The 56,739-nt window shown below is 73.6% G+C and carries 48 protein-coding genes (2 of these 48 only partly in view); 20 read left to right on the forward strand and 28 right to left on the reverse strand.

Annotated elements, in window-relative coordinates:
• On the forward strand, nt 1–2,489 hold the 3' portion of the coding sequence (locus tag ACLJPL_RS06520; RefSeq protein ID WP_411079722.1) for a glycosyl hydrolase. It extends 352 nt beyond the left edge of the window; only the last 2,489 of its 2,841 coding nucleotides appear in the window; the start codon falls outside the window, past its left edge; its stop codon occupies nt 2,487–2,489.
• 250 nt (nt 2,490–2,739) lie between these two features.
• Here the strand turns inward: ACLJPL_RS06520 and ACLJPL_RS06525 are convergent, their stop codons facing one another.
• Complete coding sequence (locus ACLJPL_RS06525) at nt 2,740–3,783, reverse strand: LacI family DNA-binding transcriptional regulator (protein WP_411079723.1); 1,044 nt, start codon at nt 3,781–3,783, stop codon at nt 2,740–2,742.
• 267 nt (nt 3,784–4,050) lie between these two features.
• Here ACLJPL_RS06525 and ACLJPL_RS06530 point away from each other — a divergent pair, with 267 nt between their 5' ends.
• Together ACLJPL_RS06530 and ACLJPL_RS06535 are read left to right on the forward strand one after the other, a co-directional pair.
• Nucleotides 4,051–4,293 carry a hypothetical protein gene (locus ACLJPL_RS06530; protein WP_411079724.1) on the forward strand — a complete coding sequence of 81 codons (243 nt, stop codon included), beginning with the start codon at nt 4,051–4,053 and terminating at the stop codon, nt 4,291–4,293.
• Nucleotides 4,283–4,534 (forward strand): hypothetical protein, encoded by a 252-nt coding sequence (locus ACLJPL_RS06535; RefSeq protein ID WP_411079725.1) that lies wholly within the window; start codon nt 4,283–4,285, stop codon nt 4,532–4,534. The genes ACLJPL_RS06530 and ACLJPL_RS06535 overlap by 11 nt, the downstream gene beginning before the upstream one ends.
• A gap of 240 nt (nt 4,535–4,774) precedes the next feature.
• Here the strand turns inward: ACLJPL_RS06535 and ACLJPL_RS06540 are convergent, their stop codons facing one another.
• Nucleotides 4,775–5,128: a PRC-barrel domain-containing protein gene (locus ACLJPL_RS06540; RefSeq protein ID WP_411079726.1), complete on the reverse strand. Its 354-nt coding sequence runs from the start codon at nt 5,126–5,128 to the stop codon at nt 4,775–4,777.
• Between the two features lie 224 nt (nt 5,129–5,352).
• The gene (locus ACLJPL_RS06545) at nt 5,353–5,523 is read right to left on the reverse strand and encodes a DUF5670 family protein (RefSeq protein ID WP_411079727.1); all 171 of its coding nucleotides are present in this window, start codon (nt 5,521–5,523) and stop codon (nt 5,353–5,355) included.
• A 223-nt stretch (nt 5,524–5,746) separates the two neighbouring features.
• Here ACLJPL_RS06545 and ACLJPL_RS06550 point away from each other — a divergent pair, with 223 nt between their 5' ends.
• Nucleotides 5,747–6,208: an SRPBCC family protein gene (locus ACLJPL_RS06550; RefSeq protein WP_411079728.1), complete on the forward strand. Its 462-nt coding sequence runs from the start codon at nt 5,747–5,749 to the stop codon at nt 6,206–6,208.
• A 77-nt stretch (nt 6,209–6,285) separates the two neighbouring features.
• Nucleotides 6,286–8,712, forward strand: coding sequence for an ATP-binding protein (locus ACLJPL_RS06555; RefSeq protein WP_411079729.1), 2,427 nt, complete (start codon nt 6,286–6,288; stop codon nt 8,710–8,712).
• 108 nt (nt 8,713–8,820) lie between these two features.
• Here the strand turns inward: ACLJPL_RS06555 and ACLJPL_RS06560 are convergent, their stop codons facing one another.
• Both ACLJPL_RS06560 and ACLJPL_RS06565 read right to left on the reverse strand, forming a co-directional pair.
• Nucleotides 8,821–9,258: a response regulator gene (locus ACLJPL_RS06560; RefSeq protein WP_411079730.1), complete on the reverse strand. Its 438-nt coding sequence runs from the start codon at nt 9,256–9,258 to the stop codon at nt 8,821–8,823.
• Nucleotides 9,259–9,289: 31 nt separating this feature from the next.
• Complete coding sequence (locus tag ACLJPL_RS06565) at nt 9,290–11,125, reverse strand: PP2C family protein-serine/threonine phosphatase (RefSeq protein ID WP_411079731.1); 1,836 nt, start codon at nt 11,123–11,125, stop codon at nt 9,290–9,292.
• Between the two features lie 245 nt (nt 11,126–11,370).
• Between ACLJPL_RS06565 and ACLJPL_RS06570 the strand changes: the two genes are divergently transcribed.
• Nucleotides 11,371–11,988, forward strand: a complete 618-nt coding sequence (locus ACLJPL_RS06570) for a Uma2 family endonuclease (protein ID WP_411079732.1) — start codon at nt 11,371–11,373, stop codon at nt 11,986–11,988.
• Between the two features lie 34 nt (nt 11,989–12,022).
• Here the strand turns inward: ACLJPL_RS06570 and ACLJPL_RS06575 are convergent, their stop codons facing one another.
• On the reverse strand, nt 12,023–12,655 hold the full coding sequence (locus tag ACLJPL_RS06575) for a MarR family winged helix-turn-helix transcriptional regulator (RefSeq protein ID WP_411079733.1): 633 nt from the start codon (nt 12,653–12,655) through the stop codon (nt 12,023–12,025).
• Nucleotides 12,656–12,769: 114 nt separating this feature from the next.
• Between ACLJPL_RS06575 and ACLJPL_RS06580 the strand changes: the two genes are divergently transcribed.
• A complete protein-coding gene (locus tag ACLJPL_RS06580) occupies nt 12,770–14,440 on the forward strand; it encodes a DHA2 family efflux MFS transporter permease subunit (protein WP_411079734.1) in 1,671 nt (556 codons plus the stop codon).
• 26 nt (nt 14,441–14,466) lie between these two features.
• On the opposite strand, the gene ACLJPL_RS06585 is transcribed toward ACLJPL_RS06580, so the two are convergent.
• The 5 genes from ACLJPL_RS06585 to ACLJPL_RS06605 all read right to left on the reverse strand — a co-directional run bounded on the left by ACLJPL_RS06585 (nt 14,467) and on the right by ACLJPL_RS06605 (nt 21,126).
• On the reverse strand, nt 14,467–15,096 hold the full coding sequence (locus ACLJPL_RS06585) for an NADPH-dependent F420 reductase (protein ID WP_411079735.1): 630 nt from the start codon (nt 15,094–15,096) through the stop codon (nt 14,467–14,469).
• Between the two features lie 245 nt (nt 15,097–15,341).
• Complete coding sequence (locus tag ACLJPL_RS06590; RefSeq protein WP_411079736.1) at nt 15,342–16,922, reverse strand: PTS transporter subunit EIIC; 1,581 nt, start codon at nt 16,920–16,922, stop codon at nt 15,342–15,344.
• A gap of 133 nt (nt 16,923–17,055) precedes the next feature.
• Nucleotides 17,056–18,051, reverse strand: coding sequence for an N-acetylmuramic acid 6-phosphate etherase (murQ, locus tag ACLJPL_RS06595; RefSeq protein WP_411079737.1), 996 nt, complete (start codon nt 18,049–18,051; stop codon nt 17,056–17,058).
• Between the two features lie 71 nt (nt 18,052–18,122).
• Nucleotides 18,123–19,040 carry a MurR/RpiR family transcriptional regulator gene (locus ACLJPL_RS06600; protein WP_411079738.1) on the reverse strand — a complete coding sequence of 306 codons (918 nt, stop codon included), beginning with the start codon at nt 19,038–19,040 and terminating at the stop codon, nt 18,123–18,125.
• Nucleotides 19,041–19,119: 79 nt separating this feature from the next.
• Nucleotides 19,120–21,126, reverse strand: coding sequence for a DUF4157 domain-containing protein (locus ACLJPL_RS06605; RefSeq protein ID WP_411079739.1), 2,007 nt, complete (start codon nt 21,124–21,126; stop codon nt 19,120–19,122).
• A gap of 327 nt (nt 21,127–21,453) precedes the next feature.
• Here ACLJPL_RS06605 and ACLJPL_RS06610 point away from each other — a divergent pair, with 327 nt between their 5' ends.
• Entirely contained in the window at nt 21,454–21,822 is a 369-nt protein-coding gene (locus ACLJPL_RS06610; protein WP_411079740.1) for a hypothetical protein, read from the forward strand.
• A complete protein-coding gene (locus ACLJPL_RS06615; protein WP_411079741.1) occupies nt 21,819–22,091 on the forward strand; it encodes a DUF4031 domain-containing protein in 273 nt (90 codons plus the stop codon). The genes ACLJPL_RS06610 and ACLJPL_RS06615 overlap by 4 nt, the downstream gene beginning before the upstream one ends.
• Nucleotides 22,092–22,272: 181 nt before the next feature.
• Here the strand turns inward: ACLJPL_RS06615 and ACLJPL_RS06620 are convergent, their stop codons facing one another.
• From ACLJPL_RS06620 to ACLJPL_RS06630, 3 genes are all read right to left on the reverse strand, one after another.
• A complete protein-coding gene (locus ACLJPL_RS06620; RefSeq protein WP_411080030.1) occupies nt 22,273–23,532 on the reverse strand; it encodes a Cmx/CmrA family chloramphenicol efflux MFS transporter in 1,260 nt (419 codons plus the stop codon).
• Nucleotides 23,533–23,632: 100 nt separating this feature from the next.
• A complete protein-coding gene (locus ACLJPL_RS06625) occupies nt 23,633–24,874 on the reverse strand; it encodes a PQQ-binding-like beta-propeller repeat protein (RefSeq protein ID WP_411079742.1) in 1,242 nt (413 codons plus the stop codon).
• Between the two features lie 370 nt (nt 24,875–25,244).
• Complete coding sequence (locus tag ACLJPL_RS06630) at nt 25,245–25,922, reverse strand: hypothetical protein (protein ID WP_411079743.1); 678 nt, start codon at nt 25,920–25,922, stop codon at nt 25,245–25,247.
• A gap of 235 nt (nt 25,923–26,157) precedes the next feature.
• On the opposite strand from ACLJPL_RS06630, the gene ACLJPL_RS06635 reads away from it, so the two are divergent.
• From ACLJPL_RS06635 to ACLJPL_RS06645, 3 genes are read left to right on the forward strand one after another with little or no spacing between them, the layout of a single operon-like run.
• Entirely contained in the window at nt 26,158–26,907 is a 750-nt protein-coding gene (locus ACLJPL_RS06635; RefSeq protein ID WP_411080031.1) for a LamB/YcsF family protein, read from the forward strand.
• Nucleotides 26,904–27,848, forward strand: coding sequence for a 5-oxoprolinase subunit B family protein (locus ACLJPL_RS06640; RefSeq protein WP_411079744.1), 945 nt, complete (start codon nt 26,904–26,906; stop codon nt 27,846–27,848). The genes ACLJPL_RS06635 and ACLJPL_RS06640 overlap by 4 nt, the downstream gene beginning before the upstream one ends.
• Nucleotides 27,845–28,723, forward strand: a complete 879-nt coding sequence (locus ACLJPL_RS06645) for a biotin-dependent carboxyltransferase family protein (protein WP_411079745.1) — start codon at nt 27,845–27,847, stop codon at nt 28,721–28,723. The genes ACLJPL_RS06640 and ACLJPL_RS06645 overlap by 4 nt, the downstream gene beginning before the upstream one ends.
• A 70-nt stretch (nt 28,724–28,793) precedes the next feature.
• On the opposite strand, the gene ACLJPL_RS06650 is transcribed toward ACLJPL_RS06645, so the two are convergent.
• Nucleotides 28,794–31,106: a heavy metal translocating P-type ATPase gene (locus tag ACLJPL_RS06650; protein WP_411079746.1), complete on the reverse strand. Its 2,313-nt coding sequence runs from the start codon at nt 31,104–31,106 to the stop codon at nt 28,794–28,796.
• 228 nt (nt 31,107–31,334) lie between these two features.
• On the opposite strand from ACLJPL_RS06650, the gene ACLJPL_RS06655 reads away from it, so the two are divergent.
• Nucleotides 31,335–32,024 (forward strand): copper homeostasis protein CutC, encoded by a 690-nt coding sequence (locus ACLJPL_RS06655; protein ID WP_411079747.1) that lies wholly within the window; start codon nt 31,335–31,337, stop codon nt 32,022–32,024.
• 105 nt (nt 32,025–32,129) lie between these two features.
• Here ACLJPL_RS06655 and ACLJPL_RS06660 read toward each other — a convergent pair whose 3' ends face one another.
• Nucleotides 32,130–34,226, reverse strand: a complete 2,097-nt coding sequence (locus ACLJPL_RS06660; protein ID WP_411079748.1) for a HelD family protein — start codon at nt 34,224–34,226, stop codon at nt 32,130–32,132.
• 396 nt (nt 34,227–34,622) lie between these two features.
• Between ACLJPL_RS06660 and ACLJPL_RS06665 the strand changes: the two genes are divergently transcribed.
• Nucleotides 34,623–34,811 (forward strand): hypothetical protein, encoded by a 189-nt coding sequence (locus ACLJPL_RS06665; protein WP_411079749.1) that lies wholly within the window; start codon nt 34,623–34,625, stop codon nt 34,809–34,811.
• A 93-nt stretch (nt 34,812–34,904) separates the two neighbouring features.
• On the opposite strand, the gene ACLJPL_RS06670 is transcribed toward ACLJPL_RS06665, so the two are convergent.
• From ACLJPL_RS06670 to ACLJPL_RS06680, 3 genes are all read right to left on the reverse strand, one after another.
• Nucleotides 34,905–36,548 (reverse strand): DNA repair helicase XPB, encoded by a 1,644-nt coding sequence (locus tag ACLJPL_RS06670; RefSeq protein WP_411079750.1) that lies wholly within the window; start codon nt 36,546–36,548, stop codon nt 34,905–34,907.
• A 109-nt stretch (nt 36,549–36,657) separates the two neighbouring features.
• Nucleotides 36,658–37,350 (reverse strand): YqjF family protein, encoded by a 693-nt coding sequence (locus tag ACLJPL_RS06675; protein WP_411080032.1) that lies wholly within the window; start codon nt 37,348–37,350, stop codon nt 36,658–36,660.
• Nucleotides 37,351–37,567: 217 nt separating this feature from the next.
• Nucleotides 37,568–40,084 carry a helicase C-terminal domain-containing protein gene (locus ACLJPL_RS06680; RefSeq protein WP_411079751.1) on the reverse strand — a complete coding sequence of 839 codons (2,517 nt, stop codon included), beginning with the start codon at nt 40,082–40,084 and terminating at the stop codon, nt 37,568–37,570.
• A 54-nt stretch (nt 40,085–40,138) separates the two neighbouring features.
• Here ACLJPL_RS06680 and ACLJPL_RS06685 point away from each other — a divergent pair, with 54 nt between their 5' ends.
• Nucleotides 40,139–41,527, forward strand: a complete 1,389-nt coding sequence (locus tag ACLJPL_RS06685) for a hypothetical protein (protein ID WP_411079752.1) — start codon at nt 40,139–40,141, stop codon at nt 41,525–41,527.
• Nucleotides 41,528–41,555: 28 nt separating this feature from the next.
• Here the strand turns inward: ACLJPL_RS06685 and ACLJPL_RS06690 are convergent, their stop codons facing one another.
• Genes ACLJPL_RS06690 through ACLJPL_RS06705 form a run of 4 tightly spaced genes read right to left on the reverse strand, consistent with a single transcriptional unit; the run spans nt 41,556 to nt 45,537 of the window.
• Nucleotides 41,556–42,539, reverse strand: coding sequence for an ABC transporter substrate-binding protein (locus tag ACLJPL_RS06690; protein WP_411079753.1), 984 nt, complete (start codon nt 42,537–42,539; stop codon nt 41,556–41,558).
• Nucleotides 42,540–42,542: 3 nt separating this feature from the next.
• Nucleotides 42,543–43,424, reverse strand: coding sequence for an ABC transporter ATP-binding protein (locus ACLJPL_RS06695; RefSeq protein WP_411079754.1), 882 nt, complete (start codon nt 43,422–43,424; stop codon nt 42,543–42,545).
• Nucleotides 43,421–44,491, reverse strand: coding sequence for a FecCD family ABC transporter permease (locus tag ACLJPL_RS06700; protein ID WP_411079755.1), 1,071 nt, complete (start codon nt 44,489–44,491; stop codon nt 43,421–43,423). Before ACLJPL_RS06700 ends, ACLJPL_RS06695 begins: the two co-directional genes overlap by 4 nt.
• The gene (locus ACLJPL_RS06705; RefSeq protein ID WP_411079756.1) at nt 44,488–45,537 is read right to left on the reverse strand and encodes a FecCD family ABC transporter permease; all 1,050 of its coding nucleotides are present in this window, start codon (nt 45,535–45,537) and stop codon (nt 44,488–44,490) included. The genes ACLJPL_RS06700 and ACLJPL_RS06705 overlap by 4 nt, the downstream gene beginning before the upstream one ends.
• Before the next feature lie 170 nt (nt 45,538–45,707).
• Between ACLJPL_RS06705 and ACLJPL_RS06710 the strand changes: the two genes are divergently transcribed.
• Nucleotides 45,708–46,370, forward strand: coding sequence for an HAD family hydrolase (locus ACLJPL_RS06710; RefSeq protein ID WP_411079757.1), 663 nt, complete (start codon nt 45,708–45,710; stop codon nt 46,368–46,370).
• A gap of 58 nt (nt 46,371–46,428) precedes the next feature.
• Here the strand turns inward: ACLJPL_RS06710 and ACLJPL_RS06715 are convergent, their stop codons facing one another.
• Nucleotides 46,429–46,668, reverse strand: a complete 240-nt coding sequence (locus ACLJPL_RS06715) for a hypothetical protein (protein WP_411079758.1) — start codon at nt 46,666–46,668, stop codon at nt 46,429–46,431.
• A 178-nt stretch (nt 46,669–46,846) separates the two neighbouring features.
• Here ACLJPL_RS06715 and ACLJPL_RS06720 point away from each other — a divergent pair, with 178 nt between their 5' ends.
• Nucleotides 46,847–47,230: a cold-shock protein gene (locus ACLJPL_RS06720; protein ID WP_411079759.1), complete on the forward strand. Its 384-nt coding sequence runs from the start codon at nt 46,847–46,849 to the stop codon at nt 47,228–47,230.
• A 94-nt stretch (nt 47,231–47,324) separates the two neighbouring features.
• Here ACLJPL_RS06720 and ACLJPL_RS06725 read toward each other — a convergent pair whose 3' ends face one another.
• From ACLJPL_RS06725 to ACLJPL_RS06740, 4 genes are read right to left on the reverse strand one after another with little or no spacing between them, the layout of a single operon-like run.
• The gene (locus ACLJPL_RS06725; RefSeq protein ID WP_411079760.1) at nt 47,325–48,215 is read right to left on the reverse strand and encodes a 1,4-dihydroxy-6-naphthoate synthase; all 891 of its coding nucleotides are present in this window, start codon (nt 48,213–48,215) and stop codon (nt 47,325–47,327) included.
• Entirely contained in the window at nt 48,205–48,939 is a 735-nt protein-coding gene (locus tag ACLJPL_RS06730; protein ID WP_411079761.1) for a futalosine hydrolase, read from the reverse strand. The genes ACLJPL_RS06725 and ACLJPL_RS06730 overlap by 11 nt, the downstream gene beginning before the upstream one ends.
• Before the next feature lie 42 nt (nt 48,940–48,981).
• On the reverse strand, nt 48,982–49,461 hold the full coding sequence (locus tag ACLJPL_RS06735; protein ID WP_411079762.1) for a DUF2771 domain-containing protein: 480 nt from the start codon (nt 49,459–49,461) through the stop codon (nt 48,982–48,984).
• Nucleotides 49,462–49,488: 27 nt separating this feature from the next.
• On the reverse strand, nt 49,489–50,979 hold the full coding sequence (locus tag ACLJPL_RS06740) for an MFS transporter (RefSeq protein ID WP_411079763.1): 1,491 nt from the start codon (nt 50,977–50,979) through the stop codon (nt 49,489–49,491).
• 540 nt (nt 50,980–51,519) lie between these two features.
• Here ACLJPL_RS06740 and ACLJPL_RS06745 point away from each other — a divergent pair.
• The 3 genes from ACLJPL_RS06745 to ACLJPL_RS06755 all read left to right on the forward strand — a co-directional run.
• A complete protein-coding gene (locus tag ACLJPL_RS06745) occupies nt 51,520–52,449 on the forward strand; it encodes a DUF3027 domain-containing protein (protein ID WP_411079764.1) in 930 nt (309 codons plus the stop codon).
• A gap of 406 nt (nt 52,450–52,855) precedes the next feature.
• Nucleotides 52,856–56,062, forward strand: a complete 3,207-nt coding sequence (locus tag ACLJPL_RS06750; protein ID WP_411080033.1) for a sacsin N-terminal ATP-binding-like domain-containing protein — start codon at nt 52,856–52,858, stop codon at nt 56,060–56,062.
• Nucleotides 56,063–56,207: 145 nt separating this feature from the next.
• Nucleotides 56,208–56,739: the 5' portion of a calcium-binding protein gene (locus ACLJPL_RS06755; RefSeq protein ID WP_411079765.1), read on the forward strand. 215 nt of this gene lie beyond the right edge of the window; the window shows 532 of its 747 coding nt (coding positions 1–532); it begins with the start codon at nt 56,208–56,210; its stop codon lies beyond the right edge, outside the window.

Here is a 56,739-nt window from a genome sequence, read left to right on the forward strand (position 1 = left end):
ACCCCCTCACCTACCAGGCCAAGGCGTCCGGCCTGGAGGTCGGCTATCCGACCACGCCCGCGATCGTCGGGGACGGCCGGCAGTACGAGTACGCCCACAAGGCCGACCTCACCGTGGGCCTGAGCGGCCTGAACTCCCCGGACACCAAGGCCGACGACTGGTCCGACTGGACGGTCACCCCCTACTGGGCGGACGGCTCCCGCACTTTCCGGGCCACCATCGGGCACGGCATGCCGTTCGTGTACGCCAAGGGCTCCGGCGGCGACGCCCGCATCACGACCGCCTCCACGCCCACCGTCTTCGCCGACAACGGCAACGTTGTCGGCATCACGGTCGCCGGCCACCACTACGCCCTGTTCGCCCCGACCGGCGCGGACTGGAACATCTCCGGCACCACGATCACCGCCGGGCTCGCGGGCAAGGACTACTTCTCGCTCGCCGTGCTGCCCTCCACGGACGCGCTCGCGACCTACCGCAAGTACGCGTACAGCTTCGTCACCGGCTCCCAGGTGGCCTGGCAGACCACCGGAGGCAACGTACGGGCGACCTACACCCTGGCCACCGAGGCCAAGGAGGGCACGGAGCGCGGCACGCTCCAGGCCCTCTACCGCCACCAGTGGCTGCACACCACCGACGCGCTGACCCCGTACACGTACGTATCGCCGCGCGGCACGATGAAGGTGCGCGAGTCCGCCTCCTTCACCACCAGCCAGAAGAACAACGGCGTGGTGCCCGCCCTCCCCGCGACCAGCGGCGTCGACCGGGCCCGGCTGACCGGCTATCTCAACGAGGTCGCGAACGCCTCCGACCCCTTCTCCGGGGCGCGTGACACCTACTGGACCGGCAAGGCGCTCGGCAAGCTGGCCCAACTGGTGCCCGTGGCCGACCAGATCGGCCAGACCGCCGTCCGCGACAAGCTCCTCGGCCTGATGAAGGGCCGGCTTCAGGAGTGGTTCACGGCGGGCGGGGCCAGCGAGTTCAGCTACGACAAGGACTGGAAGACCCTCACCGGCTACCCGGCCTCCTACGGCAGCGACACCGAGCTCAACGACCACCACTTCCACTACAGTTACTACGTCTACGCGGCGGCGATCATCGCCCAGTACGACGCCTCCTGGGCGGCCGACTCGGCCTGGGGCACGATGATCAAGCACCTGATCCGCGACACCGCCAACCCCAGCCGCACCGACTCCGCCTACCCCTTCCTGCGCGGCTTCGACGTGTACGCGGGCCACAGCTGGGCCTCCGGTCACCAGGGCTTCGCCGCAGGCAACAACCAGGAGTCGTCGTCGGAGTCCATCAACCTCAGCGCGGGGCTCGTCCTGTGGGGCGCGGCCACCGGTGACAACGCCCTGCGGGACCTGGGGAGTTACCTGCTGACGACGGAGTCCGAGGCGATCACCCAGTACTGGTTCGACGCGAGCGAGCAGGTCTTCCCCGCCTCGTACAAGTACGGCACGGTCGGCATGGTCTGGGGCAGCGGCGCCTCCTACTCCACCTGGTGGACGGCGAACCCGGAGGAGATCCACGGCATCAACGTCCTTCCGGTGACCGGCGGTTCACTGCACCTGGCACGCGAGAAGGCGGCCATCAAGCGGAACATCGCCGAGATGGAGCGCGAGAACGGCGGACCGGCCCAGGAGTGGCGCGATCTGCTGTGGGAGTTCGAGGCGCTGTCCGATCCGGCGTCCGCGAAGGTCAAGTGGGATGGCGTGAACGGGAATTACACCCCGGAGGAGGGTGAGTCCAAGGCCCATACGTACCACTGGATCTCCACCCTCGACACGCTCGGGGCACCCGATATGACGGTGACGGGCGACCTCCCCACCTCCGCCGTCTTCTCCAAGAACGGCACCCGCACCTACACCGCCCACAACCACGGCTCCACCGCCCGTACGGTGACCTTCTCGGACGGCAAGACCCTGTCCGTACCGGCCCGTTCGACGGCCACGAGCACCGGTCCCGGCGGCTCGGACCCGGACCCCGACCCGGACCCGGGCAACCCGTCCACCGGCAACACCTTCCGCCTCAAGTCCGGCGGCGTCCTCACCACCGCCACCACCGACCCGGCGGGCGCGGACACCATCGCCTCGGCCGACGGGGTGAACCGGGACGGCACTCCGTACCGCCCGACCGTCTACGAGGTGAAGAAGGTCAACGGCAAGGTCTCCGCCGGGGCCGCCACCGCGTTCCGCCTCCGGGTGGACGCGGGCGCCAAGGTCGGGCTCGCCCCGCAGGTCCGGGTCAGCTACGACCTGACCGGCGACGGCACGTTCGACCGCACCGAGACCTTCCGCTACTTCGCCACCGACCCGGTCAACGGGTGGGAGGAGTACACGCAGGCGGTCGGCACGCGGGCCGTCACCGGCAGCCTGGGCGAACTGAAGGCCGGCACGGTCCGGCTGGAGATCTGGAACGCGCTCGGCAACGGCACGTCCCAGGTGCAGACGGGCACGGACGCGGCGGTGCTGAGGATCCCGTACGTGTAGGCGCAAGCGACTGATGTACGGGCACGATCGGTGCGGCGGGTCTCCGGCTCCTCAGGGCGGAGGCCCGCCGTACGCATGGACCGGAAGCCTGGTGACGGGGGCCCGCCGTACCCATGGACCGGAATGTCTTGCGCCAGGGCCCGCCGTGCTCATGGGCCGGAATGTCTTGCGCCGGGGCCCGCCGTGCTCATGGACCGGAGTGTCTTGTGCCGGGGCGCGCCGTGTTCGTACGCTCGTGCGCGCTCGGGGCTTACGCCGACGCGCGCCGTACCAGCGTCGTCGGCGTGATCACCGAGTCCGGGGCCGGGCCGTTTCCCGTACGGTCCCGGTCCAGGCCGCGCAGCAGCAGCCGGGCCATCAGCCGCCCCTGGCCCTCGATGTCCTGCTTCACCGTGGTCAGCGGCGGGTCGGTCGCCTCGGCCACCGAGTCCATGTCGTCGAACCCGACGAGCGCCACCCGCTCCGGCACGGCCACCCCGCGCTCCCGCAGCACCCGCAGCGCACCCGACGCCATCAGGTCGTTCGCCACGAACACCGCGTCCAGGTCGGGCCGCCGCTCCAGAAGCCCCGCCATCGCCCGCGCCCCGCTCTCCACGGTGAACGCCCCCTCGGCGACGAGCGTCGGGTCCACGTCCAGCAGCACGTCCCGGTAGCCGTCGAGCCGGTCCATCGCGGAGGTCTGGTCGGGCGGCCCGCCGATGTGCGCGATCCGCTCCCGCCCGAGGTCCCGCAGATACTGCACGGCCACCCGTGCCCCGCCCCGATTGTCGGCGTCCACATACGGAACGGCCTGGTCACCGGGGTCGGCGGTCCAGCTGGGCCGGCCTCCGTACACCGTGGGGATGCCCGCCCGCCGGGTGATCGCGGGCAGCGGGTCGTCCGTGTGCAGCGAGAAGGCGAGGGCCCCGTCGACGTGCCCGCCGGAGAGATAGCGCGCGATCCGGTCGAAGTCGCCGGGCCCCTCCACCAGCAGCAGGACGAGCTGGGTGTCGTGGGCGGTCAGCTCCTTGCTGATGCCCCGGATCTGCTGGGAGAAGAAGGGGTCCGAGAAGAACCGCGTCTCCGGCTCCGCGATGACCACGGCCACCGCGCCGGTCCGCCGGGTCACCAGGGTCCTGGCCGCGTGGTTGGGGATGTAGCCGAGCTCGTCGACCGCCTGGCGCACCTTGTCGACCAGCGGCTTGCGGACCCCGTCGCCCCCGTTGACGACCCGCGAGGCGGTGGCCCGGGAGACCCCCGCGCGCGCCGCGACGGCTTCCAGGGTGGGCCGGGACCCGGGGGACTGCTCGGGCAAGGCGGTCGCTCCTCGTCGACGGGGGCGGCGACACGCGGGGTGGTGCGCGGGCATGCGGAGCCGCCGGATCGCCTACAGCCTAGCGCCGGGCCGGGGTTATGGCCTGAGAGCGCTCCCAGCGAGCTGTCGGACCGGGGCCGGGTCGCCTCGGGCGGCCCGCGGATCCGACCGTACGTGCGGGTTGGCGGAACTGCGCCTCTTCCGGGGCCGCTACGCGTTGGACACGCTGGGTACGCATGTCCCTACACAGAGTGGAAGGTGTGCAGCATGGAAGCGACAGAGCGGCGCAGGGCGGCGGCGGACAGGATGCGGGCGGCGGAGGGCGCGGTGGCACGGCTGAAGGAAGAGCTTGCCGGGCGCGGCGTGACGCTGCCTTCGCTGCGGGTCGATCCCGTGTCGAGCGCGGGCAACGAGCCGACGCCGCTGATCGACCTGGGCCGCTGCAACATCGACACCGCGCTGCGGCTGTGCGAGGTGCTGGCGGAGAAGGAGAGCGGTCATGACGGGTGAGGGACCTGAGCCCTGGACGTCCGAGCCGGGTGCGGCCGGGCCGGGGCCGTTCGCGGTGGACGGGCGGGACGGGAGGGTCGGCCGGGTGATGGGCCGGGCCGGCGAGGAGGTGCGCCTGCGGCCGCCGGGCGGGGGGCCGGAGTGGGCCTGCCCGGCGGCGCTGGTGCGGCCGGCCCCGCCGGGCCTGGTGCTGCGGGCCCGGGTGACCGAGATCAACCGGGAGGGGCAGTTGCCGCGTTGAGGGCGCCGCGGAGGGGGCTCGGCCGGGGTGGCGGGGCACGCGTGAGGCGGCGGGGCCGACCCCTCCTCGGGGTCGGGCCCGCCGCCGTTCAGGGGCGTACGCTCGCCGCGTGACGCGGGCGCATGTTCACCGCGTGACGCGGGCACACGCCGATCTGTGGTTCATCGGTGCGGTCATACGCATACGGTGGTGCGGTTGTACGGCGGTGGTGCGGTGACGGTGCGGCGGTGGTGCATCGGTTCAGATGACGCGGAACGCCATGTAGTACGCGGACAGTTGTGCGTGGTAGCCCGGGTCCTCGGTCTGGCTGTGGCGGTCGAACTCCGGCGAGTCCTTCACCTGCTCCTTGGTGAGGTCCACGTACACCTTCCGGTCCTTCGGGTCGATGCGCGTGACCGTGCCCGCCGGGAGCAGGATGTCCTTGCCGAAGACCCACACCCCGGTGTCGACGAGCAGGTAGGAGGAACCTGCCTCGTCGGAGTGCTTGTCGACCTTGCCGATGCTGCCGTCGGTCGCCTCCACCGTGTATCCGATGAGATCGGCGCCCGCCGTATGACCGCTCGACGGCTGGTAGCCCCACAGGGAGTCGCTCATTGTGGCCCCTTTCGCGAAGGTCAATTCAGCTCATTCGTACGGCTCAGCTCATTCGTGCGGCGGATCGTCGACGAATTCACCGACGACTCCGCTGAACTCCGTGTGCCCGGGCCCCTCCGCTCTACACATGGCCTGTGTCAAGGCTCGGCAAAGCGGGTCGGCACAACGGGGCGGGGGCCGGGCATCAGCCCGGCCCCCGCCCCGTTATCACTGGTCAGCGCTGTTTACCAGCGGTACCACCGGCTGCGTCGGCCGCCACTTGCGGCGGGCCGGGCGAAGAACCCCACGAGCCAGATCACCAGGACGATCACGGCAATCCACCAGAGAGCCTTGAGTGCGAAACCGGCGCCGAAGAGAATCAGGGCGAGCAGAAGAACGAGAAGCAGGGGAACCATGATTATCAACCTCCGGAAAACCAGGTTCCCGGCATCCCTTTCCCTACACACGGCGAACACCGGTGATTTTCATTCTTCCCTCACACGGCGAAAGCGCCCGGTGGGGGAGGGTGTGGGAAGTCCGGGGGCGGGCAGGCTGCGTTCGTCATGGTATGCGCCTTTTGGGGCCGGGTGCCGAGCGAGGTCCGTCCCGTCACGGGGCCGGATGGGATGAGGAGTCATCGTGGTTGACGTCAGGCGTTCGTTCACCGTCGCGTGTCCGCTCGACCGGGTGGTGGCGTATCTCGCGGACTTCTCGCAGGCCGAGGAGTGGGACCCGGGGACGCGGGAGTGCACCCGGACGGACGGGCCGGCCGACGCTCCCGTCGCCCAGGGGGCCAGGTGGCACAACGTGTCCGAGTTCCGGGGGCGGCGCACCGAGCTCGCGTACCGGCTGGATGTGAAGGAGCCGGACCGGCTGGTCTTCGTCGGGACGAACAAGACGGCCGCCTCCACCGACGACCTCACGTTCCGGGCCGAGGGCGACGGTGCGACGAGGATCACGTACCACGCGCACATCCGCTTCAAGGGCCTCGCCCGCCTCGCGGATCCCTTCCTGCGCAAGGAGTTCGAGCGCCTGGGCGACGAGATCACCCGCACCATGCCGCGCGCGGTGCTCGCCCACTGCGGGGACGGCGCGCCCTGAGCCGGGTGCGGGCGGGGGCCGGATGGTAGGAAGGCGCGAGCGGGGCGGCGGCGTACGGCTGGACGGAGAAGAAGACGGTGTCCGACGATGTACGGGGATGGCTCTCCCCGAAAGCGGTGGCGGCCGAAGCCGGGGTGAGCGAGGAGTTCGACCTCTCCCAGTGCGTGCGGGAGCCGATCCACCTGCTCGGCGGCGTCCAGTCGTACGGGGCGCTGGTCGCCGCCCGGCTGGAGGACTCCGTGGTGGACACGGTGAGCCGGAACGCGGGCGAGGTGCTCGGCCGGGCGGCCGAGGAGCTGGTGGGGCGGCCGGTCGCGGAGCTGATCGGCGACGAGCAGTGGGCGCTGGCGCGGGAGAGCACGGAAGCCGTGCCGGGCGTCCCCGGGGGCGGGCCCGCCTCCTCGGGGGTGCTGTCCCTCTCGCTGGAGCGGGACGGGCTGGCCCGGCTCTTCGACGTGAGCGTCCACCGGGTCGCGGAACTGCTGGTGCTGGAGTTCGAACCACGGGCCGCGGACGGCCCGTTCGTGTTCCAGAACTTCTATCCCCGGGTGCGGCGCGCCCTGCACCGGCTCCAGGGCGCGGCCGACGTCACCGAGTGCTGTGCGGCGGCGGTGCGGGAGGTCCAGGCGCTCACCGGCTACGACCGGGTGGTGGCGTACCGGTTCGACGGCCCGGACGGGCCCGGGCAGGTGATCGCGGAGGCGCGTACCGAGGGGCGGGAGCCGTGGCTGGACCTGTGGTTCCCGGCCAGTGACATCCCGCCGCAGGCCCGCCGCCTCTACGCCCGCAACTGGATCCGGGTCATCGGTGACGTGGACGACCGGACGGTGGGGCTGCTGCCCGAGCGCCGGGAGGGGACGGACGAGCCGCTGGACCTGTCGGGGTCGGTGCTGCGGACCGTCTCCGGCTACCACCTGGAGTACCTGCGCAACATCGGCGTCGCCTCGTCGATGTCCGTATCGCTCATGCACGACGGCGAGTTGTGGGGGCTGATCGCCTGCCACGGCGACGAGCCCAGGCGGCTGACCCCCGAAGTGCGGGCGGCCTGCGAGTTCTTCGGGATCGCGCTGTCCCTGCAACTGACGGCCGTCGCCGAGCGCGAGCAGGCCGACGAGCTGTCCGGCTACCGCAGGGCGCTCGCCACCCTGCTGGCCCGGCTCTCCTCCCGCGCGCCGGACGCGCTGCTGCGGCCCGACTCCGGAATAGTCGAACTCCTCGACGCTGACGGGGCGGTGCTCCTGCGCGGTACGGAGAGGCCGGCGACGGGCGACCCGCTCCCGGCGGGTCTGCCGGACCTGCTGGAGCGGCTCGCGGGCCGCAGTCCGGTGGGCGAGGTGTGGAGCAGCGACCGGGTGCCGGAGGCGCTCGGCCTCGACCCGGCGGACGCGGAGGGGCTGCCGGCCGGTCTTCTCTTCCTTCCCCTCAACCGTGAGGGGGACGTGCTGGCGTGGTGGCGGCGAGAACTTCCCGCGCCCCGGGAGTGGGCCGCCGATCCGGCGCGCCCGGTGCGTACGGGGCCGGGCGGCGAGCGGCTGACCCCGCGCGGTTCGTCGGCCGTGCACCGGGCGACCGTACGCGGGCGGAGCAAGCCGTGGAGCCCGGCGCAGCGAGTGGTCGCCGGGGAGCTGTGGCGGGAGCTGTCGGGTCTGCTGAGCCGCCAGATGGCGGCGCTGGAGGCGCGGAACACGGAGCTCGCCCGGACCAACGAGGACCTGGACTCCTTCGCGCACGCGGCGGCCCACGACCTGAAGGAGCCGTTGCGGGGCATCTCGAACGCGGCCGCGTTCATCGTCGAGGACGCCGGCGCCGTACTGGACGACACCTCGCTGCGCCGGCTGACCACGGTGCGCCGGCTCGCGGAGCGCATGGACGGGCTGCTGGACTCGCTGCTCCACTTCTCCCGCCTCGGCCAAGTGGGCCTGGAGCGCAGGCTGTTGTCGCTGGACGAGGTGCTGGACGACGCGCTGGTCGTCGCCGGGGAACGGCTGGCCGAACAGGGGGTCACGCTGGTGCGCCCGGCGGCTCTGCCCCGGGTGCTCGCGGACCGGGAGCGGCTGCTGGAAGTGCTGGAGAACCTGCTCGTCAACGCGGCGAAGTACGCGGCGGACCCGGCGGTCGAGCGCGCGGGCGAGCGGCGGGTGTGGGTGGAAGCGGTGTCGGTGGTTCCGCCCGGCGGCGGGAACGGCGGGGAGGCCGGGGGCGGTTCCCCGGAGAGTGCGGCGGTGACGGCTGTCGTCGTACGGGACAACGGCATCGGGATTCCGGCCGGGCAGCAGGAGGAGGTCCTCCAGCTGTTCCGGCGGCTGCACCGGCGCGACGAGCGGGGCGGCGGCTCCGGCGTCGGCCTCGCCGTGGTGAAGCGCATCGTGGAACGCCACGGGGGCCGGCTATGGCTGGAGAGTCCGGCCGCCGCGCCGGACGGGGGTCCGGTGCCGGGCGGCGGGCCGGGGACGGCGGTGTGGTTCACGCTGGGCGGGGCGGCGGAGGGGATGGGCGAGGGCTAGGGCGTGTCCGGCGGATCAGGACCGGACCGGCCGTGCCAGGCGTCGCGGACCCGGTCAAGATCCGCCGGACAGGCCCCAAGGGTGCGGTCGACCCGGGGCGGCGGCCCGTCAGACGGGCCGCTCGGGGGCCCGTCCGGCCCCGGCCTTCTGCGCCATCCAGAAGTCCACCGCGCCCTGGAGGACCGTCTGGAACAGCTCGAAGTTGACGGGCTTGTAGATGTAGCTGTCCGCGCCCGCCGCGTAGCAGGCGTCCTCCTCCGCCGAGGAGGTGGACGAGGTGAAGACCACCACGGTCAGGGACGCGCACACCTCGTGGCCGCGCAGCTCCGCCAGGAGGCTCAGGCCGCTCATGCCCGGCATGTTGAGGTCGAGGAGCACCAGGTCCGGCGTACGGGCGGCGGGGTCGAGGAGGCGAGGCACGACGACGTCGCTGCGCGGGGCGAACTCCACGTCCAGGGTGGGGTGGGAGCGTGACAGGGCGCGCTGGATGGCCTCCGTGTCCTCCTCCGAGTCCTCCACGACCAGGATCAGTCCGTCGCCGTTCATCGGGATCCCGCCTGTTCGCCGGTCCGGGTGTTCATCGCAGTGCCGCCTGTTCGAGCCGGAGGTGGGGGGAGAGCGGCCCCGCGCCGGGCGTGACGCCGGTCCAGCGGGCCACGAGCAGGGCGATGTCGTCCTGACCGGAGGCGCGGAACGTCTGGGCCTGCTGGGCGAGGCTCTCCGCGATGTGCGCGGCGTCGAAGCCGCGCAGGGCTGCGAGCCGCCCGGGCAGGACGCTCTCGAAGAAGGCGCCGCCCGCCTCCCGTGACTCCGTCAGCCCGTCCGTGAACAGCACCAGGGTGTCGCCCGGAGCGATCCGTTCCGTGTGGCTCTCGTACGAGACGTCGTCGAGGACGCCGAGGAGGAGCCCGCCGGAGATCACTTCGGAGACCGTGCCGTCGCCGCGGAGCACCAGCGGCGGAGGGTGCCCCGCGCTGCACGTGCTGAGCAGCGCCGTGCCGTCCGGCTGGGGCGTCAGCGTCGTGACGACCGCGGTGAGGAAGCGGCTCGCCCGCTCCTGGCGCAGGGCCCGGTTGAGCCGGCTCAGCGCCGTGCCGGCGTCGGTGCCCTCCTCCAGGAGGGTGCGCAGGGTGTGGCGGGCCAGGCCGGTGAGGGCCGCCGCCTCCGCGCCGCGCCCGCAGACGTCGCCGATCAGCAGGGCCATGCTGCCGTCCGGTCGCGGTACGGCGTCGTAGAAGTCGCCGCCCACGTCGAGCATGGGGTCGCCGACCGCGTAACTCGCGGACAGGTCCCACTGGTCGGTGACCGGGAGCTGCGAGGGCAGCAGGTGCTCCTGGAGGGAGAGGACGGCGTTGCGGCGGAGCTCGTAGAGGAGGGCGTTGTCGATGGCGAGGGCGGCCCGGGTGGCGAGACTGCGGAGGAAGGCGCTGTCCGGCAGCCGGTCCACGGGTCGCTGGTAGACGAAGGTGATGCTGCCGACCACGCGGTCCCGGGCGCGGAGCGGGCTGACGCTGACGACGGTGGGGTGGCGCCCCTCCCTGACCGGACCGCCCACGGCACCGCCCGTACCGGCGGCATCCGCGTCGGCGTCGGCGAAGGGCGAGCCGTCGAGTGCGGCGCCGCTCAGGAAGAGCGTGTCCTCGTCGTCGCCCCGCCGGGCCAGCAACGCGGCCAGCCACGGATTCCCCCGGCCGATCTCCTCCAGCGCGCGCTGCTGCTGGACGGCGACGTGCGTGGCGGCGACGAACTCCGGGCCCTCGCCGCGCAACAGGTGGACGAGAGCGCCGTCCGCGACGGCCGGTACGGCTATCCGGGCCACCCGTCTCAGGGTGTCCTCCACGTCCAGCGACGAGTCCATCTGGAGCGATGCCTCGGCCAGCAGCGCGTCGTCCGCGCCCCGGCGGGCCTCGCGGCCGCGCTGGAGGATGCCGGTGTGGCAGGCGATGATGACGTCCACGGCCTGCGCCAGACGGCTCGCGACGGCCGGTATGTCCGCCGAGGCGTCCACGGCGACGCCGAGCGAGGCCCAGCCCCGGCGGTCGAGCCGGAAGGTGCAGGTCACGACGGAGGCCGCCGGGACCTGCCGCAGGAACTCCGCCTCCGGCCACACCGTGTCGTCGAGACCGGCCACGGGGGACTGGGTCACCACGGGTTCGCCGCCCGGTTCGCGTACGGCCGCTTCCGGCATCGACCGCGTGGTCGCCACGATCACCGGGGTGTCGCTCCCGGCGCTCAGGGCGCGCATGTACCGCAGCACCCGGCTGTCGGCCCACCGGGTGCCCACGACGAGGTGGACCCCCGGGGTGGCCAGGAGCGGCGCGTAGACGTCGTCCGCCAGGGCCGCGACCTCCTCGGCCCGCGAAGCGGCCTGCCAGAGCCGGTGCAGCGCGGTGGACCAGGTGTCGTCGCCCATCTCCCCGCCCTCCGGTGCCGTCCGGTCTCCCGTGTCCGCCGTGTCGTTCGTACTCGGCCAGTATGACCGGCGGTCCGGAATTCATGCCGTGGGAGGAATCACGGCCGTGCGCGGGGGCGGGGCCCGATGGGCGCGCTGTCCTGTGCGCGGCCACTCGTTCGTGGGACGCTGGGGGGAAGCGGCGTACGGCCGTGAAAGCCCCGATCTAGCCTTCTCGCCAAGGCCACGGAAGAAGGGAACCCGCGATGACCGCAGCGTTCGTCGAGAACGGCCACGCACCGGGTGCGCGCGCGTGGGACTACCTGCTGCAGACATGGCGTGAACTGGACGTGCCCGAGGGATGGCGCGCCGAGATCGACGAGGGGCAGATCGTCTTGGTACCACCGCCGCACGTGCACCACAACGGAATCGCGGAGAAGGTGCAGCGATGCCTTTACCGAGGGCTTCCCGAAGGACTCGGGATCTACCAGACGCTCGGCATCCACGTTGCGCCGCTCGACAAGCTGTACGTCCCCGACCTCGTGGTCATGCCGACCGAACTGATCGACTCGGCCGATCCGGGGACCAGCGATCCGATGGACGCTTCGGAGGCGCTGCTCGTCGTCGAGATCACGTCCAAGGGCAACGCGCGGGAGGACCGCACCAAGAAGTACCGCGCGTATGCGCGTGCGGGCGTCCCGATGTACCTCCTGATCGACCGGTTCGACACCCGGGGCCCGATGTCCACGCTGTTCACGGAGCCGAACGAGGACGGTACGTACAAGCACGCGGACGCGGTGCCGTTCGGCAAGCCGCTGGTCCTCCCGGCGCCCTTCGACGTGTCGATCCCGACCGAGGAGTTCCCGGGGGCCGCGGTCTCGTAGCCGCGCCGCTCGCGCCCGGGGCCGCCCCGCCGGCTCACCCCGCCGGTGGCCCCTCCGCCTTCTCCTTGTTCCCGCCGCTCTCCCCGCTCCGCTCCGCGATGTACCCGTCCATGCTCGCGCTCAGGTCGGTGAGCAGCGCCTCGAAGCCGGCCAGCACCTCGGGCGGGTGCCCGGCCATGACGGCGTCCAGGCGTACGCCCAGCGGGCGGAAGAACTCGTCCGCGCGCTCCTGGACGTACGCGCTGCTGCGCAGGGTGATGACCCGCCGGTCGGTGTGTTCCCGGCTGCGGATGACGTGCCCGGCCTGTTCCAGCCGGTTGAGCAGGGCGGTCGTCGCGCTCGGGGAGAGGAGGATCCGCTCGCTGAGGCGGGCCGGCGACAGCGGAGCGCCCCGTTCCTCCGCCGCGGCGACCTCCAGCAGGGCGACCGCGTCCGTGGAGTGCAGGCCCAGCCAGTCGGCGAAAAGGCGGCTCAGCTCGGTGAAGTGGCCGCCGTAGGCCCGTAGCCCTTCGACCAGCCGTTCCCGCTGCTCCGCGACACCGGCGTGCGCCGCTCTCGCCTCGGCCGCCCCGCCGTGCGCCGCTCTCGCCTCGGCCGCGACATCGCCGTGTGCCGGTTCCTCCTCGGGCGCACGACTGCGCGCCGGTTCCTCCTCGGCCAACGCCAACGCCACCCTTCCTCCGGGCCCGGCTCCCCGCGCCCCTCTCCTGTGTGCGGCCGCGCCTGCGGCCTTTGACAACCTATCGCCCTCAGCTTACTTTCTTCATGGAACTATTCCATGATGGAAGGACTTGTTGTGCGTGAACCGTCCGCCACCCGCCGGTGGCTCGGTCTGATCGCGATCGCGCTGGGGGTGGCGCTGATCGTGGTCGACACCACGATCGTGAACGTGATCGTTCCCTCGGTCATCGAGGACCTGGACGCCACCTCCGCCCAGGCGCAGTGGATCCAGGAGTCGTACGCGATCGTCTTCGCGGCGCTGCTCCTGCTCACCGGCCGGCTGGCCGACATCTTCGGCGCCCGCCGGATCTTCCTCGGCGGTGTCGTCGTCTTCGGACTGACCAGCGTGCTCGCCGGGCTCGCCCCCAACAGCGGGCTGCTCATCCTGGCCCGCTTCCTCCAGGGCGCCGGAGCGGCGATGCTGCTGCCGACCTCGCTGTCCCTGCTGAAGGCGACCTTCACCGGCAAGGCGCGCGGCCAGGCGTTCGCCGTGTGGGGCTCGACCATCGGCGCGGCCGCCGCGCTGGGCCCGCTGCTGGGCGGCTGGCTCGCCGAGCACGTCTCCTGGCGCTGGGCCTTCGGCATCAACGTGCCGCTGTCCGTGCTGGTCGGGGCCGGTGTGCTGCTGTACATGGCCCCCTCGCCCCGGACCCGGGGCCGTATCGACGTGCCGGGCGCTCTGCTGTCCGTGGCCGGTCTCGGGCTGCTCGCGTTCGGCCTGGTCGAGGGGCGTACGTACGGCTGGATCGCCACCGTGCGCCCGCTGGAGGTCCTCGGCCTCACCTGGTCCGGTGGGCCCTCGCCCGTGCTGGTCGCCCTGGTGCTCTCGGCCGCCTGCCTGTACGCGTTCGTACGCCGGCAGATCGCCCTCAGCCGCAGCGGCGGCGGCGACACGGAGCGGGTGCTGATGGACGTGAGCCTGTTCTCCATCGCGTCGTTCCGGAGCGGCAACATCGCCACGCTGATCATCGGCATCGGTGAGTTCGGCGTCGTCGCGATCCTGCCGCTGTGGTTGCAGTTCACCCTTGGCTACAGCGCCCTCCAGGCCGGTCTGGCCCTTGTGCCCGTGGCCATCGGCTCCTTCGTGGCCAGCGGCGCGAGCTTCGGCATGGCCGCCAGGGTCGCCCCGCTCGGCCAGCTGCGCGTCGGGCTCGCGCTGGAGGTCGTCGGGCTCGCCGGGATCGGGCTGATCGCCGCCCCGGACAGCTCCTGGTGGTCCGTCTCCCTGGTGCTCTTCCTGTACGGGATCGGCGTCGGCTTCGCGACCGCCCAGGTCACCAACGTCGTCCTCAACGACGTCCCCGAAGCCCGCTCCGGACAGGCGTCCGGGGTCCAGAGCGCGTTCCGCCAGCTCGGCTCGGCCCTCGGCATCGCGGCCCTGACCACGGTGTTCTTCACGACGCTCAGCACCCGGCTGAACGACCGGCTCACCGGCGGCGGCCTGCCCGCGGGCGAGGCGGACCGGCTCACCGGGGCCGTCACCGACAGCGCGGGGGCGGCGATCGGCCCTCTGGCGGCGAACCCGCAGACGGCCTCCGTCGCGGACGCGGCCCGTGCGGCGATGACGGACGGGGTCGTGCTCGGCGGTTATGTCGCCGCCGGGTTCGTCCTGCTGGGGCTCATCGCCTCGCTCCTCATCCCGTCCACTCCGGTGGGGGACATCCCGTCCACTCCGGTGGGGGACGCGGCGGCCTCCGACTCCGCGCCGGAGGGGGAGCCGGTGCCGCGGTGACGGGCCGGCCGCCGCCTGCCGGGGGCCTACTCCGCCGCCGGCCGCGTCACCACCTTGATGTTGAAGGTGTGGGAGTTCACCCCGCCCGCGATCCCCATGAACAGGAACGCGAAGTGCTCCTGGCCGCGTGCGGTGGTGATGCCGCCGATGTCCAGCTGGGAGGAGGCCGGCCAGCCGAGGTCCGTGAGGAGGCGGCCGGTGGTCCGCTTGGCCTCGGCGTCGTCGCCGGAGAGGAAGACCGTGCCCGGTTCGGTGAGGTCGCCCGGGGCGGTCATCGTGGTGGAGTCCATCGTGCAGAGCGTCTTGACGACAGGGGTCAGCGGGAAGGCTTCCTGGATCAGTTCGCCCAGGCTGCTGTTGGGGTGGGTGAGCTCGGTGAAGTCGTCGGAGAGGCCGACGCCCACGTCGATCAGCAGGATCCCGGCCAGCGCCGGGGCCCCGATGGAACGCAGCAGCTCCACGGAAACGCCTCCCGGGGTGGCGTTGACCAGGACTTCCGCGTGTGCGGCCGTCTCGTCGAGGCCCGCCACGGGGAGGCCGAGGTCGGTGCGCTCCTTCGGGTGCCGCGACCCGAGGAGGACGTCATGTCCTGCGGCGCGCCAGCCGTGGGCCAGGGCGCGGGCGACATTTCCGGTACCGAGTAGTCCTATACGCATGGGGCGACGCTAACCAGCGGGGCCGGTGGGGCGCATCGGGCGGGAGGCGGGGGTGGGCCGGGACTTGAGGCGTAGTCCTGCACGTCCTGCGGTCGGCCGAGGCGCGTGCGATGTCCTGCGGTCGGCCGACCGTGCGTGTGCGATGGCCTGTGGTCGGTCGACCGTGCGTGTGCGATGGCCTGCGGTCGGCCGACGTGCGAGGTTCTGCGGTCGGCCGACGTGCGCTTGCGGGTGGGGGCAGGCCGTCAGACCCCCGCCGGGGCCTTCGCCGGGGAGTCGGGGTCCGGGCCGCCGGGGGCGTCCGGGGCCGTCGCGGAATGCGGGCCGCCCGTCGCGGTGACCGTGGAGGGGGCCGGTTCCCGGGAGACGTTGAACTCGGTCAGCAGGTCCTGGCTGAAGCCGAAGAAGTACGTGGCCAGGAAGCCCGCCACGTACCCGACGAGCAGGCCGGCCCCGTAGATCGCGATCGTCGAGCCCAGGCCGTGGTTGCCGTCCAGGAGCGGGAACAGGGCCCAGCCGGAGGGGCCGATGGCGGTCGAGCCGACCGTGTCGCCGAGCTGGTGGAACAGGCCGACGAAGCCGCCGCCGAACGCCCCGCCCACGCACGCCGTGACGAACGGGCGGCCGAGGGGGAGCGAGACGCCGTAGATCAGGGGTTCGCCGACGCCCAGCAGGCCCGCCGGGAGCGCGGACTTGATGGTGCGGCGGATCGACTCGTTGCGCGGGAGGCGGAAGTAGACGGCCATCGCCGCGCCCACCTGGCCCGCTCCGGCCATCGCGAGGATCGGCAGCAGGACCGTGAAACCCTGCTGCTCGATGAGGGTGGTGTGGATCGGGATCAGCGCCTGGTGCAGGCCCAGCATCACCAGGGGCAGGAACAGGCCGCCGAGCACGAAGCCCGCGCCCGCACCGCCGTTGGTGAGCAGCCAGTCGGCGAACGTGCCGATCGCGGACGACACCTCGCCCGCCACGTACATCAGGCCGAAGATGGTCGCCAGGCCGGAGATCAGCACCGTCAGGGTCGGGGTGACCAGGACGTCCAGCGCCTCCGGCACCCAGCGGCGGCACCACTTCTCCACGTACACCGCCAGCACCGCGGCCCCCAGCGCGCCGAGCACACCGCCCTGGCCGGGCGCGAGGGTCTGGCCGAAGGCGTCGATGTTCGCGACGCCCGGGAAGACGATGATCGCCGCGACCGCACCGCCCAGGATCGGCGTACCGCCGAACTCCTTGGCCGTGTTGTAGCCCACGAACACCGCGATCAGCGCCATGAACCCGGACGCCATCGCCGCCAGCGCGGGCGTCACGGCGGGCAGCCATCCCAGGTTCACCAGCAGGCCGTTGAGGCCCGCGATGATGCCGCAGCCGATGAGGGCCGGGATCAGCGGCACGAAGATGTTGGCGATGCGGCGCAGGAAGAGCTTGAAGGGCGTGGCGTTCTTCGTCTTCTGCCGCGCCTTGATCGCCGCGCCCTGGGCCGCCAGATCGTCCGCGCTGAGGGGCGTGGCGGCGTCACCCGGTGCCGGTGCCGGTGTCGGTGCGGGCGCGGGTGCCGGTGTCTCGCGGGTCTCCTCCACCAGCCGCTCGAACTCCGGCGTGACCCGCGCGACCGTACCCGGGCCCAGGACGATCTGGTACGTGTCGTCCTCGACCACGCCCATCACGGCGGGCAGGGCCTTCAGCGCCTCGTCGTCGACGAGGGACCGGTCGTGCAGCCCGAGACGGAGCCGGGTCATGCAGTGGGCGATGGAGCTGACGTTCCCCGCGCCGCCGACGAGCGGAAGGATCGCGGCGGCGGTGGCGCGGTTCTTGTCTTCTGTGGCCATGGTGCTGGGTGCCTTGCTGTGCGGGGGGTGTGGTGCCTTCGGTGCCTGTGGTGCGGCGGTGCCGGTCTGTGGTGTCTGTGGTGCCTGTGGTGCTCAGGAGGCGGGGGTGGGCGTGAGCAGCGGGTCAGGTAGGTCAGGGCGTGCGTACCGCTGTGAGCGCCGCGCGCAGGTGGCCGTCCGACTCCGCCAGGCGGGTGGCGGCGGTGGGGGCGTCGACCTGGCCGAGAACGACCAGGATCGCGTTCTTGACCTCGCCGTCCGTGGCGGCGAGCGCGGCCTCGATCTCGGCGTCGGACGCGCCGGTGGCCAGGGAGACGATGTGCCGCGAGCGGGCCCGCAGCTTCTCGTTGGACGCGCGGACGTCGACCATGAGATTCCCGTACGTCTTGCCGAGCCGGATCATCGTGATCGTCGAGATCATGTTGAGGACGAGCTTTTGCGCCGTGCCCGCCTTCAGCCGGGTCGAGCCGGTGAGCAGCTCGGGGCCGACGACGATCTCCAGGCCGTGTTCGGCGGCGGCGGCGAGCGCCGAGCCCGCGTTGCAGGAGAGGCCGATGGTCAGGGCCCCCTGCGCGCGGGCGTGCTCGACCGCGCCGATCGCGTACGGCGTACGGCCGGAGGCGGAGATGCCGACCACCGTGTCGTCGGCGCTCAGCTTCAGCGCGTCCAGGTCGGCCGCCGCCAGCTCCTTGCTGTCCTCGGCCCCCTCGACGGCCTTCACCATGGCGGACGGGCCGCCCGCGATCAGGCCGACGACCTCCGAGGGGTCGGTGTTGAAGGTGGGCGGGCACTCGCTGGCGTCCAGCACCCCGAGGCGGCCCGCGGTGCCCGCGCCCGCGTAGATCAGCCGGCCGCCCCGGGCCATGCGCTCGGCGGTGGCGTCGATCGCGGCGGCGATCTGCGGCAGGCGTTCGGCGACGGCGGTGGGGACGGTGGCGTCCTCGCCGTTCATGATCCGCGCGATCTCCGGTGTGGACAGCCGGTCGATCTCGGCGAGCTCGGGGCGGAACGCCTCGGTGGTGAGCGTGGCCAGCTGGGCGCGGAGCTCGCCGTAGCCCTCGGGGGAGGCGGGGGTGTCGGGGGTGGCCGTGCCGGACGGGTCGGTGTCCGCGTCGGTGGTGGAGGTCATGGCGGGCGGCTCTGCTTTCTCGGTGTCGTACGCGTACGGGTGGTGCGTGGCCCGTTTCGGGGCCGGGCGGGTCAGCGGGCGCGCGGGCTGTGGCGGTGGGCGAGTGCCTCGTAGGAGGCGGCGAGGGCGGGCGCGGCCGTCTCGTACGTGCGCTGGGCGACGCCTATGAACAGGCAGTCCACGACCAGGAGCTGGCTCGTCCGGCTCGACATGGCGGCGGGGCGGAGCTCGCTCTCGCGGGCGGTGGACGTGGTGAGCACGTGGTCCGCGTACTGCGAGACGGGTCCGTCGGGCCGCCCGGTGATCGCGACGGTCGTCGCCCCGTGGTCGAACGCGACCCGCAGCGGCTCGATGACGTCGCCGGTCGAGCCCGAGTGCGTGATGGCTATCGCCACGTCACCGGCGCGCAGCTGCACGGCGTTGGTCACCGCGAGGTGCGGGTCGGTGTGGGCGTGGGCTATCAGGCCGATGCGGAGCAGCTTCTGCGCCAGGTCCTGGCCGACCAGGGAGGAGGCCCCCACGCCGTAGACGTCGATGCGGCGGGCGGTCGACGCCGCGGCGACGGCGGCGGCCAGCTGCGCGGTGTCCAGCCCGGCGGCGGTGTCCGCCAGGGTCTGCTGCTCGTCGTAGGCGAGCTTGGCGACGACGTCGGCGATCGGGTCGTCCACCGCGATGTCGGCGGTCACGGCGGGCGACCGCCCGGACTCCTGGTGCGCGGCGAGCCCGGCGAGGGCGAGGCGCAGATCGCGGTAGCCCGGGTAGCCGAGGAGCCGTGCGGTGCGGACCACGGTCGCCTCACTGGTGCCGGTGAGCGCGGCGAGACCGGTGACGGTGAGGGCGGCGCAACCGGCCGGGTCGCCCGCGACGGCTTCGGCGACCAGCTGCATCGAGCGGGTCATGGAGGGCGCGAGCGTCCGCACCTTGGCGGCGAGGGCCGCGGGGGCGGGCGGGGAGTCGCCGCTGAAAATTTCCTTCACGTCTTGGGTCACATCTGAAAGATATTTTCAACCCGGGGTGTCGTCAACCCCTCCCCCTCCCTCCCCGGGTTCCCGTCCCCTCACGACCGGCTCAGGTCTTCTTGAACTTCTCCGCCGCGTTGTAGATGTCCGGCTGGGCCTTGTCGAGAAGCGTCTCGTTCGGCAGCATGATCTGCACCCGCAGCAGGTCCTTCAGGAGGAAGCGGACCAGCTCCGCCGGGGCCATGCCCTTCATCCGCTCCGCCAGTTCCGCGTTGATCCCCTCGATCCTCATGATCTCGACCACGGCCCGCTGGGCGAGGCCCTTGACGATGTCCGAGCCGACGAGCACGTTGCTGTGCAGGAGTTCCGGATACTTCACCGCCCGGTCGGCCGGGCCGTAGACCATGCGGTGCTGCGTGTCCGTCACCGCGTCCTGCCTGCTGCGCACCCTGCTCTGCCGCTCGCCGGAGTCCTCGACGTCCTGGAACGCCATGACCGAAGCCATGAGCTGTTCCTCGTCGGGGAACGCGCGGTCGAACTTGCGGACGTCGAGGGTCTTCGCCGAGTCCTTCTGCTCCCGGGTCGCGAGGAAGGACTCGGTCTCGGCGGGGCGTTCGGGATGCGCCTTGAGCGTGGGGTACTCGCGCTGGGCGAAGTCGCTGAGCATCGCCCAGCCCTCGGTCTCCATCACGGTGTCGGAGACCTTCAGGGCGATGCGCGCGGAGTCCTTCGACGGGTCATCGGGCTTGGCGAAGCGGGCGTCGCGGATCGGGGATCCCGCCGGTTCGAGGAAGAAGAAGGTGAACCCGTGGTTGGCGAGGGCGACGGTGTCGTAGGTGGACGTGTTGTTGTGCGCGTCGGGGTCGGCCTTGTCGAGTTCCGTTTTCGACTTCAGGCTGTTGCCGCCCCGCACCATCGCCTGGTAGTTCTCCGCGGTCGTGTAGTGCGTGAGGATGCCGTCGCGCAGTTCGCTCTCCAGGGCGCTGGTCACGGTCGTCACCCATGCGTCGTCGGCACGGCCCCCGATCTCGCGGGACAGGTCACCGCGGTTCAGCTCGGACAGCTCACGGAAGTAGCCGTATCCCTTCATGCCGAACACGTCGGTCCGCTCCGTGAACTCCGCGTCGTTCCACAGGGCTCCCTCATCGGTCATCGTGTCGTACGGCGGCCTGGCCGGGTCGGGGAGGCCGCTGTCCCGCGCGACCTGCTCGCCCAGGGTGGCGAGCTCCTGCCGGACCACGTCACCGGCCCGGTCCAGGTAGGTCTGCTCCTCCTGCGTGATGGCCGGGGTATCCGAGAGCTCGTAGATGGCCATCTGCACCTCCATGAGCGGCCCCATGCACGTGGCGGGGTCGCGGACGGAGGACGCGTCGTACGCCTCCAGCCTGCGCTGGATGTCCGCGACGGGGGAGGGTTTCGACTTCTTGAACATCGACGCGATCCCCGTCTTCGGCGGGGGCGGCGTGACCTGGCCGGCCAGCTTCTCCTGGCCCTTGCGCTGGATGGCCGGTGCGCCGGTGGCGGTTCCTGCCGTGGCCGTGGCCGTGGCCGTGGCGGCGGCGGTGCCCGTGCCGGCGGTGCTGGTGGCGGCCTGGGGCCGGCCGGTGGGCGTGGGCTCCGCGTTCCCGGTCTCCTCGGCGCGCTGTACCGGGCGGCGCATGACCGCCGTCGCCGTGGCCTCCGCCTCGCGTTCGAAGCGGTCGGACGGGTCGGAGACCCGCATGCCGTCCCCGTGATCGGTGCCGGCCACCGGGCCCCGGCGCTGCTGGACGACGTGCGTCAGCTCATGGGCCAGGGTGTGCGGGTCGTCGCCGCCCTTGCCGATCACGACGTGGTGCCCGGAGGTGTAGGCGCGGGCGCCGATCTCCGTCGCGGACGCCTGCGCGGCGGTGCCCGTGTGCAACCGTACGTCCGAGAAGTCCGCGCCGAGCCGCGCCTCCATGTCCGCCCGCACCGGTGTCGCCAGGGGCCGCCCGGGCGACCGGAGCACATCGTGGACGGCGGAGCGCTGGACGGCCTCCCCGCCGGCCTCCCCGCCGGCCTCGCCGTGGCCGCAGCCGTCGTCGTGCCGGTGCCGGGTCTCCTCCAGCAGGCGCGCCACGGCCGCGTTGCCCACCGACCGCTGAAGGTCGGGGATCCGGCCCGGGGGGAGGGTCTGCGCCCCCGGGCCCGCCTGGGCGGACGCGAGTGCCGGCGCCGCCGCCGGTGGCCTGGAGGAAGGGCGTGCGTCGGTACGCCCTCGGGCCCGGCCTTCATCACTGGCTGGTTCATGCGTGCGCAAGGCGTACCTCTCCCGATCGTCTCCTACCGTTCAACTCATACGCGAGCGGCGGCCGCGGCGGCAGGGGGCGGCGGCCCGGGACGGAGGCACACCCGATGGCCGGGGGAGGCAGGCCGGGGGCGACCTCGGGGGCAGTGGGCGGCGCGGGCGCACAATGGGGGCATGGAGCTGAACCCCCTGGAGCAGGCACTGCACACCGCCCGCGCGCTGGTCATGGCCGATCTCGCCGCGGGCGACGTCGCCGAGGCCGATGTCGTCTCGCTCGTCGAGGACGCCGTGACGCACCGCCGGTGGTGGGTGGAGCAGTGGCCCGAGGGAGCGGAGTTCGTCGCCGGGCTGATCGCCCAGGACGTGCAGGACGCGCTGCTGGAGCGGTACGGGCGGTGGCCGCTGTGCCCCGCGTGCGACGGGGAGGAGCCGCACGCGCTGGACGTCGAGCCGGAGCTCGGGCCCGACCCGCACTGGGTGTGCGTCAAGGCGGCCGTGGCCGTCGCGCCGGTGGGTGCGCTGGGCGGGGTACCGCGGCGGTGACGGTCTACATCGACCCGCCCACCTGGCCCGGCCACGGCCGCCTCTGGTCGCACCTGGTCAGCGACGTCTCCTTCGAGGAGCTGCACGCCTTCGCCGCCGCGATCGGCTGCCCGCCGCGCGCCTTCGAGCGCGACCACTACGACGTACCGGAGGCGCGGTACGCGGACGCGGTACGGGCCGGGGCGCGGGAGATCGGCTCGAAGGAGCTGGTCCGCCGCCTCACCGCCGCCGGTCTCCGCCGGCCGAAGGGGCGACCGGCCCCGGGGTAGGGGGCGTTACCCGGCGGGGCTGTCCGAGGCGCTCGTGCTCCTCGCCCCGGTCGCGCTGTCCGAATCGCACGTGGCCTTCGCCCGGCGGCGCTGTCCGAATCGCACGTGGCCTTCGCCCGGCGGCGCTGTCCGAACCGCACGTGGCCTTCGCCCCGGCGGCGCTTTCCGCCCCGGACGCGCCCTACGACCTGGTCGCGCTGTCCGACCCGGTCGCGATCCTCGCCCCGGTCGTGCTCTTCGCGATCAGCCGCGACCGCGACCGAGGCCCGGTGCCGCCGCCGTTGCCGCCGCTGTCTCCGGCGCGCTGGAAGTGCAGCGACACCGCCACGGCCGCCAGGGCCAGGACCGTCATCGCCGCGCCCGCCCACGCCGTGGACGCGAAGCCGAAGTCCGCGTCGATCACCGTGCCGCCCAGCCACGGGCCGCTCGTGTTGCCCAGGTTGAACGCGGCGGTCGTCGTCGCACCGGCCAGCGTCGGGGCCGCGCCCGCCACGTTGAACATCCGGGCGTTGAGCGCGGGGGCCGTGAAGAACGCCGACAGGCCCAGCAGGAACGCCAGCGCGACGACCGCGACCTGGCTGGAGGCGAACAGGGCCAGCGCGACCAGGAACACCGTGGAGGCCGTGATGCCGCTCAGCAGCACCCCGAACAGATGGGCGTCCGCGACCCGGCCGCCGATCGTCGTACCGATCAGCGCGCCGACGCCGAAGAGCCCGAGGATCCACGGCACCCAGCCCGAATCCAGTCCCGCCACGTCCGTCAGCAGCGGCGCCAGATAGCTGAAGGCGCAGAACACCCCGCCCGCCGCGAGCGCGGTGATCACGATCGCCAGCCAGACCTGCCGGTCCCGGTAGATCGCCAGCTCCCGCTTGAGCTCCGGTTTCCTCTCCGGCAGCGGGATGTGCGGGATACGGGTCACGACCCCCACCAGCGCCACCGCCGACGCCGCGCCCACCGCCCAGAACGCCGACCGCCAGCCGAGGTGCTCGCCCAGGAAGGCCCCCATCGGCACGCCCAGCACATTGGCGATGGACAGGCCGCCGATCATCACGGCCATCGCCCGCGCCCGCTGGTTCACCGGGACCATCGCGATGGCCACCGCGGCCCCGACCGCCCAGAACCCCGCGCAGGCGAGCGCGCTCACCACGCGGGAGACGAAGAGCACCTCGTACGTCGGCGCCAGCGCGCCCGCGATCTGTCCGAGCCCGAAGACCGAGATCAGCGCGATCAGGGTCGTCCGGCGCGGCAGCCGCAGGGTGGCCACGGCGAGCAGCGGAGCGCCGACCACCATGCCGATCGCGAAGGCGGATATGAGGAGGCCGGCCTGCGGGATCGAGACGTTCATGTCGTCGGCGATGGGCGGCAGCAGGCCCGACAGCATGAACTCACTGGTGCCGAGAGCGAAGACCGAGAGGCCGAGGATGTATACGGCCAGCGGCATGGGTGTGCGGCGGCCGGAGGTGGAGTCGGGCATGACACCTCGCAACACCGGCGAACGGTTCCGCATTCCCCGCGCCGCCGGCCCGGGCCCCCGGGGCCGGTCAGACGGGCAGGGCGTGCAGCTTCTCGCCGTGCAGAGCGAAGACGCGCTTGCCGTCGGTGGCCACCAGCCAGGCGTGGTGGTCGCTCGACCCGTCGTTGAACGTCCAGCGCAGGGCCCCCGTCCTCGTGTCGATGGCGTGGACGCCGCCCTTCTCGTCCAGGTCGGTGGCCCCGTAGAGCACGCCCCCGACCCTGACGAACTGCCGGGGCGCCTGGGCGCCCGCGTCCTTGAGGGCCGTGGACTGCCAGATCTTCTTTCCGGTCCGCGGGTCGAGGGCCCAGAGCGTCCGGCCGCTGTCCGCGATGTGGAGGACACCGTCCAGGACGGCCGGCTCCCGGAAGGCGGTGAACTCCTCGGCCTGTACGGACCACTTCTCGGACCCGTCCGCCAGGGCGAAGGACTGGAGCCGCTGCCCCTGCGGGACGATCACCAGGTCCTCGTGGATCGCGAAGGGGCCGTAACTCGTCTTCGTCGTCTTCTGCGTCCACACCTGCCGGCCGGTGGCGGTGTCGCGCACCGTGAGGTTCTTCTTGAAGTCCGTGTAGACGAGATAGCGGCCCTGGACGGCGGCGTGGACGCCGTTCTGCTGGGTGCCCAGGTCGCGTTGTTCCTTCCAGACGAGCTTGCCCGTGCCGCTGTTCAGCGCGGCGATCACGTTGGTGCGGGACGAGTTGTCGGCCTCCAGGACCTCGGCGATGACGTACACCTGCTTCCCGTCCACCGCGATCGGCCTCGGCTGCCGGTACTCCTTGCCGAGGTGGCTGCGCCAGGTCTCCTTGCCGGAGGCCGGGGCGTACCCGATGACGGCGCCGTCGTACGTGTCGCTGGCCAGGTACAGGGTGTCGTCGCCGTTGCCGAGCAGCAGCGGGGCTCCGGGGACCGCGCCGCCCGGCAGCGACCACCGCTCCTCGCCGGTCGCCCCGTCGAGCGCGGCCAGCGGGGCGCCGCTGGCGATCACCGCACCGGCCACGGCCACCAGCTCGTCGTTGTCCCCGTACGTCTGTGCCGAAGTCGTTCTCGACCACAGCGGCGCGGGGGCCTCGCCGTCCTTCGGGGCCTTGGGCGAAGCGGTGCGCGGCGGCGGGATGCTGCCTTCGCCGCCGGTCTCGTGCGGGTCCTCGCAGCCGGTCGACCCGGCTCCGAGCGCCGCCAACGTGAGCCCACCGCCGGCCAGTCGCAGTATTCGCCGCCGTGAAGACCTGCCGACCGCCGTGCCGTATCCCGCGGATCCCTTGGACATCCTGCCGCCCCCCATGGAATGAGTCAGAGTGTGTGCAACTGCGATGCCAGACGGTAGCCGCCGTCAGGCGCCCCCGGCCGGGGCAGAGCGTGACCGGAACAACTCCGTGAAGGAACCGGAACATTGCCGACCGAAGCGGGACCGTCCGTCCACCGGACCCCCGCCATCCGCCGACCGGACCGACCGGAGCCCGGCCATCCGGCGACCGGAGCGGGACCGTCCGCCGACCGGAGCCCGGCCATCCGGCGACCGGACCGACCGGACCGACCGGAGCGGGACCGTCCGCCGACCGGAGCCCGGCCATCCGCCGACCGGACCGACCGGAACCCCGCCACCCGCCGACCGGAGCCGGGGCCGGACCCGCTGCCGGTCACCGCGGACCGGACGGCTCCAGCAGCTCCAGCTCCGTCGCCAGGTTGTGCCGGGCCCGCGCCTCCCACTCGGCCGCCCCGTGCGGCGTACGGAACAGCCTCGGCAGCGCGAGGAGTTGCCGCAGCACATCCGCCCGCCCCGCCCGGAACGCCGCGTCGGGGACGAACCCGTACTCCTCCCGCACCTGGGCCGCGTACGCCGCGTACTCCTGCGGGCCGCCCGCCAGGACCGCCAGGTCCGCGTCGCACAGCACCTCGCCGTTACGGTCCCCGTCCGCCGGGTCGTGCGTCACGGTGAGCCGGACCAGCCGCGCGACCTCCGCCGTCACCCCGTCCGCCACCCCCGCCTCGGGCAGCGCGCGCTCGGCGAGGGCGGCGCTGCGCTCCTCGTTCTCCGTGCGGTCGGGCCGGTACACCGCATCGTGGAACCAGGCGGCCAGCCGCACCGCCTGCACATCGGCGGCGTACCCGGCGAGGGCGTCGATCCGGTCCAGCACCGCCGTCAGGTGGGCGGTGGTGTGGTACCGGCGCTGCGGTTCGTCCCAGCGGTCGAGGAGGTTCTCGGCGTACGGCAACGGGTCCGGGCCGGGCGCCCCGGCGCGGGCGGCGAGAAGCGTGTCCCGCCAGCGGTCGGCCAGGGCGGTACGGGGGGCGCGGGGGCGCGGGCTGTCCGTCATGGGACGACCCTAGAGGCTGGGTCCCTGGCGGACGGGACCCCGATCCGGCTGTACGCGGACCGGCCGCTGGCCGGCACGCGGTACGAGCCGCACGGCGTACGGGAGGGGGACCCGCACCTCTTCGACCGGCCGCCGAAGCCGGACGGCCGACGACCGGAAGCGGCGCTGGGCCTTCCGCTCCTCGGACCGGCCCTTGTCGCCCAAGAGCGCAGTCAATAGCGTGCGCCCGGTGAAGATGGACCTGAACGCGGACCTGGGCGAGGGCTTCGGCCGCTGGACCCTGACCGACGACGAGGCGCTCCTCGCCTGTGTCACCAGCGCCAACGTGGCCTGCGGCTTCCACGCGGGCGACGCCTCCGTCATGCGGCGGGTCTGCGACGCGGCGGCGGCGAACGGGGTACGGATCGGGGCCCAGGTCTCCTACCGGGACCTGGCCGGGTTCGGGCGTCGCTCGATGGACGTGCCGCCCGACGAACTGGCCGCCGAGGTCGCCTACCAGATCGGCGCTCTGCGGGTGTTCGCTGAGGCGGCCGGCTCGACCGTCTCGTACGTCAAACCGCACGGCGCCCTCTACAACCGGACCGTCCACGACGAGCAGCAGGCCGCCGCCGTCGTCGCGGGCGTCCGGCTCGCGGGCGGCGGCCTCGCCGTCCTCGGGCTGCCCGGCTCCCACCTGCTCGCCCACGCCTCCGCCGCCGGGCTGCCCGCCGTGGAGGAGGCGTTCGCCGACCGGGCGTACACCGCGCGGGGCACGCTGGTCCCGCGCGGCGAACCGGGCGCGGTGGTGCACGACGCCGACGAGGTCGTACGCCGTGGGGTCGGCCTGGCGCTCGACCGGGCGGTCACCGGGGCGGACGGCAGCCGGATACCCGTCGAGGCGCGCTCGCTCTGCGTCCACGGCGACACCCCGGGGGCCGCCGCCCTCGCCCGCCGGGTGCGGGCGGCACTGGAGGAAGCGGGCGTGCGGGTGGAGGCGTTCACATGACCTGGGGCGTCGGCTCGGATGCGTACGGGATACGGGTGCTGCCCGCCGGGCCGCACGCCCTCCTCGTCGAACTGGCGGACGGCGAGCGGGCCGAAGCCTTCCACGCCGAGGTGCTCCGCCGCCGTGAGCGGGGCGCACTCCCCGGCGTACGCGAGATCGTCCCCGGCGCGCGGACCGTGCTGCTCGACGGCATCGGCCACCACGAACAGGCCGGAGGGAGCGCGTCCACCGCCCGCGACCGGCTCGACAGGGACCGGCTCGCCCGTGACCGGCTCGCCCGTGACCGGCTCGCCCGTGACCGGCTCGCCCGGGACCTCCTCTCCTGGCCCGTACCGCCCCTGCGCCACGAGGAGCGCGACGCGGTCGAGATCCCGGTCGTGTACGACGGGCCCGACCTGGCGGAGGTCGCCGCGCTCTGGGGCGTCGGCGTCGACGAGGTGGGCGGACTCCACTCCCGTACCGCGTTCCGGGTGGCCTTCTGCGGGTTCGCGCCCGGGTTCGGGTATCTCACCGGGCTGCCCGAGCGCCTGCATGTGCCCCGGCGCACGACCCCGCGTACGAGGGTTCCGGCCGGGGCGGTGGCCCTCGCCGGACCGTACACCGGGGTCTACCCACGGGTCTCGCCCGGCGGGTGGCAGCTCATCGGGCGGATGGTGGAGCCGGCGGCCCTGTGGGACCCGGACCGGGAACCGGCGGCGCTGCTGGCGCCGGGGACCCGGGTGCGGTTCGTGGCGTCGGCACCCGTGGCCGCGTCGCCCGTGGCCGCGTCGCCTCTGGCTTCGGGGCTCGCGGCGTCGACCCCCACGGCTTCGACCTCCACGGCTTCGCCCCCCAGGGCTTCGACCTCCACGGCGTCGACCTCCACGGCGTCGACCCCCACGGCGTCGACCCCCACGGCGTCGGCACCCGTACCCCCTCCTCGTACGGAGGCGCACGGATGACCGGCGTTCCACGGGGCGGGTTCCTCCACGTCGTCCGCCCCGGCGCGCTGACCACCGTCCAGGACGCCGGCCGCCCCGGCTGGGCCCACCTCGGCGTCGGGCGGGCCGGGGCGCTGGACGCGCCCGCCGCCCGGCTGGCCAACCGGCTCGTGGGCAACCGGCCCGACGCCGCCGTCCTGGAGACCACCGTCACCGGGTGCGCGGTCCGCCCGGACCGGGCCGTCGTGGCCGTCGTCGGCGGTGCGGGGTGCCGGGTCACAGTGGACGGGCGGCCGGTGGCGTGGGGCGCGCCCGTGCGGGTTCCGGCGGGCGCGGTGCTGGACGTGGGCCCCGCGGTGAACGGGGTGCGCGGCTACCTGGCGTTCGCGGGCGGCCTGGAGCCGGAACCGGTGCTGGGCAGCCGCTCCGCCGACCTCCTCTCGGGCCTGGGCCCGGCCCCGCTGCGGGAGGGCGACACGCTGCCGCTGGGCGATGCGGCGTCCGCGCCGGTCGGGCCCTGGGAAACCGTCCCCTGGCCCGGCGTCCCCGCCGAACTGGTCCTGCCGCTCCACCTCGGCCCGCGCCACGCGTGGTTCACGGCCGCCGCGCTGCGTACGCTCACCACCGCCGCCTATCGGGTCTCCCCGCACAGCAACCGCATCGGCCTGCGCACCGAGGGACCCGCCCTGGAGCGGGCCCGGGGCGGCGAACTGCCCAGCGAGGGCATGGTGTCAGGGGCGATCCAGGTGCCCCCGGACGGGCTCCCCGTCGTCTTCCTCAACGACCACCCGACGACGGGGGGTTACCCGGTCATCGGCGTCGTACCGGAAACCGCCCTCGCCACGGCGGCTCAGGCGGTTCCAGGAACGCGGGTCCGGTTCTTCGTACGGGCGTGAGCAGCCTTGTGCGTACGACGCGCACGCCCTCCCCTTCGTACGGGCGTGAGCAGCCCCGTACACACTGCGCTCACGCCCCCTTGAAGCCCCGCAGCCGCAGCGAGTTGCCGACCACGAACACCGACGAGAACGCCATCGCGGCCCCGGCGATCATCGGGCTCAGGAGCCCCGCGGCGGCGAGCGGCAGGGCGGCGACGTTGTAGGCGAAGGCCCAGAACAGGTTGGTCCGGATGGTGGAGAGGGTGCGGCGCGAGAGCCGGATGGCGTCGGCGGCGGCCCGCAGATCACCCCGTACGAGGGTGAGGTCGCCGGCCTCGATCGCGGCGTCCGTGCCCGTGCCCATGGCCAGCCCCAGGTCGGCCTGGGCGAGGGCGGCGGCGTCGTTGACCCCGTCACCGACCATGGCGACGCTGCGGCCCTCCGCCTGGAGGCGCTTGACGACGTCGACCTTGTCCTCGGGCATGACCTCCGCGTACACGTCACCGGCACCGATCCCGACCTCGGCCGCCACCGCCTCCGCGACGGCCCGGTTGTCGCCGGTGAGCAGGATCGGGGTGAGCCCGAGGGCCCGCAGCCGCCGGACGGCCTCGGCGCTGGTGTCCTTCACCGCGTCCGCGACCTCCAGGACCGCCCGCGCCTCCCCGTCCCACGCGACCGTGATCGCCGTACGCCCGGCGCTCTCCGCCTTGGCCTTCGCGCGGGCCAGCGCCTCCGGCAGCCGGATCTCCCACTCGGCGAGCAGCTTCTCCCGGCCGACGAGGAGGGCGTGTCCTTCGACGATGCCCTGGACGCCGAGGCCGGGGATGTTGGTGAAGTCTTCGGGGGTGGGGAGGGGGGTGGTGCTGAGGCGTTCGAGGGCGCCGGCTGCCACTGCTTGGGCGATGGGGTGTTCGGAGGCGTTCTCCAGGGCCCCGGCCAGGCGCAGGACGTCGTTCTCCTCCGTGCCTTCGGCGGTGTGGACGTCGAGGAGGGCCATCTTGCCGGTCGTCACCGTGCCGGTCTTGTCCAGGACGATGGTGTCGGCGCGGCGGGTGGTTTCGAGGACTTCGGGGCCCTTGATGAGGATGCCGAGTTGGGCGCCGCGGCCGGTGCCGACCATGAGGGCGGTGGGGGTGGCGAGGCCGAGGGCGCAGGGGCAGGCGATGATCAGGACGGCGACGGCGGCGGTGAAGGCGGCGGTGAGTCCGGCCCCGCTGCCGAGCCAGAAGCCCAGGGTCCCCAGGGACAGGGCGATGACGACGGGGACGAAGACGGCGGAGATGCGGTCGGCGAGGCGTTGCGCGGCGGCTTTGCCGTTCTGGGCGTCCTCGACGAGGCGGGCCATGCGGGCGAGTTGGGTGTCGGAGCCGATGTGGGTGGCTTCGATGACGAGTCGTCCGCCGGCGTTGATGGTGGCTCCGGTGACGGGGTCGCCGGTGGCGACTTCCACGGGGACGGACTCGCCGGTGAGCATGGAGGCGTCCACGGCGGAGCTGCCCTCGACGACCAGGCCGTCGGTGGCGATCTTCTCGCCGGGCCGGACCAGGAAACGGTCCCCCACCTGGAGTTCGGAGGTCGGGACGGTGACCTGGCCGCCGTCGCGGAGGACGGTGACCTCCTTCGCGCCCAGCTCCATGAGGGCCCGGAGCGCGGCCCCGGCCTTCCGCTTGGAGCGGGCCTCGAAGTAGCGGCCCGCGAGGATGAAGGCGGTCACCCCGGCGGCGGCTTCGAGGTAGATGTTCCCGGCTCCGTCGCCGCGCGCGATGGTCAGCTCGAACGGGTGCGTCATCCCCGTCATGCCCGCCGTGCCGAAGAACAGCGCCCACACCGACCACAGGAACGCGGCCGACGTGCCGACCGAGATCAGGGTGTCCATCGTCGCCGCGCCGTGCCGGAGGTTGGTCCAGGCGGCGCGGTGGAAGGGCCAGCCGGCGTAGGTGACGACGGGCGCGGCGAGCGTCAGCGAGAGCCACTGCCAGTTGTCGAACTGGAGGGCCGGGATCATCGCCATCGCGATGACCGGCACGGCGAGGACGAGCGAGGTGATCAGGCGCTGGCGGAGAGTGGTGAGCCCGTCGTCGGGTTCGGACTCGGCCGCCGTCTCGTTCCGCCTCGTCTCCGGAGGTGGCGGTTCCTGAGCGGTGTAGCCGGTCGCTTCGACGGTGGAGATCAGATCCTGTACGGAGACGTCCTCGCCCCGGTACGTCACCTTCGCCTTCTCGGTGGCGTAGTTGACGGTCGCCTCCACCCCGTCCATCCGGTTGAGCTTCTTCTCGATGCGGGCCGCGCAGGAGGCGCAGGTCATCCCGCCGATGGCGAGCTCGACGGTGCCGGACCCGTCGGTTGCGGACCCGGCGGGGGTGGCAGCGCCGGTGGTGGCGGTGGTGGCGGAGTGGGTGGGCACGGGGACTCCTCAAGGCGGTTTCTGATACCCCTAGGGGGTATCTCTTCCTCTCCCCATGTATACCCCCCGCCCCTATGAAGCGCAAGGCGCGCCGGGCGGCGCCTGCGGGGCGGGCTCGCGCATCTCCGCGATCATGCGTTCAGATGGAGGGCTGTGCGGCCACTGGGCCGCCCCGTAGGCTGGTCATTGGACTAGACCTATAGCCGCGTATCGGAGGAATGGGGACCCATGAGCAACCGTGCAGTCCTGGAGGTGATCGCTCTCGACGCGGAGGACGCGGTCGCCGCCCAGGCAGGTGGCGCAGACCGCCTCGAACTGGTCACCGACATGGCCGCGGACGGTCTGACGCCGTCACGGGAGACCTTCGCGGCGATCCGGTCCGCCGTGGACATCCCGCTGCGCGTCATGCTCAGGGTGGCGGACGGTTTCGCCGCGGGCGACATCGACGTACTGGTCGGCAAGGCCCGCGAGATGCGGGCGGAGGGAGCCGACGAGTTCGTGCTCGGCTTCCTCGACGAGGACGGGCACGCCGACCTGGTGGCCGTCGAGCGGCTCGTCGCCGAGCTGGACGGCTGCCGGTGGACGTTCCACCGCGCGATCGACCGGGCCGCCGACCGCGACGCCCTGCGCAAGCAGCTCGCGGACGTGCCCGGCCTGGACACCTACCTCACGGCGGGTTCGCCGGACGGGGTCGACGCGGGCATCCCCACACTCCTGGAGGAGGCCGCCCGTACCCGGGAACCCGGGTACGAGGCGCGGATCCTGGTGGGCGGCGGTCTCCAGCTCCACCACCTGCCGCGGCTGCGGACGGCGGGCATCGACGCCTTCCACATCGGCGGCGCGGCCCGCCCGTCCGGCTGGTCGGCCCCGGTGGACGCCGCGGCGGTACGGGAGTGGCGCGAGGCCCTCGACGCCTGACGGCTCCGGAAGGCGCGGGGCGGGAGGCGCGGGGCGGAAGCCGCGAAGGCCCCGCCCCCTCGCCGCACCCGTACCCGCCCTCCCTCGCCGTGACCGCAGGCGTCCCTACCCCAGCGCCTCCGGCAACGCCGCCGCGTGCACCACCGTCAGCCCCGACACCGCACGGGTCAGCGCCACGTACAGCCGCCGCAGCCCGGTCCGCTCGTCCGGTTCGCCGTCCACCACGGCCGCCGGTTCGTCGAGCACCACGTAGTCGTACTCCAGCCCCTTCGCGAGCGACGCGGGCACCAGCGTCAGCCGGGACTCCGCGGTGGTCTCCTCTCCGGGGGACAGATACGCGTGGCCCGCCGCCTCCAACGCCGTCCCCAGCGCCGGAATCCGCGCGTCGGCGCAGATCAGCCCGATGGACCCCTCATGCCGCAGCGACTCCTCACAGGCGGCGACGACGGCGGAGTCCAGGGAAGCGGCGGCCGGCTCGTCCGCACCGTCCGCCCCCGCCACCTCCCGTACGACCAGCGAACCGGGCGACTCACGCACCGACTCCACCGCCGCGAGCCCCGGCGAGATCGCGGGCAGCAGCCGGGAGGCGTACGCGATCACCTCGCGCGGCACGCGGAAGCCGGCCGTCAGCTCCTCCACCACCGCGTCCGCCTTCCCGAGGTGGAACAGGGCCTCGGTCCAACTCTCCGTGGACCACGGCGTCGTTCCCTGCGCGAGGTCCCCGAGCACGGTGGCCGAGCCGGTCGAGCAGCGCCGCCCCACCGCCCGGTACTGCATGGGGGAGAGGTCCTGCGCCTCGTCGAGCACGACATGGCCGAGCGAGTGCGTACGGGCCACCAGATCGCGGGCCTCGTCGATCAGCACCGCGTCCGCCGCCGACCACTTGGCCGACTTCACACTCCGTGCGGGCTTCGCCCACAGGATGAGCTTCCGCTCGTCCTCGCTGAGCAGCCCCGCCGCGTGCGCGGCCAGGAACTCCGGGTCGGTCAGCAGCCGCAGCACCAGCTTCTCCGGGTTGACGGCGGGCCAGATCGCCTTCACGGCCGCCTTCACCGCCGGATTGCGGGCCACGCTGTTCTGCACCCGGTCGTCGGGGGCCTCGCCCGCCTCCTCCATCCGTACGAGGACGGCGTGCGCGATCCGCTGCGGCAGGGCCTCGTGGGCGGAGCCGTACCGCATGTCCCTGGCCAGCAGCTCGTCGACCATCTCCTCGATCTCGTACGCGGGCACCCGCCAGCGCCGCGACCCGCGCACCACGACGACCGGCTCGGCCGGGGTGGTGACGTGCGAGCGGATGGCCCGGCGCAGCACCTCGGCCATGCGGGCGTCGCCCTTGACGACGGCGGCGGCCGCGTCGTCCGTGCCCCGGACCTCCACGCCCGCCGTGACCAGGTCGTCGACGGTGGCCTGCTTGACCTCCAGCTCGCCGAGGGCGGGCAGGACCTGCTCGATGTAGTGGAGGAAGGACCGGTTCGGCCCGACGACGAGGGTGCCGGTGCGGGCGAGGCGGTCGCGGTGCGCGTACAGCAGGAACGCCACCCGGTGCAGGCCCACGGCGGTCTTCCCGGTGCCGGGTCCGCCCTGCACGCAGACGGTCCCGCCGAGGCCGCTCCGTACGATCTCGTCCTGCTCGGGCTGGATGGTGGCGACGATGTCGCGCATCGGGCCGACGCGGGGCCGCTCGATCTCCGCCTGGAGGAGCCGGCTGGTGTGCGCGATCCCGGTCGGGTCGGTGAGGTGCTCGTCCTCGTACGCGGTGAGCTCGCCGGCCGTGTACCCGAAGCGGCGGCGCAGCCCCACGTCCTGGGGCTTCTTCGGGGACGCCTGGTAGTACGGCTGGGAGACCGGGGCCCGCCAGTCGATGACCATCGGGTCGCCGGCGGTGTCGTGGACGTGCCGCCGGCCGATGTAGAACCGCTCGCCCTCCGCGCCCTCGGCCGACTCGCCGCCGACCGCGTGGAGGTAGTCGAGGCGGCCGAAGAACAGGGGGGTGTGGGCGAGGTCGGCGAGCGCCTTGATGCGGTCGTCGATCTGGGACTGGAGCACGGCGGCGTTGACCCAGTTCGCGGTGACATCGCGGATGTCGAGGGCCTGGACGTCCTCGCGCATCGCCCGCAGGGCGGCGCGGGACGCGGCGAGATGGGCGCGTTCGTGCGCCAGGGGGTCGGTGGTGGAGTCGCTCTCTGCTACGTGCGCGGGCACGGTGTTGCCTCCGGCTCTTCAACGGCTCTTCGACAGCTGCAACAGCTTCGACGCGGGACGGCGGACCGCTCGTCGGTTCCGGCGGGAGCCGGAGCAGGACGGTCCGCTCGGAAGGTTCGTTCGCGTGTGTCGGCCGGTTTCCGTCCGGTCGGCGGCGCTCCCGGGGCCGTTGACTTCGGCGCGGGAGGCGGGCAGACCGGCGATTGTAGCCACAGGGCGGGTCGGCGGCGAAACGGATTACGGGCTCCGCCGGGCGAGGGCCCGGGGTCGTAGGGGCGGGGGGTACCCGTAGGGGATGCGCGCGGCCGGAGCGGTACTGGAGGGCTACGCGCCCGGCGCGCGGGTTCACTCTGCGGACCGACGCGCCCGAACGGGTGACGGGAGCACCATGGATGCATGAGCACCACCACCCTGAACCCGCACAGGACCGGCCCCGCGCACGGCGCGACCGCGGTCACCGGCCACCACCGACCCCACCGCGTCGGAGACGCGCTGCGCGCCGTCAAGGTCTTCGTGACGGCCGCCTTCGGCGTCGTCGTCCTGGGGGAGTACGCGGAGGAGGCGGGAATCCGGCGGGCCCGCTGACCGACCCGCCCTCCTCGCGCCGCACTCCCGCCGCACGCCCGCCCCTCGCGCCCACTTCGTGTCTCCCTCGCGCGCCCCGGGGCACGGGCCCCGTCAGTTGCCCGCGAGCAGCTCGTCCGCGTCGACGATCCGGTACGCGTAGCCCTGCTCGGCCAGGAACCGCTGGCGGTGCGCCGCGAAGTCCTGGTCGATGGTGTCGCGGGCGACGACCGAGTAGAACCGGGCCTCGTGCCCGTCGGCCTTGGGCCGCAGGACCCGTCCCAGCCGCTGGGCCTCCTCCTGCCGCGACCCGAAGGTCCCGGAGACCTGGATGGCGACGGTGGCCTCCGGCAGGTCGATGGAGAAGTTGGCGACCTTGGAGACGACGAGGACGCTGATCTCCCCGTTCCGGAACGCGCCGAAGAGCTTCTCGCGCTGGGCGTTGCTGGTCTCGCCCTTGATGACGGGAGCGTCCAGGTGTTCGCCCAGCTCGTCCAGCTGGTCGATGTACTGCCCGATGACGAGCGTCTGCTCGCCCCGGTGCTTGCGCACCAGCGCCTCGGTGACCTTCCGCTTGGTGGCGGTGGTGGCGCAGAACCGGTACTTCTCCTCCGCCTCGGCCGTCGCGTACGCGAGCCGCTCGGAGTCGGTGAGGTTGACCCGTACCTCCACGCAGTCGGCGGGCGCGATGTAGCCCTGCGCCTCGATCTCCTTCCACGGGGCGTCGAACCGCTTGGGCCCGATGAGCGAGAAGACGTCCGACTCCCGCCCGTCCTCCCGTACGAGGGTGGCGGTCAGCCCGAGCCGTCGCCGGGCCTGGAGGTCGGCGGTGAACTTGAAGACGGGCGCGGGCAGTAGGTGCACCTCGTCGTAGACGACGAGGCCCCAGTCACGGGAGTCGAAGAGCTCCAGATGCGGGTAGACGCCCTTCCGGCGGGTGGTCAGCACCTGGTAGGTGGCGATGGTGACCGGCCGGATCTCCTTCTTCGTACCGCTGTACTCGCCGATCTCGTCCTCGGTGAGCGACGTCCGCTTCACCAGCTCGTGCTTCCACTGCCGGGCGGAGACGGTGTTGGTGACCAGGATCAGCGTGGTCGCCTTGGCCTCGGCCATGGCGCCGGCCCCGACGAGCGTCTTCCCGGCCCCGCAGGGCAGCACGACAACACCCGACCCGCCGTGCCAGAAGCCCTCCACCGCCTGCTTCTGGTACGGCCGCAGGGCCCAGCCGTCCTCGGCCAGCTCGATCGGATGGGCCTCGCCGTCGACGTAACCGGCAAGGTCCTCGGCGGGCCACCCCAGCTTCAGCAGGGTCTGCTTGATCTGCCCGCGCTCGGAGGGGTGGACGGCCACGGTGTCCGGGTCGATCCGGGCCCCGACCAGCGGCTGGACCTTCTTCGACCGCAGGATCTCCTCCAGCACGGGCCGGTCGGTGCTGGTGAGGACCAGTCCGTGCACCGGGTGCTTGGAGAGGGTGAGCCGCCCGTACCGCGCCATCGTCTCGGCGATGTCGACCAGGAGCGCGTGCGGCACGGGGTAGCGGGAGTACTCCACCAGGGCGTCGACGACCTGCTCGGCGTCGTGCCCGGCGGCGCGGGCGTTCCACAGCCCGAGCGGGGTGAGCCGGTACGTATGGATGTGCTCGGGCGCACGCTCCAGCTCCGCGAAGGGCGCGATGACCCGGCGACAGGCGTCCGCCAGCTCGTGGTCGACTTCGAGGAGCAGCGTCTTGTCGCTCTGGACGATGAGGGGTCCGGTCACGCGCTTCGGCCCTTTCTGCGGGGTGCGGCCACGGATGCGGCCAAACGTCCAGTGTGCCGCATCGCGGGGCGGGGCGGGGTGGGCGTGCGCGGAGGGGGCCGCCGCACGCTCAGCGCCCGCGCCGCTGCGGCCCGAAGCGCACCGGGACGCCCGGCGAGTACAGCACGCTCACCGGATCCCCCACCGGCGCGGGCAGTCCCCCCGCCGCCACCAGGTCCTCGTCGCACTCCAGCAGCTCCGCGCGGTGCAGGGGCCACCGGGGATGGGCGTTGGGCAGGTGCGCGGTCCGCCCGAAGAACGAGCTGTGCAGGGCCCACCGGGCGGTGAGGAAGTGCTCCAGGGGCGTGGGCTCCCCGATCGCCGCCCCGGCCCGCAGCACGATCCGGCTCCGCGCGCCGCGCGGGCCGGGCCACCGCCGGGTGCTCGTGTACGTGAGGGTGTCGCCGGAGCGCTCGACGCCCATCCGGGACCACACGTACGGCAGCCGGAACGCGGCCCGCGCCACGGCGACCGGGATCAGCCGCGAGGCGTCGAGCGAGCGGAAGACGACGCCGCGCCGGCCGCGGGCGTCCACGGAGTACAGCCGCACGTTGGTCTCGGGGAAGGTCCCCAGGTAGGGGATGCCCGGCAGCCCGAGCCACCCCACGCGGTGCATCCGGAACGCGACCAGACCCACGTACGTCGCCCCGTCGAGGGTGTCCGGCACGGTCCCCTCCGGCAGCAGCGGAGCCACGTCCGCCGGATCGACCGCCCAGTGCAGGAACGCCAGGTCCAGCCAGGACTGCGTGAGCAACGGCCGCATCGGCGCACCGGGCGGCACGGGCGACACCGGCTCGGCCGCCACCGCCCGGGCCGTCGCCGGCTCGGGCGGCACGCGCTTCGGTTCGGGGGCCCGGTCGGCGAAGGACATGCCCGCAGCATCGCAGACGCGGTGCGGGCACTCACCGGGCTCCCGCCATCCGCCCCCCTCGGCCCGCCGGGGGCTCCCGCCATCCGCCCCCTCGGCCCGCCGGGGGCTCCTACCCCATCCCGTCCTCGGCCAGTTCCGCCACGCCCGTGATCCGGTGCAGCGGGTACGTGCGGACCTCGTCGGCCGTGTGGTCGTACGCCGTGACGAAGCCGCCCTCGACGCGGACCGGGGCGATCACGCGCTGGCTGGCCGCGCCCTCCGCGTTGACGTAGCCGATCCAGACCGCCGAGCCCGTCATCGCGGCCGCCTGGACCGTGGCCAGGGTCTCCGCCGACGTGGTGCGGGGCAGGGAGCCGGAGGGCGCGGTGGACGACGGGCCGCCCTCCGCCGGGTCCTTGCGGATCACCGTGGCCGCCGTGTCGCCGGCGCGGATGGCCCGTACCGCCGCGCCGAGCAGGGTGTCGTCCGGGGCCGGGGGGCCTTCGGGGACCGGGACCGGGGGTGTGCGGGGCGGGGTGCGGCGGGCTCCCGCGCGGGTGATCAGGACGTCGCCCTCGGCCGATTCGGCGGCGGGGGCGCAGCCCATCTCGCGCAGCGCCTCCAGGAGCGAGCCGGGGTCCGCCTGGGAGGCCAGGACCGTGGGGGCGAGGCGGCGCAGGCGCAGGCCCGTCGAGCGGCGGTCGGCCAGGATCTCGTTGAGGACCGCCTCGTCGTCGCAGCGCACGTACGCGGACGCCGCCCCGATCCGCAGGTGGCCGTGGCGGCGGGCCACGTCGTCGATCAGGTAGCTCAGGGGCTGCGGCACCGGCGTACGGCTGTGCGCGGCCAGGAACGCGTGCAGGTCCGCCGCCGCCTGTCCGGCGTCCAGGGCGCGGCGCACCGAGCCGGGCGTGAAGCGGTAGACCGTCGCCCCGCCCTTGGACTCGACGTCGGCCAGGACGGAGAGGGTTTCCGCGAGGGGGCGTTCCAGGGGGCCCGGCGCGACCGCCGTCAGGTCCGCCTGGAGCAGGACGTGGTCCAGGGGTTCGGGCAGGAGCGGCGCGAGGAGGGCGGCCGCCGCGTCCTCGCCCCGGTCCAGGAGTGCGCGGGCCTGTGTGGAGAGCGCGCCCCGGCCCGTGATGCCCAGCGACTCCGCCTCGTTCAGCGTCCACAGGGCGAGCCGGGAGCGGAGGTCCGACCCCTCGCCCGAGCCCGGGGAGGCCGAGGCCGTGGAAGCGGACGGCGGGGAGGCCGAGGGGGTGGTGGGGCCGGTGCGCAACGGGCGTTCCCAGCGCAGCCGTTCCAGCAGCGTCACCGGGTCGGGCGCGGTGCCCGGCGGCAGTTCGGCGAAGAGGGCCAGCACCCGGCGGCGTACCTCCGGCGCGGCCGAGCGGTCCAGCTCGGGCCCGAGCGCGGACAGGGCCCGGCCCTTCGCGTCCTGGCCGCCGACCAGGCCCGGGACCCGGGTGGCCGGGAGCCACGCGGTGGCGAGGTGGGTCCAGCGGTCCTGGGCGGACAGGTCGAGCCACTCGTCGGACGCGGGCGTCGGCGCGTACCGTTCGTCGGTCTCTCCGTCCGAGGCCAACAGCCCGGCGGCGTAGGCGAGTTCGATCCAGAACGCGGCGGCCGGCTCCGTTGCGTCCAGCGCGTTCGCGGTCCGTTTCAGCTCCCGTACGCTCAGTCCGCCCGCGCGCAGGATCGCGGGGCCGCCGCCGTTCCAGAGGCTCAGCAGCTCCTCCACCGTGGACAGCGCCGTGAACGCCTGGCCCGCCGCCGCCCTGTCCACAGCCTGTGGATCGCGTTCGGCGGCCGCCGCGACGACCGGTGCGACCGGTTCCGGTACGCGATGGGCGCGCCCGGCCCGCAGATGCAGGGCCGCCTCACGCGGCAGGACCACCGTGCGGGTGGACACCGGCAGCAGCAGGCCCCGGTCGCGCAGCCACTTCACCGGCGGGGTCGGGTTCGGCGTGACCTCCCCGTACGGCGGCCCCCACACCAGCCGGTCCAGGACCGACAGCGCCTCCACCGGGGCCGTGTCCAGCAGCTCCGCCATCCGCGTGCGGTCCGTGAACAGGGCCGAGAGCGCCGCCACCGCCGAGACCGGGTCATGGGTGGCGGGAAGCCCGGTCGCCGCCAGGATCTCCTGGAGCCGGCCCGGCGACATCCCGGCCGTCGCCTCGGCCACGGTCGGGCCGAGGCCCGTGGGGGAGGGGCGCTGCGGGGACGGGGCGAGCAGTTCGCGGGCCGTGCGCACCAGTCGCAGCCGGTCGTCCTCGCCCCAGACCAGGGCCTGTTCGCGCAGGGTCGCCAGCGCGCCCGGCAGTGCGGCGGTGATCGCCGCGCCCGCGTCGTCGCGCTGCTCGCCGTCGTCGAGCCCGTCGCCGGTGAGGAGGGAGAGCAGGGTGGCGTACGGGGCCGGGTCCGGGGCCACCGCCAGCGCCTCGGCGGTCTGGAGCGCGAACCGGTCCAGGTGCTCCAGCGCGCGCACCACGGAGGCCCGGGTGCCGGCCCGTGTGGCGAGCTGGGTGATGTCGTTCGGCACCGGGTTGAGGAGGTCGGGGCGGGCACGCAGCAGCCCGGCCAGCGATTCGTCGCCCCGGGCGCGCAGGGCTTCGGCGAGCGTGCGCGGTGGTGTGGTCGTCCCCATCCGTCCCACGGTAGCCGCTGAAACGCTACGGTCGGGGCAGGGCCGCAAGAGGGGATGCACCGCGTGGGGATCGAGAGCGACCAGCTCGTCTACGACTACCTGAGCCGGGTCGGCGACCTGGCCCAGCGGCAACAGCTGTCCTCGGGCGCCCGGATGCGGCTCGTCTCGACGCTCCGGGGCGAGATCGACCGCCGCCGCGCCACGGAGGGCGCGGACTCCCCGGCGGCCGTGCGGCGCATCATCGGCCGGCTCGGCAGCCCGGACGAACTGGTCAGCGCGGCGGCGGAGTCGGGCGACGGGACGGTGTCGCTGCCGTCCGCGCGGCCGGGCGAGGGGGAGGGTGAGCGGCGGCGCTCCGTTCCCCGGCCCCGGAGCGGGCTCCTCCGCAAGGAACCCGGCGCGGGGTCCGGCAAGGAGCCCGCCAAGGGGCGCGGGGAGCGGGAGGGGGCCGGGGAGCCCCGGGAGCCCCGGCGGCCGAAAGCCGGTTTCGGGTGGGGCGCGTCGCGCCGCGACCCCGGAAGCGATGCGGCGAAGAGGAGCGCGCCGGAGGGCGATGCGGCGAAGGGCGGCGCGGCGAAGGGCACCGGGAGCGGTGGCCCGGCGAAGGGCCGCGTCAGGGGAGCCGGAGCCGGAGCCGAGGCAGGGCGCACGGGAGCCGGACCCGCCCCCGAGCCCCGCACGCCCGACGACACCCATGACGGCCACGACGCCCCCGCCCCCGACTGGCCCGACCCCTCCGCCCCCCACATGCTCGGCCTCGACCAGCAGGGCGCGCGCGGCGCGGGGGAGGACGACTGGTGGCGGCTGGAGCCGGGGCCCTTCGACGGGGGGACCGCCATCCCCGGGTTCTTCGGCGGCATCGAGGCCCCGGAGCTCCTCGGACGACGGCCGAGGCCCGACGCCCCGGGGAAGCCGGCGAAGGGCGCGAAGGACGACGAGAGCGAAGAGGCGGAAGAGGCCGAAGAAGCAGAGGAGTCCGGCGAGTCCGGAGAGTCCGGTGAGGAGACCGACGCCGCCCCCCGCCGCCGCGCCCCCCGCATCCCGAGGCCGCGCCGCAGGCCCGCCGTCGTCGCCGAACCCGTGGCCGCCGCCCCCGCGCCCCGTGGCGGCTTCGCCCACCCCCTGCTGCTCCTGGCGGCCGTGCTGCTGATCGCCGGGGTGGTCACCGGTTCCTGGATCCCGCTGGCGGGCGGCTGGCTCATCGCGTACGCCTCCCGGACCCTCTCCCGTACGGAGGCGAAATGGGCGGTCCTGGGGCTGCCGGGCACGGTCGCCGCCGGTGCGCTGGTGTGGGTGTGGGGCCGGGTGGACGGCCGCTGGGGCGAGCCCGTCGCGGAGGGGGCGCTGCGCGACGTGCTGGTCGGGGCGTGGCCGGTGGTCGTCCGCGTGGCCGCCGTCGCCTCCGCGCTCTACCTGGTGTGGCGGGCGCGGAGGCGGGCCTGAGGTCCCGGGATGCTCCGGGCCGGGGAGGCTACTTCGTCAGGTCGGCCTTGAGCTCTTCGAGGATCTTGTCGGCCGCCGTGTAGCCGATGCCCTGGATCCACAGCTGGTCGTCGACCGCGAAGACCTTGTCGTTCTTCACCGCGTCCATGTTCTTCCACAGGCCGCTGCCGGTGGTCTGCGTCTCCTTGGACTTCTTCGGGTCGCCGTACGTCGAGTGGAAGACCGCGTCCGCGTCCGCGAGGTCGATCCTCTCCGGGCTGACGTCGTAGGAGAAGCCGTCCTTCGCCTTGTCCGTGACGGCCGGGCGGCCGAGGCCCACGTCGGCGAGGATCGTGGCGATGTAGTTCTTCTTGCCGTAGATGCGGATGTCCGCGCCCTCGACGAACCGGACCATGTTGACCTCGGTCGTACCGGCCTTCTCCTTGCCGCCCAGCGCCTTCGTCACGTCGGCCACGTGCTCGGCGTAGTCGTCGGTGACCATCTTCGCCTCGGCCTTCTTGCCCAGGGCCTCCGCGTGGAGCTGGAAGTTCTCCTTCCAGGGGTAGCCGGTGTTCTCCGTCATCACGGTCGGCGCGATCTTGGACAGCTCGGCGTACTTGTCGCCGTGCCGGATCTTGCTGGTGAGGATGAGGTCGGGCTCCAGGGCGGCGATGGCCTCCAGGTTCGGGGTCATCATCTGGCCGACGTCCTTGATGCCCGCGACCTGGTCCTTCGGCAGGTAGTTCAGGAAGCCCGACGCCACGTCCGCGTGGGTCGCGCCGACCGGCTTCACGCCGAGGGTGAGGACCGAGTCGAGTTCGGCGGTGTCCAGGACGACGACCCGCTCCGGGGCTGCGGGCACCTTCACGTCGCCCATGGCCGTCTTGACCGTACGGGCCTCGGCGGACCCGTCGGAGTTGGAGCCGGAGTCGGAGCCGGACTCGGTCGAGAAGCCGCAGGCGGACAGGGCCAGGGCGGCGGCCACGGTCAGGGACGCGGCGGCGAGGGTACGGGTGCGGGGCTGGAGGGTCATGGCTCAAAGGGCCTTTCCGGGAGTCGGTGCAGGAGCGGGGGAAGAGGCTGGGGCAGGGGTCCAAGGAGCGCCCGGGACGACGAGGGGCGAACCCGTCACCGGGTCCGGGACGATCACCGCGTCCAGGCCGAAGACCTCGCGCACGAGCTCGGCGGTGACGATGTCCCCCGGCCGGCCCTCGGCGACGATCCGGCCCTCCTTCATGGCGACCAGGTGATCCGCGTACCGGGCCGCCTGGTTGAGGTCGTGCAGCACGGTGACGACGGTCCGGCCGGGCGAGCCGTCCGTCGAGGGGGTGGCCAACTGGCGTACCAGGTCCAGGACTTCCACCTGGTGCGCGATGTCCAGGTACGTCGTCGGCTCGTCGAGCAGCAGCAGGTCCGTCTCCTGCGCGAGCGCCATCGCGATCCACACCCGCTGGCGCTGCCCGCCCGACAGCTCGTCCACCGGCCGGTCGGCCAGCGCCGTCACATCCGTACGGGACATGGCGTCGCCCACCGCCCGCTCGTCCGCGTCCGACCACTGCCGCCACCAGCTCTGGTGCGGCTGGCGGCCCCGGGCGACCAGGTCGGAGACGGTGATCGCCTCGGGGGCCGCCGGGGTCTGCGGGAGCAGCCCGATGGACCGGGCGATGCGCCTGGTCGGTATCCGGGCCAGTTCCGTGCCGTCCAGCAGGACCGCCCCGCCGCGCGGCTTCAGCAGCCGGCCGAGCGCCCGCAGGGTGGTGGACTTGCCGCAGGCGTTCGGGCCGACGATGACGGTGACCCGCCCGTCCGGCACGGCGAGGTCCAGCTCATGGACGACGGTGCGGTCCTCGTACGCGAGGGTCAGGGCGCGGGCGGAGAGGCGGGAGCCCGTCTGTGGCGCGTCGGTCGTCGGGCTCATGCGGTGCCTCCACTGCGGGCGCGCTGACCACGGATGATCAGCCAGATCAGATACGGGGCTCCGACCGCCGCCGTGAGGACGCCCACCGGCAGTTCGGTGGGCGCGAACAGCCTGCGGGCGAGCAGATCCGCGAACACGACGATCACCGCGCCCGTCAGGGCGGAGCACAGCAGCGGGATCTGCGCGGTACGGGTCATGCGGCGCGCGATCTGCGGGGCGAGCAGCGCCACGAAGTCCACCGGCCCCGCCGTCCCCGTCGCCACGGAGGCCAGCACCACGCCCAGCGCGACGAGTCCGAGCCGTACGCGCCCCAGGCGTACGCCCAGCGCGGTCGTGGTGTCGTCGTCCATCGTCACGGTCCGCTGAGCACGGGCCGCCCACAGCACGGCGGGCAGCAGGAGCAGCAGCGTCCAGGCGAGCGGGGCGGCCTCCGGCCAGCCGCGCCCGTTCAGCGAACCGGTCATCCAGATCTGCGCCTGCTGAGCGACCAGGTAGTCGCCCTTGGTCAGGAACAGCGTGGTCACCGAGCGCAGCGCGATGGCGAATCCGATGCCGATGAGGACGAACCGGGCGGCGTGCAGACCGCCGCGCCAGGCGAAGACGTACACGAGCGCGGCGGCCACGACTCCGCCGACGACGGAGAGAGGGGGCAGGAGCGCGTACGAGGTGACGCCGAAGGTCATCGCGCCGACCGTGAGCGCGCTCGCGCCCTGGCTGACGCCGATGATGTCGGGGCTGGCGAGCGGGTTGCGGGCCACCGTCTGGATCAGCGCCCCCGCGATCCCGAACGCCGCGCCCACCAGCAGCCCGACGACCATCCGGGGCAGCCGCAGCGTGCCCACGACCAGCTCCGCCGACGACGGCTGCCCCAGCACCACCTTCACGACCTCGCCGGGCGCGACGAAGCTCTCGCCGACGCAGAGGTACGCCACGCACACGGCGGCCAGCAGGAGGCCCAGGGCCGCCGCGACGACGAAGGCGCGCCGGTGCAGCAGGAACCGCCCGCGCGGCCCGGCCTTCACGACGGCGTATCCGGCGGGCCGGACCCGGAGCAGGGTGTCGCTCACGCGGGCACCCTCTTCCGGCGTACGAGGGCGACCAGGAACGGCACCCCGATGAGCGCGGTCATCACACCCGCCGGAACCTCGCTCGGCGGGAACACGATCCGGCCGACCACGTCCGATACCAGCAGCATCACCGGCCCGAGCAGCGCCGCCATGGGCAGCACCCAGCGGTGGTCGCCGCCGACGACCGCGCGGGCGATGTGCGGGACGGCGAGGCCGACGAACGCGATCGGCCCGGCGGCGGCCACCCCGGCCCCGGTCAGCACGGTCGCCCCGACGCCGCCGACGATCCGGACCGCCGCGACGTTCTGCCCGAGCCCCTTCGCCACGTCCTCGCCGAGGGCCAGCGCGTCCAGGCCGCGCGCGACGGAGAACACCAGCACCGCGCCCAGCAGCAGGAACGGCCAGAGCTGCTGGACGACCGTCGACTCCCGCCCGGCGATCGAGCCGACCTGCCAGAAGCGGAACTCGTCCAGCGCGGACGCCTTCGTCGTGAGGATGCCCATCGTGACCGACACCAGCAGCGCGTTGATCGCCGCACCGCCGAGCGCCAGCTTTACGGGGGTCGCGCCGCCGCGCCCGGCGGTGGCGACGGCGTACACGGCGACCGAGGCGAGCGCGGCCCCCGCGAAGGCGAACCAGACGTAGCCGGTGAGCGTGTGCACCCCCGCGAAGGCGATCGCCGTCACCACCGCCACCGACGCCCCCTGGCTGATGCCGAGGATGCCGGGGTCGGCGATGGGGTTACGGGTGATCCCCTGGAGCACCGTGCCCGCGAGGGCCAGCGCCGCCCCGACCATCAGGCCGACGAGCGTGCGCGGCACCCGCATGGTGCGGACCACCTCGGCGGCGTCGGAGTCCCCGCCGTGCAGCAGCACGTCGAGCACCTCGGCCGGCGGGATGGACCGCGCCCCCACGGCGAGACTGAGCAGCACGGCCAGCAGCAGCGCCACGACGGCGGCGGCGGTCGCGGACGCCCGCCGGGAGGAGCGGGGGGCGCGGGGCGCGACGGCCGGTCCTCGTAACGGTGCTGACACGGGCGCTGACATCTGAGCCAATCGGCAGGGACACAAGGTGCGTTGACGGGTGACTGCGGAAAACTAAGGCTTGGCTAAGTACGGGCCTCAGTGTAGGTGCGGGGTTCCACCGCCGAGGGCGGTGGGTCGGTACGACAGCCGGTACGACAGCCGGCGCGACGGGAGTCGGCACAATGAGCCCCATGGCTTCCACGGCTCAGCACCCTCCGACGGCTCCCCGGACGGCTCCCCTCACCGTCGGCTTCGATCTCGACATGACCCTCATCGACTCCCGGCCCGGCATCGCCGCGGCCTTCCGGGTCCTGTCCGCCAGGACGGGGGTGCACGTCGACGAGTCCCTGGTGGTGAGCCGGCTGGGCCCGCCGCTGGAGAGGGAGCTGGCGCACTGGTTCCCGGCCGACGAGGTGCCCGCCGTGGCCGACCGCTACCGGGCGCTCTACCCGGACCACGCGATAACCCCGAGCACCGCCCTCGCCGGGGCGCGGGAGTCGGTGGCCGCGGTGCGGGCGCTCGGCGGCCGGGCGATCGTCGTCACGGCGAAGTACGAGCCGAACGCGAAGCTGCACCTGGCCCACCTCGGCATCGAGCCGGACTCGGTGATCGGCTCGCTCTGGGCGGAGGCCAAGGGCGAGGCGCTGCGGGAACACGGGGCGCAGGTGTACGTGGGCGACCACACCGGGGACGTACGCGGGGCGCGCGCGGCCGGAGCGCTGTCGGTCGCCGTGCCCACGGGCCCGTGCGACGCGGAGGAGCTGCGGGCGGCGGGCGCGGACGTGGTGCTGAGGGACCTGACGGAGTTCCCGGCCTGGCTGCGGGCGTTCGAAGCGGACCGCACGGCGGCCTGAGGCGGGGGCACCGGCCCGGGAGCGGCCGGCCGGACACTGCCTACCCGCCGGACACTCCCTAGCTGCGGCTCGCGGCCCGCTTCGGCGAGTTGGCCCAGACCGAGCGCACGACGCCCGCTCCGGCGATCAGGAACCCGGCCCCCATGAGCATGGAGACCCCGTACGCGATCGACGGGAACGGCTCCGTGCCGAGGAACAGCGGGGCCACGGTGACCAGAGTGGCCAGTGCGCCGATGAAAAAGACGATCGCGCCGACCTGAACGAGCCGGTCGCCTGCGCCTGAAGGAGTAGTACTCACCTCACCAGGGTAGTTCCCAGCCCGGAGGAACACTCCGGCGACGTCTTGTCACCGGCCGCAGGGCCATTAGCCTTGGACCCGGCGGGTCATGGTGACCCGCTGTACTGCTATCCGGGGCCGTTGTCCTTCACGGGCACCGGCTCTTCCGCACATGACGAGCACGAGGACGGGGACAGACGTGCCCACCGGCAAGGTGAAGTGGTTCAACCATGAGAAGGGCTTCGGCTTTCTCTCCCGCGACGACGGCGGCGACGTCTTCGTCCACTCGTCGGTACTCCCTGCCGGAGTCGACGCACTCAAGCCCGGTCAGCGTGTGGAGTTCGGCGTGGTCGCGGGGCAGCGCGGCGACCAGGCCCTGTCCGTGGTGGTCCTCGACCCCACCCCGTCCGTCGCGTCGGCCCAGCGCCGCAAGCCGGACGAGCTGGCGTCGATCGTCCAGGACCTGACGACGGTCCTGGAGAACATCACGCCGCAGCTGGAGCGGGGCCGCTACCCGGACAAGGCCGCCGGCGCGAAGATCGCGGGCCTGCTGCGGGCGGTGGCCGACCAGCTCGACGTATAGCCGTTCGGGCAGCCCGCACGCCGCTCGTGGGTGCGGCCCTCTTCCCAGGCGGTCGGGGTGAAGGGGGCCGCGGTGGTGTGCGGCGGCCCCGCCCTCAGGTCCGGTCGCCGGGGAACGCCAGGGCGTCCGGACCCAGCGGCGGCACGAGCCCTTCGGCGGCGGCACGGGTCAGCAGGCCGCGCACGGCCGCGTACCCGTCCTCCCCGAGGTCGGCGGTGAACTCGTTGACGTACAGGCCGATGTGCTGGTCCGCGACGGCCGGGTCCATCTCCTGGGCGTGCTCCTGGACGTAGGGCCGCGAGACCTCCGGGTGGTCCCACGCCATCCGGACCGAGCTGCGGGCGGAGTCGGCCAGCCGCCGCAGGGTCTCCTCCCCGAGGGACCGCTTGGCGATGATCGCGCCGAGGGGGATCGGCAGGCCGGTGGTGTCCTCCCAGTGGCGTCCCATGTCGGCCAGGTTGTGCAGCCCGAAGTCGTGGTACGTGAAGCGGGCCTCGTGGATGACGAGACCGGCGTCCACCTTCCCGTCCCGTACGGCGGGCATGATCTCGTGGAACGGCATCACGACGACCTCGCCGACCCCGCCCGGGACCATCTCCGCCGCCCAGAGCCGGAACAGCAGGTACGCCGTCGAGCGCTCGCTCGGCACGGCGACCGTCCGGCCCGTCAGGTCGAGGCCCAGCTCCTTGGTGAGGACGAGCGGCCCGCAGCCCCGGCCCAGCGCCCCGCCGCACGGCAGGAGCGCGTACTCCTCCAGCACCCAGGGCAGGACCGCGTACGACACCTTCAGGACGTCCAGCTCGCCGCGCTCGGCCATGCCGTTGGTGATGTCGATGTCCGCGAAGGTCACGTCCAGCGCGGGCGCGCCGGGGACCCGGCCGTGCGCCCAGGCGTCGAAGACGAAGGTGTCGTTGGGGCAGGGCGAGAAGGCGATCCCGATCGCCTCGCCGGCCGGTCCGCGGTGTGCGTCAGCGTCAGTGGTCATGCCCGTTCCAACCTTCCAGGTCCTCGTGGCTGTTCCAGCTTTCGAGCACGGGCGCCGTCTTCGCGAACGCCTCCGTGAGCGCGGCCAGCGCGTCGCCGATGCGCCAGGCGGCCCGGTCGCGGGGGCCCACGGTGTTCGAGACGGCCCGCAGCTCCAGTACGGGCGCCCCGGCCCGCTCGGCCGCCTCGGCGACCCCGAAGCCCTCCATCGCCTCGGCCAGCGCCCCCGGGTACGCCGTCAGCAGGGCGGCCGTGCGGGCGGCGGTGCCGGTCACGGTGGAGACGGTGAGCACGGGGCCGGGCGCGGCTCCGGCGGCCGACGCCACCTCCCGTACCAGCGCGGGCGGCGGGGTGAAACGGTCCCGGCCGAAGCCGAGAGCGGTGACGGGCACGAAGCCGTCCGGGGTCTCGGCCCCCAGATCGGCGGCGACGATGTCGCTCGCCACCACCAGCGAGCCGAGCGGCGCGGCGGGGGCGAACCCGCCGCCGATCCCGGCGGAGACGACGAGCCCGTACGGTCCCGGGGCGGAGCCCGGAGCCGAGGCCAGGGCGAACGCGGTCGCCGCCGCTGCCGCCGCCGGGCCCGCGCCGCCCGCCAGGACGTCGAACGCGCCGGTGCGGTGCAGCTCGCCCCCCGGCAGGGCGAGGGTTTCGGCGGGGCCCCCGAACGCACGCGTGACCGCGTCCCGTTCCACCGGGACAGCGGTCACGACGAGCACACGCACAGGGAGAGCCTCAGGGCCTCGGGAGGGGCGGGGGGACGGCGGTCAGGACGTCTTCTTGAGCTCGAACTGCCAGACGCCGGTGAGCTTCGAGCCGTTGGTCTCCACGATGGAGACGTTCGTCTTGCTGGCGGGCGCGCCCGTCTGGCTGCTGAAGAAGGCGCTGCCGAGGATCGACCGGTACGTCTTCTTGAACGGCTCCGGCTCGGCCTGCTGGCCGTTGATGAAGAGCGTCCAGCCCCGCTCGCCGACCTCGGGGTCGACGCCGAAGCGGACCTTGTCGTCCATCGCGACCTTGATGGTCTTCTCGGGCTTCTTGTTGAGGCAGCCCTGGATCAGCGACTCCTTGATCGCCTCGCCGTCGTTGTAGCAGGCCGCCTCGGTGTGCACCGAGTCGCTGCCGACCGTCACGGTGGCGAGCGGCGTCGGCTTGTCGCAGGCGGACAGGACAAGGAGTCCCGCGGACACGGCACCGAGAGCGACGCCGATTCGACGGCCCTTACCGGAGAAGAACGCAACGGTCATGGGCCGAAGGCTATCGGTCGCCTCCGCTCACGCCACGCGGGGGTGCGGCGTGCCGCGCCGCGCGGCGCCCAGGAGACCCCGTACGGACGTGACCGCGCCGAGGCCGAGAATGGCCGCGGCGACCGACATGCCGAGTACCGCGTTGAGCGGCAGCGCGATGCCGATGCCGCCGCCGACCACCCACGCCATCTGGAGCAGCGTCTCGGACCGGGCGAAGGCGGAGGTGCGGACCTCCTCGGGCACGTCCCGCTGGATCATGGCGTCCAGCGACAGCTTGGAGAGGGCCTGGGTGAATCCGGCGACCGCGCCGAGCGCGGCGACCAGCGCGGTGGAGAAGAAGACCGCGGCGAGCACCGCCACGCCCAGGGCGAGCGCCAGCACCGTCGCGATGATCACCTCGGGGCCGCGCGCCCGGAGCCAGGCCCCCACCGCCGTACCGCAGGCGTTGCCGACGCCCGCCGCCACGCCGACGATGGCGAGCGAGACGGCGGCGCTCTGGCCGGACAGCGGGTGCTCGCGCAGCAGGAACGCCAGGAAGAAGATCAGGAAGCCGGAGAGGGCCCGGTGCGCGGCGTTGGCCTGGAGGCCGTGGAGCACCGGCCCGCCGACCGACCGGAGGCCGGGCGGACGCTCCCTGGCCGGTTTCGCCCCGTTCCTGCCGCTCTTCGCGTCCTTGCCGTTCCTGCCGGTCCTGCCGTCCTTGCCGTTCCTCCGGAGGCCGGCCAGGGTGCTGCCGCCGTCCGGCTGCGGGGCGGGGCGGGGTGCGGGCCCCTCGCCGTGCGGGTCGATCAGGCGGGCCCGGCGTTCGCCCTTGGCGGAGTCGACCTTCGGCGGCAGCGTGAAGGCGAGGAAGGTGCCCGCGATGAAGATCGTGCAGGCCCCGTAGAGCGGCCAGGCGGAGCCGACGGTCTGGAGGCCGGCCCCGATCGGGGCCGCCACCCCCGTGGCGAGGAGCCCCGCCAGAGTGACCCGGGAGTTCGCTTTGACCAGCGAGAACTTGGGTGGCAGCAACCGTGGCACGACCGCGCTGCGCACCACCCCGTACGCCTTCGACGAGACCAGGACCCCCAGCGCGGCCGGATACAGCTCCAGGCCGCCGGTGGCGACCGCCCCCGACATGGTGAGCGCCAGCAGGGCCCGGGCCAGCATCGCGCCCGCCATCGCGGCCCGGCGGCCGTGCGGGAGCCGGTCGAGCAGGGGGCCGATCACCGGGGCGAGCAGGGTGAAGGGGGCCATGGTGATGGCGAGGTAGAGCGCGACCCGCCCGCGCGCCTCGTCGGTCGGGACGGAGAAGAAGACGGTGGAGGCGAGGGCGACGGTGATCATGACGTCGCCCGCGCCGTTCACGGCGTGCAGCTCGATGAGTTTGCCGAGCCCGGACTCCCCGGCTCCATGGGCGTGCGTCGCCCGGCGGATGCCCCGGGCCGTACCGGTGAACGGGGTGCGCAGGGCACGGCCTGTAGCCCGTCCCGCCCTGCGGAGCGGGCCGGGACCGTCGTGCGACCTGGCGGCAGTCACCCCGTCATAGTGCCCCAACCCTGGCCGGTATGAACGGTGATCGGCCGTGGACTCGCGCGTGACGCCCTGTCGGACCAGTGGGTGCGGGTGGGACGGGGGAGGCCGCTGGGGCGGGGGGTGGCCGGGTGCCGGAGGGTTCGGCGCGGCGCGGTGGGGCGGGTGGCGGAGGGGTGGGCGCGTGTGGACGGGGCGGGTGCCGGGGGGTTCGGCGCGTGCGGATGGGGCGGGTGGCGGAGTGTTCGTGGAGGCCGGCGGGGCGGGTGGCGGAGCGACGGATACGGCACGTTTGGGGCGGGCAGGTGGGCGCGGAGCGGCGGAGAGGGTAGCGTGCGTAACGCGCCACCGGCGGTTGTTCTTGGCCGCGCGCCTCTCCGCGATCCCGCAGAATGGGTGGCAGAAGGCGCGCCCGAGGCAGGCACAACGGGTGTGGACGTCGACGCGGCCCCCAGGTCCGCTCCGCCCGCAACTGTCTGGCCGAAACGGCAATCGTGCAGCAGCTGGCGCGCTCGTGAGACTGGCGTATGGAGAGAAGCGAGACCTGTGAGTGCTGCGACGACGCGAAGCCGTACGGCCCGTACCCCCGTTCCCGACCGTTTGTGCGCCGAGGCGGTAGACCTCGCCCGCGCGGCGGCGGAGGAAGCCGCCGCGCCCGGCGTGGTCGGTGAGCATGCCGGTGTGGTCTCCGAGGGGGACCGCGTCGTCACGCACTACTTCGAGTCCAAGGATCCCGGGTACCGGGGCTGGCGCTGGGCCGTGACCGTCGCGCGGGCCTCCCGCGCGAAGAACGTCACCCTGGACGAAACGGTGCTGCTGCCCGGGGCGGACGCGCTCCTGGCCCCGGAGTGGGTGCCGTGGAGCGAGCGGCTGCGGCCGGGCGACATGGGCCCGGGCGACCTGCTGCCGACCGAGGCGGAGGACCTGCGCCTGGAGCCCGGCTGGAGCGGGGAGGACGAGCCGCCGCCGAACTCGATCGTCTCCGAGGAGCTGGCCGAGCTCGTCGACGCGGAGGACGCGGAGCTGACGGACCGGCCGGTGGCCGCCACCAGCCGTGGCTCCATCGCGGCGGTGGCCGAGGAGCTCGGTACGCGGCGGGCGCGGGTGCTCTCGCGGTACGGGCTGTACGAGGCGGCGGACCGCTGGGACGAGGCGTTCGGCCCGAAGACGCCGATGGCGCAGGCGGCGCCGGCGACGTGTGTGAGCTGCGCGTTCCTGATCCCGATGGCGGGGTCGCTGAAGCAGGCGTTCGGCGTGTGCGCGAACGAGTTCGGCCCGGCAGACGGTCATGTGGTGTCGCTGGCGTACGGGTGTGGGGGGCACTCGGAGGCGGCGGTGATGCCGGCGCCTGTGCGGCCGGCGGACCATGCGCTGGACACGATGCGGGTGGACGAGTACGCGCTCCGTCCCGAGCGGGGCGAGGGGTCCGTGCCGGTGGAGACGGACGGGGACGCGGAGGACCTGGGCCACTCGTGAGGCGGGCCGCCCCCTTGTCCTCAATCGCCGGACGGGCTTGATTTCCCACCCGTGCGGCGGCCGCCATTTCCAGCCCGGCGGGGGCGGCCACCACCTCCAGCCCGTCCGGCGATTGAGGACGGAACCCTTGCCCGGGTGGGCGGTCACTGGAAAGGGTCCTTGGGCCCAGCACGCCCGCAGAGGCAACCCGCGCCCGCGTTGACGGTTCCGTCCTCAAACGCCGGACGGGCTGAAGTGGCCGCGCTGGCGGGCTGAAGTGGCTGGCCGCACGGGCTTGGTGGGTGGCTGGAACGGGTGGGGGGCTGCGCGTTCGGGGTACCTTCGGGCGCACACTGGGCGGGACAGGCCCAGGCGTACGCGCCCACGGCACGGGCACCACACGGCGGACGGAGTCGACAGCGTGAGCATGAATGCGACCGAGGGGGCCGATCCGTTCGGGACGGCACGGCTGCGGCGCGGCGTGCTCGACGCCTGGGGCGCCGGACCGGCCCGGTTCCGGGAGGACGCCAACGCCGAGGAGGACCTCGCGCTCGGCGGCTACCGCGACCGCCTCGTCATCGAGCTCGCCCAGAACGCCGCCGACGCCGCCGCCCGCGCCCGGGTCCCCGGCCGACTGCGCCTCACCCTGCACCCGGCCGCCCCCGACGCCCCCGAGAGCCGCTGCGTGCTGGCCGCCGCGAACAACGGGGCCCCGCTGGACGCGACCGGCGTGGAGTCCCTGTCCACCCTGCGCGCCTCCGCCAAGCGCGAGGGCCACGAGTCCGCCGTGGGCCGGTTCGGCGTCGGGTTCGCCGCCGTCCTCGCGGTCAGCGACGAGCCCGCCGTGCTCGGCCGCCACGGCGGTGTCCGCTGGTCGCTGGCCGAGGCGCGCGAGATGGCCCGGGAGGCGTCGGTCGGCTCTCCCGGCCTCGGCGACGAGCTGCGCCGCCGCGACGGACACGTACCGCTGCTGCGCCTCCCGCTGCCCGCCGAGGGCACCGCACCGGACGGGTACGACACCGTCGTCGTGCTGCCGCTGCGCGACGGGACCGCCGAGGACCTGGCGGCCCGGCTGCTGGCCGCCGTGGACGACGCGCTGCTGCTCACCCTGCCCGGCCTGGACGAGGTCGTCGTCGAGACCCCGGACGGGACCCGGACCCTGCGGCGCTCGCAGCACGGCCCGTACACGCACATCGACGACTCGGCGCACGGCCTGAACCGCTGGCGCACCGTCTTCCACCACGGCCCGGTCGAGCCCGCGCTCCTCGCCGACCGGCCCGTGGAGGAACGGCTGCGCCCGCACTGGTCGGTGACCTGGGCGGTGCCGGTGGACGAGTCGGGGGCCCCGCTCCGCCCCCGTACGGCACCGGTCGTGCACGCCCCGACGCCCACCGACGAGCCGCTCGGCATCCCCGCCCTGCTCATCGCCTCCCTCCCGCTGGACACCGCCCGCCGGCACCCCGCGCCCGGGCCGCTCACCGACTTCCTGGTGGAGCGGGCGGCCGACGCGTACGCGGAGCTGCTGGGCGGCTGGCAGCCGGTGTCGACCGGGACCATCGACCTGGTGCCCGGGCCGCTCGGCAAGGGCGGCCTGGACGGGGCCCTGCGCGGCGCGATCCTGGCCCGGCTGCCCCGGGTCGCGTTCCTGGAGCCCGCCGCGCCCCGGGACCCCGAGGCGGAGGGCGGCTGGGACGGCGACTGGGACCGGGACCGTACGGAGAACGCCCCCGACACCACCGCCCTGCGCCCCGTGGAGGCCGAGGTGGTCGAGGGGGTGGGGGCCGAGACCGTACGGGTCCTCGCCGAGGTGCTGCCCTGTCTGCTGCCCGCCGGCCTTGAGCGCCGCCCCGAACTCCGCACCCTCGGCGTCGCCCGCGTGCCCCTGTCCGAGGCCGTCGACCGCCTCGCCGGACTGGAGCGCGACCCCGGCTGGTGGCGCCGCCTCTACGACAGCCTCGCGGGCGTCGACCCCGACCGGCTCACCGGCCTCCCCGTCCCGCTCGCCGGGGACCCGGAGGACGAGCGGGCGGGCCGCCCGCCGCGCACCGCGATCGGCCCCCGCCAGGTGCTGCTGCCCCTCCCGGACGCGCTCGCCGGACCCGTGCTCTCCCGCCTCTCCCGCCTCGGCCTCAAGGTCGCCCACCCGGACGCCGCCCACCCGCTGCTGGAGAAGCTCGGGGCCCTGCCCGCCACCCCGCGCGCCGTGCTGACGACCCCTCAAGTGCGTTTGGCCGTCGCCGGATCGCTGGACGCGGGCGAGATCTGGGACGAGGACGCGCTCGACGGCGACGAGCTGGCCGAGACCGTGCTCACCCTCGTCCGGGACGCCGAACTGGCCCCCGGCGACGAACCCTGGCTCGGTGCGCTCGCCCTCCCCGACGAGGACGGCGAACCGGCCCCCGCCAGTGAACTGGTCCTTCCCGGCAGCGAGTTCGCCCAGGTGATGCGGGAGGGTGAGCTCGCCCTCTGCGACGCGGAACTGGCCGAGCGCTGGGGCGCGGGGCCCCTCGCCGCCTGCGGGGTGCTCGCTGCCTTCGCTCTGGTGCGCGCCACCGACGTCGTCCTGGACCCCGACGAACTGGAGCCCCGCGACAGCGACTTCGCCGAACCCGACGACGCCGGGCTGCTGGACGCCGTCGACGTGTGGTGCGAGGACCTGCTCGACCAGCTGCCCGAGACCCCGGTGCCGCCGGTCGCCACCGAGATCGTCGCCGTACGGGATCTGGATCTGGTGGACGACGACGCCTGGCCGCAGGCGCTCGCCATGCTGGCCCGGCCGCCGTTGCGCGACGCGCTGACACAGCCGGTGCGGGTGCTGCTGCCGGACGGTACGACGCAGTCCGTGCGCCCGTACACCGCGTGGTGGCTGCGCGACCACCCCGTACTGGACGGCCGCCGCCCCGCCGGACTGCGCTCGGCGGGCGGGGACCCGCGCCTGGCCGGGCTGTACGACGCGGTGGACGCCACCGGCTTCGACGACGCCGAGGTGCTGCGGGCGCTGGGGGTGCGCACCTCGGTCGCCGCCCTCCTGGACGAGCCGGGCGGCGCGGCCGAACTGCTGGGCCGGCTCGCCGACGAGGACCGCCCCGTCACCCCCGTACAACTGCACGCCCTCTACACGGCTCTCGCCGAACTCGACCCGGACCAGGTGACGTTGCCGGACGAGCTGCGGGCGGTGGTGGACGGGGCGGCGGTGGTGGTCGACGCGGCGGACGCCGTGATCGCGGACGCGCCGGACGTGCTGCCGCTGACGGAGGGGCTGCCTCTGCTCCCCGTAGCGCCGTCCCGCGCCGCCGAGTTGGCCGATCTGCTCCAGGTGCGGCGGCTCGGCGAGACCATCGAGGCGGACGTGACCAGTGAGGGCGAGGAGCACCGCGTACCGGAGTCCGTGCGCGTCCTGCTCGGCCCCGCCACCCCCGACACGTACATCGAGCACCCCGAACTCCGCGCGGGCGGCGTCGAACTGGACTGGCGGCGCACCCCGGACGGGGTCGTCCACGCTGCCACCCTGGAGGGCGTGGCGGCCGGTCTTGCGTGGGCGGCGGGGCAGTGGCCCCGGCGCTTCGAGGTGGCGGCCCTGCTGGAAGACCCGTCGCGTACGGAGGAGTTGGCGCGGGACCGCTGGTTCGACTGACGCGGCCCCTCCACGGAATCTTCATCGATGTGTACAACTATTCACCCCCGGCGCGGGTCTCATCTGTCGTAAGTCACGCACCGACCGACAGACCGGTCCTGTTCCGCACGCACTACGGGCAGGGCCCCTTCTCCACGGGGAACACATGCGCATACGCACCACCGCGACGGCCTTCGTCGGCGTCCTGGCCCTGTCCGTCGTCGCCGTCCCGTCCGCCGCCCAGGCCGATGAGAGCTGGGGCGACATCGCGATCACCAAGGTGACGGTCAACGGCGGCAAGAACGTCGTCGTCGGCCCCTCGGCCGCGAAGAAGTTCACCGTCACCGTCGACGCCAAGGACAACTCGGGCATCAAGCGCGCCGACATCCGTCTGTACGGCCCCTCGTACGGGTCGCTGACGTCCACCGGCACCCGCTGCTCCGGCAACACCTGCACGGCGTCGTTCCTCGTCGACCCCAAGGTCGACCTCGCGTACAGCAACGACGTGGCCGGCACGTGGTACGTCGACGCGTGGGTCGACGCCAAGGACGACGACTTCATCTGGAAGCAGAAGGCCAAGTCCTTCAAGCTCCAGCGCGCCGCCCGCCTGTCGGTCAACGCCGCGCCCGAGCCGGTGAAGAAGGGCAAGACGCTCACGGTGACCGGGAAGCTGGAGCGGGCCAACTGGGACACGTTCG

This window comes from Streptomyces sp. cmx-18-6 (genome assembly GCF_046548915.1).
Taxonomy (GTDB): domain Bacteria; phylum Actinomycetota; class Actinomycetes; order Streptomycetales; family Streptomycetaceae; genus Streptomyces.

Coding starts and splice junctions, on each gene's coding strand:
- ACLJPL_RS06580 (WP_411079734.1), top strand. CDS start 12,770: ATGGAAGGACTTGTTGTGCGTGAACCGTCCGCCACCCGCCGGTGGCTC.
- ACLJPL_RS06680 (WP_411079751.1), bottom strand. CDS start 40,084: ATGGGGACGACCACACCACCGCGCACGCTCGCCGAAGCCCTGCGCGCC.
- ACLJPL_RS06565 (WP_411079731.1), bottom strand. CDS start 11,125: ATGGGCGACGACACCTGGTCCACCGCGCTGCACCGGCTCTGGCAGGCC.
- ACLJPL_RS06655 (WP_411079747.1), top strand. CDS start 31,335: ATGAGCAACCGTGCAGTCCTGGAGGTGATCGCTCTCGACGCGGAGGAC.
- ACLJPL_RS06610 (WP_411079740.1), top strand. CDS start 21,454: ATGGAGCTGAACCCCCTGGAGCAGGCACTGCACACCGCCCGCGCGCTG.
- ACLJPL_RS06645 (WP_411079745.1), top strand. CDS start 27,845: ATGACCGGCGTTCCACGGGGCGGGTTCCTCCACGTCGTCCGCCCCGGC.
- ACLJPL_RS06540 (WP_411079726.1), bottom strand. CDS start 5,128: ATGAGCGACTCCCTGTGGGGCTACCAGCCGTCGAGCGGTCATACGGCG.
- ACLJPL_RS06690 (WP_411079753.1), bottom strand. CDS start 42,539: ATGACCCTCCAGCCCCGCACCCGTACCCTCGCCGCCGCGTCCCTGACC.
- ACLJPL_RS06665 (WP_411079749.1), top strand. CDS start 34,623: ATGAGCACCACCACCCTGAACCCGCACAGGACCGGCCCCGCGCACGGC.
- ACLJPL_RS06705 (WP_411079756.1), bottom strand. CDS start 45,537: ATGTCAGCGCCCGTGTCAGCACCGTTACGAGGACCGGCCGTCGCGCCC.
- ACLJPL_RS06560 (WP_411079730.1), bottom strand. CDS start 9,258: ATGAACGGCGACGGACTGATCCTGGTCGTGGAGGACTCGGAGGAGGAC.
- ACLJPL_RS06725 (WP_411079760.1), bottom strand. CDS start 48,215: ATGACCACTGACGCTGACGCACACCGCGGACCGGCCGGCGAGGCGATC.
- murQ (WP_411079737.1), bottom strand. CDS start 18,051: ATGACCTCCACCACCGACGCGGACACCGACCCGTCCGGCACGGCCACC.
- ACLJPL_RS06735 (WP_411079762.1), bottom strand. CDS start 49,461: ATGACCGTTGCGTTCTTCTCCGGTAAGGGCCGTCGAATCGGCGTCGCT.
- ACLJPL_RS06625 (WP_411079742.1), bottom strand. CDS start 24,874: ATGTCCAAGGGATCCGCGGGATACGGCACGGCGGTCGGCAGGTCTTCA.
- ACLJPL_RS06590 (WP_411079736.1), bottom strand. CDS start 16,922: ATGGCCACAGAAGACAAGAACCGCGCCACCGCCGCCGCGATCCTTCCG.
- ACLJPL_RS06695 (WP_411079754.1), bottom strand. CDS start 43,424: ATGAGCCCGACGACCGACGCGCCACAGACGGGCTCCCGCCTCTCCGCC.
- ACLJPL_RS06570 (WP_411079732.1), top strand. CDS start 11,371: ATGACCGCAGCGTTCGTCGAGAACGGCCACGCACCGGGTGCGCGCGCG.
- ACLJPL_RS06675 (WP_411080032.1), bottom strand. CDS start 37,350: ATGCGGCCGTTGCTCACGCAGTCCTGGCTGGACCTGGCGTTCCTGCAC.
- ACLJPL_RS06635 (WP_411080031.1), top strand. CDS start 26,158: ATGGACCTGAACGCGGACCTGGGCGAGGGCTTCGGCCGCTGGACCCTG.
- ACLJPL_RS06585 (WP_411079735.1), bottom strand. CDS start 15,096: ATGCGTATAGGACTACTCGGTACCGGAAATGTCGCCCGCGCCCTGGCC.
- ACLJPL_RS06535 (WP_411079725.1), top strand. CDS start 4,283: ATGACGGGTGAGGGACCTGAGCCCTGGACGTCCGAGCCGGGTGCGGCC.
- ACLJPL_RS06750 (WP_411080033.1), top strand. CDS start 52,856: ATGAATGCGACCGAGGGGGCCGATCCGTTCGGGACGGCACGGCTGCGG.
- ACLJPL_RS06620 (WP_411080030.1), bottom strand. CDS start 23,532: ATGCCGCTGGCCGTATACATCCTCGGCCTCTCGGTCTTCGCTCTCGGC.
- ACLJPL_RS06530 (WP_411079724.1), top strand. CDS start 4,051: ATGGAAGCGACAGAGCGGCGCAGGGCGGCGGCGGACAGGATGCGGGCG.
- ACLJPL_RS06630 (WP_411079743.1), bottom strand. CDS start 25,922: ATGACGGACAGCCCGCGCCCCCGCGCCCCCCGTACCGCCCTGGCCGAC.
- ACLJPL_RS06640 (WP_411079744.1), top strand. CDS start 26,904: ATGACCTGGGGCGTCGGCTCGGATGCGTACGGGATACGGGTGCTGCCC.
- ACLJPL_RS06545 (WP_411079727.1), bottom strand. CDS start 5,523: ATGGTTCCCCTGCTTCTCGTTCTTCTGCTCGCCCTGATTCTCTTCGGC.
- ACLJPL_RS06685 (WP_411079752.1), top strand. CDS start 40,139: ATGCACCGCGTGGGGATCGAGAGCGACCAGCTCGTCTACGACTACCTG.
- ACLJPL_RS06710 (WP_411079757.1), top strand. CDS start 45,708: ATGGCTTCCACGGCTCAGCACCCTCCGACGGCTCCCCGGACGGCTCCC.